The sequence below is a fragment of the Vibrio sp. B1-2 genome (assembly GCF_963888445.1).
Classification (GTDB): Bacteria; Pseudomonadota; Gammaproteobacteria; order Enterobacterales; family Vibrionaceae; genus Vibrio; species Vibrio anguillarum.
This window is the reverse complement of sequence record NZ_CAWPJH010000014.1, coordinates 1-50,614: the sequence shown is the minus strand read 5'-3', so window position 1 is coordinate 50,614 and position 50,614 is coordinate 1. Positions and strand designations below refer to the sequence as shown.

Sequence of the window (50,614 nt, the reverse complement as noted above, 5' to 3'; positions counted from 1 at the left end):
AATTGACTGTGCCAAAATCAAGTAAACTTGATTCTGATTGGTCACTCAGTTCATTGATAAATCTTTTTTGATTATCATCAACGAGTGCCCACACAGATTGATAGGTTTATATTGTTAAAGAGCGTTCCTGTCGAACAAGACCGTTAAGTCCGTGTCGCTAGGGGTGCGAATAATACGCTTTAGGTTTTAAGAGTCAAGAGTTATTTTTAACTATCTTTCTCTTTCAACTAGTAACTCGTTTGTGAGGGTTGCCTCACTCCGTGTCAGTGAGGCGGCATTATAGGGGGGTTTTACAATGTGACAAGTTCTTTTTTAAAATCATCTTTCATTCGCTTAAAAAGCCACCAATGTCGCGTTTTATTGAATAAAACTTCAACATTTGAAGGTTATCACAGCAATTGGTTGGAAAAACACCAAGCATAAACGTAAGATTGATGTGTCTATTTTGTTAATCCTAGACATCCTTCTTCTTTTACTTGATATGTAGTATTCCAATATGAACTCTAATAAATCGATTTTACTGGTTGCATCTCTTGCAATAATAGGCGCAATCCTTTTTTCTCTGGTCGCGCTTTCTCCCGCAATTACTTTTGTTCTTGGTGTTGTCTCTTCCGCTCTTGTTTTTAAATTTTTTGGCAGCAAAACGCTAACCGATGATGAGGAGTCAAAACTCTCAACGAAAACACTGTATGTCGGTAACTTGCCATACAAAGCGAATGAAGCTCATGTTCGTGAACTTTTTGCCAAATATGGAGAAGTCTTTGCCGTACGTTTGATGAAAGATAAGCGAACGGGCAAAAGGCGTGGATTTGGCTTTGTTGTGATGGCTTCTGCAAATGTAGATGGCGCTATTTCAGCTTTGAATGAGAAAGACTATATGCAGCGTACATTGAAAGTACGTGTGGCGAATGATCCTAAACATCCTGATGACGATATGTTTGAACAGGAGTAAAACCTAAGTGAGCTAATCGGCTATTGAGCGCGCTTTCTTCCCAAGGAGGTGCGCTTGATAATACCCTGTGTTGTTTGATTTTGCATTGTGGCTCGCTTTTCACGCCCAATAGCTCTTGCACGCGGCGAGCAATAGCTTCTCCGGAATCAACTAGCACGACATTCTTCCCTAATACGGCTTGGATCTCTTCTTTCATTAATGGGAAGTGTGTACAGCCAAGGACCGCCACATCAATACGGTTCACCAAAGGGCTAAGAATCTCTTTTAATTCTGCAAGATCGACAGCTTTGCCCCTCAATTTTTCTTCTGCCATATCTACTAAGCGTGTTGACCCTAGCAATTCAACATTCTTGTCAGATGAGAAATCTCGAATCAAATCGTGAGTGTATTGACGAGTGATAGTCGCTGGGGTAGCAATGAGTCCCACGGCTTTATTTGCCAGTGACGAGGCCGGTTTAATCGCAGGGACAACCCCCACAACTGGTACAGCAAGACAAGAACGCAGCTTGGGTAAGACGATGGTGCTTGCGGTATTACAAGCAATAACGACCAAATCAATGCGCTCTTTCACAACGACATCGCTTACCAACCTAACCACACGCTTAATTAACACCTCTTGATTGAGCTCTCCATAAGGATAAGCTTCATTGTCAAACAGGTAGATGTAGTTTAATTGTGGTAGTTTGGCTTGGACCTCTTGATAAACCGATAACCCACCAACACCAGAGTCAAAGATAAGCACATTAAGCTGAGACGGTTGCGACACTCTGAGCACCTTATAATGAAAACGTTCCGATCATACTCGCTCTTTATCAATTGGCAATGCTCTTGCTCGGTATCTTTGGTGACAAAAACGTTCCCCCAGTTGGAGATGCGTCAACTCTAACTCCAGTGTTCCACCCAAAAAACAGGGCGCGTCGGTGACCAGTGTATGAAACTCGCCATTTTCGCCACACGGGTCAACCTTTGCTGGTAAAGAATCAATAAACGCTCGTCCATAAGGTTGTCCACAATAGTCTGGCGTGAGGCTGTGACCATCTGTCGTCATCACCATGGTTTGGATGCCGCGATTTATGATCTCTCGCGCAAGAGCGCTACTATCTTCGCCTAACAAGGGCAACACACACTCCCAGCCAGCCGGTTCAATATAGCTTTTGCGATACTGCGCAATACCGTTACAGAACATATCGCCAAAAGCAACGGCGTCTATCTCTAATCCACTTTGTTTTAATGCGCTGATGATGGTCGATTGATAAAGCTCGTTACTTGGAAATACGGCAGGCAGCTCTATTTTGACAACGGGTAATTTTAAAAGTCGTGCTTGTAGCTCAATTACATACAAAGGGGTGGCTTGAAAGGGCACTTCATCTTCAACATAAGTGGTAAAAATGCCCACCACACAATAACGGCTATCTTCCAGTAATCGCTCTAAAGTGAGGGTTGAATCTTTTCCACTAGACCAACTGACAATAACGTTCTTTTTCATCATCACACTCGCAAAGTAAAAACCGCCCACTGGCGGTTTCAAAAATTAGAATTGATAAGCAACGTTGAGGTAATAAGCTCGCTCTGGCGCTTTGTAACCAATCGCCGTTTCATACTGCTCGTTAAATACGTTATCGATTCGACTGCGAACAATCAGATCATCATTCATCCAGTAGCCAACCGACATATCCCATAAGTTGGTTGCGGAAATGTAGTCGTCACTCATGGGCGATGCTGTTGGAAGATCAAGCCGTTTGCCTGTGTAAGTATAGGTAGCGTTAAACTCAAACTTACCGAGATTCATTGAGCTGATCCATTTATAATTTTGCTTTGCACGACGTGCCAGTTGGACATCGTTATCATCTTTGTGATCTTTAAACTCAGCCACAACCGTATGGTTAACAGGCCCAGTATCAAAGTTCACATCAAACTCTAAGCCTTTAATCCGAGCATCAGTGTTGTCTGAATACCAGTCACCTGAAGAAGAGGCTGGTTTATACCAAATGATGAGGTTATCCACTTTGTTGTCATAAGCCGACAGATTCCATCTTGCAAACGAATAGACACCCGAGATACCGAGCTCTACATTTTTTGACTCTTCCGGTTGCAAGTCTGGAGTAGTGCTTAAATCTGAATACGTTGGTGCCTTAAAAGCAGTACCGTAAGTAGCGCGCACAAAATGAGCTTCGTTAAGTTGATACCCAGCCGCCACAGACCAAGTTGTATAATTGTCATACTGATCGTATTCGTCATAGCGAATATTGGATTCCAACACCCAGCGATTGACATATAACCGACCAGAAGCGAACGCACCTTTGGTATCTCGGCTTTCACCCGCTAATTTATGAGCACTGCCACGATTTTTCGCGTCATCGGCAAGGCGTTCACGGCGAGCATCAATACCTGCACCGATTTCCGATGTTGATGTCAGTTGGTAGAGATTGGCCCACTGCAGCTGCGTAAGACTGATATTGGCCTTAGTGCTGGCATTTGCCCGACCTTCCGCCAGTGAATAATCTAAGTTCTCAGTTTGCTGGTAGTTCAAACTGACCAAGCTTTTTAACTGTTCATTGTGATAATTCAGTTGGCCAGTAACGCTTTCATTTTGTGAGTAACCCTGTTTAACCGAACCATAAGAGTCATATTGAGCATCACTGTCAAACCAGCTTGCAGAAACATAGCCAAGCCAATGCTTACTTAATTGATGCTCATAACCAGCTATCAGGTTTTGGCTATCAAAACCATATTGGGGACCGTTTCCCGTCTTTTTAATATCATAGCCATCGGTTTGTTCAAAACCTGCCGCTACTTGGATATGCCCTTGTTCGTTCACATCCGCTTTAGCCACTATATCGGCTTTTTTAGACGCAAGGCTGCCAATGCCCAGCGCTAATTGTTTAGCATCATCGCCTCGGTGAGAGCGAGTGATAATATTGATCACACCGCCAATCGCATCAGAACCATAAACTGACGCACTCGGACCACGAATAACCTCTAGGCGTTCCACTAAACCAATCGGAAAACGATTAATCGCCACACCACCTGCAGATGAATTGATACGAATACCATCCACCAATACCAACACATGATCACTGTTCGTTCCGCGCATAAAAATAGACGCATTGTGTCCTCGCCCACCATTTTGGGCGATTTCCACGCCGGGGACTCGGCGTAATACTTCGGTTAATGAGTTGGCTTGATACTGTTCGATCTCTTCACGTGACACAACGGTTACTGAAGAAAGAACTGAGGATTCGATTTGCTCGAAACGGTTAGCCGTCACCACGAGCGACTCTTCAGTGTTTTGAGCATAAGAAGAAAATGAGGCATACGGAAGCAGCGATGCTACAGCCGCCGCTAAAAGGGATTTATTCATATTGTGATCCTAATTCGCGTAAGTCCTACCAAATCAACCAAACGGTGGCATAGATTTGGCTGCTGGCAGGTATTCGGACTCGAGAGCTCTTGACCTACTAACCCGACTTCCCACAGCATTTTCCTGCAGTGTCATATTAGGTGTTCGTTCTCTCTTACCGCTGCGCGTCAGTTCTGGATTCACACCAGATTCCCTTTTCGGCCATCTATACCGCTAGATAGCACCAGCTGAGGGCGATACTATGGCTCTATTGATAATTTGTCTAGTACTGATTGGTGTCAGCTATTTTTGTTAGCTCGCAATTAATGACTAATTCAGGACAAAACTGGACAAGCGCGAGGGATTGAATAAAATCTGCGCTCTTTATTATTTGAATGCACCATACCCAAGCAAAGGTAATACCATGGCGACTCTTGATGTAAACCCACAACACTACCAGCAACAGTTGGCGGAAAAGACCGAGCGTCTGACCCAAATGTTCGCACAATACAACATGCCTCAGTTGGAAGTGTTTGAATCACCAGAGCAGCATTACCGTATGCGTGCAGAATTTCGAGTTTGGCACGAAGGTGATGAGCTTTATTACATCATGTTCAACCAAGAAACGCGTGAAAAATACCGCGTTGACCAGTTTCCTGCGGCCAGTCGTTTAATTAATGATTTGATGCCACTTTTGGTCGATGCACTTAAAGGCAGCGACCCACTGCGTCGTAAACTTTTCCAAGTGGATTTTCTCTCCACTCTTAGTGGTGAAGTACTGGTTTCTCTGCTTTATCATCGCCAACTCGATGAAGAATGGATAACCCAAGCAAAAGCATTAAAACAGCGTCTCAATGATGAGGGATTCAACCTCAATTTGATTGGCCGTGCACGTAAAATGAAAGTCGTGCTCGATCGAGATTTTGTGATTGAGAAACTGAACGTACATGGTCAAAGTTACATTTATCAACAAGTGGAAAACAGTTTTACTCAACCAAACGGTACTGTTGCGCAAAAAATGTTGGAATGGGCCGTTGACTGCACGCAAGAGAGCCAAGGCGATTTATTGGAGCTCTACTGTGGGAATGGTAACTTTTCACTGGCATTGGCGAAAAATTTCGAGCGAGTGCTCGCAACCGAATTAGCCAAACCTTCTGTTGATTCCGCGCAATACAACATTGCGGCGAATAAAATAGACAATGTGCAAATCATCCGCATGTCTGCCGAAGAGTTTACTCAAGCGATGGAAGGTCAACGTGAGTTTCGTCGTTTACAACAAGCGGGAGTTGATCTCAAAAGCTATCGTTGCAACACCATTTTTGTTGACCCACCGCGCTCGGGTATGGATATCGATACCTGTAAAATGGTGCAAGGCTACGAGCGGATTGTGTATATCTCCTGCAACCCAGAAACCTTAAAAGAGAATTTAGACACTCTATGTGAAACACACAAAGTGACTCGTTTCGCTCTATTCGACCAATTTCCTTACACCCACCACATGGAAGCAGGTGTGATGCTGGAGAAAATTAAATAAGACTTTTAATCGGTATTTAAATTTCGATTTAATCGGCTTTCACGCATTCGTACTGACAACATTACCTATCATGCTGCTCGCTCTGACTAACGGTTTAATCAGAGCGGGCGATGCAGAGCCCATACGATAACCGTTGAGATCACCGCTTACCTTCTGCCCCCAATGCAGAATCTCTGCATACTCACCCAATTCTACAATCAGTAGAACCTGCGCACCGGTTAATTCAATCAATGGTTATCTGTCATTTTGTCTGACTTTGAAGCAGGAAATCACATCGCATCACAATGAATAGAACAAAATAATCGGTGAGCCAAACTAAATGCATGGGAACGTTTACAGATTGATTTTGATATAAACATCAGATCCAAAGCCAATCTCATCAAGGAAAGTTCATCACTCGCCGTTAAAACTGCTTAAAAACACATTCAAGAGAGGATGATCACACGAAAGAAGAATAAATCCGTTATTACTATGAAAATGTAAACTCCACAATGGAAACGTTTCCACATTTTATTTACACTGAGTAGCAAGCTAGGACTCAAAAAATAAAACGATTAGCTACTTTATGTATGGCACTGTTTTTGGCCGCGTTAGCGTCGATTACTAGAGCAAAAAAGTCATCCATTACGGTATTCACTACCGTAGCGCAACACGGTTAGAAACAAAAAATCAAGTAGGAAAACCATGAAGGCATTTTCAGATATTCTCCAACGACGTGACTGGGAAACCCCACAATCAGTGAATATTCACTGCTTAAAAGCACACAGCCCACTTTCCAGTTACCGAGATATTGACCATGCCCGTGACGGCGTTTACGCCCAACGTCAATCGCTGAATGGCCAATGGAAATTCAAAGTGTTCGACTCGCCCGAACAAGTCGAAGGCGAGTTTATTCAAACCAAATTCAATGATACGAACTGGGATGAAATAACGGTTCCTTCCAACTGGCAGCTACAAGGCTACGACAAACCAATTTACACCAACGTAAAATACCCTTTTGAAGTAAACCCTCCATTCGTGCCCGCCGAAAACCCGACAGGTTGTTACCGCACTACGATTTCCCGCTCAGAAGCCGATCTTGCCAATACCCAGCGCATCATCTTCGATGGTGTGAACTCAGCATTCCACCTATGGTGCAACGGCACTTGGGTGGGATACAGCCAAGATAGCCGCTTGCCTTCCGAATTCGACTTATCGCCCTACCTAGTGGCTGGCGAGAATACACTTGCCGTGATGGTGATGCGTTGGTGTGATGGCAGCTACCTAGAAGACCAAGACATGTGGTGGCTAAGTGGTATTTTCCGCGACGTAACTTTGCTTTCTAAACCGCAACACTGCATTGAAGATGTATTCGTCACGCCAGATTTGGATGCGTGTTATCGCGATGGTTCACTATCAATCGTGACGCACATTTCAGCGCCAGATTGTTACCAAGTGCAAGTGCAGCTCTTTGATGGTGAATGCGCGGTGACTGAGCCGCGAATTGATCGCCCGCACAACCGCCGTATTGACGAGCGAGGCACATACGATGACGTGGTATTTCAAACATTGCATGTGCGTGAGCCAAACAAATGGAGCGCAGAAACCCCCAATCTATACCGCCTAGTCATTTCCCTATTAGATGAAAACGGCATGCATCTAGAGAGTGAAGCCTATCATGTGGGCTTTCGCAAAGTGGAAATCACTGATGGTCAGTTGAAACTCAACGGCAAGCCTTTGCTGATCCGTGGCGTTAATCGTCATGAGCATCATCCAGAGCTTGGGCATGTGATGACAGAAGAAGACATGATCCGCGACATCTGTTTGATGAAGCAATACAATTTCAACGCGGTACGTACAGCGCACTACCCAAATCACCCTCGTTGGTACGAACTGTGTGACCAATACGGCTTGTACGTGTGCGATGAAGCGAACATCGAAACCCATGGCATGCAGCCGATGAATCGCCTTTCGAGCAATCCACAATGGGCGCACGCATACATGAGCCGCTACACCCAAATGGTGATGCGCGATAAAAACCATCCTTCTATCATCATCTGGTCTTTGGGTAACGAGTCTGGCCACGGCAGCAACCACAATGCGATGTACGCTTGGTCGAAAAACTACGATCCGTCGCGCCCTGTTCAATATGAAGGTGGCGGTGCCAATACCGCTGCAACCGACATTATTGCGCCTATGTACGCCCGAGTGAATACAACGATTGCAGATGAAGCAGTACCAAAATGGCCAATCAAAAAATGGATTTCTCTACCCAACGAAACTCGCCCACTGATCTTATGTGAATACGCCCACGCAATGGGTAACAGTTTGGGGAGTTTTAATGAATATTGGGATGCATTCCGCGAGTTTCCTCGCCTTCAAGGCGGCTTTATCTGGGATTGGGTAGACCAAGGCTTGAGCCAATGGGATGAGAACGGCCAACACTTCTGGGCTTACGGTGGCGATTTTGGCGATAAAATCAATGACCGCCAGTTCTGCATTAACGGGTTGATCTTCCCAGATCGCACTGTGCATCCAACATTGGAAGAAGCCAAATACTGCCAGCGTATGATTCGCGTGTCGCTGCAAGAACAAGTGAAAGGATTCTGTCATCTATTAGTAACTAACGAAAACCTATTTCGTGCAACGGACAACGAGCAATTGAACTGGTCACTTTTGGAAGATGGCAAATTGGTTCAATCTGGCTCAGTGGTGCTAAACATCAAAGCCGATAGCCAAGCAACCGTAGAGATTGCTTTTGAATTTACACCTAAAGCAGAAGCGCGATACCACTTGAATACTGACATCACCTTAGTGGCTGAAACACTTTGGGCACCCGCGGGACATGTAAGCGCTTCTGAGCAATTTGCGCTACGCAATACCTCAGGTCTCGCCATGCCTAAATTGGAAACGCAACCAGCCCCAGCGATAAGCCAGCAAAAAGGCATGATCGTAGTCACCAGCCTAGATGAGAAACATCAATGGTGCTGGGATAGTCAAACAGGCTTGATGATTGATTGGCAAGTCGATGGCAAAGCGCAAATGCTGGCGGCACCGCAAGATAACTTCTTCCGTGCGCCACTGGATAACGATATTGGTGTGAGTGAAGTGGATAACGTAGATCCAAACGCTTGGGTATGTCGTTGGGATATGGCTGGTATTGGCCAATGGAAACGCGAATGTGTCAGTTGCCATAGCGACATGTTGGCGCATGCCGTACAAGTAACATCAACTTTCGCTTACCAATTCAACGGTGCCGTGCAAGCCATCACCACTTGGACGCATACGCTGAAAAACAGTGGCGAAATGCAGCTGACCGTTGATGTGACACTTGCCGATGATCTACCACCCATGCCACGTATCGGCTTGGAGCTGCAATTGCCATTGCATGAGCAGGGTACACCAATTACTTGGCAAGGTTTAGGTCCGTTTGAGAACTACCCAGACCGCCTATCTGCAGCACGTTTTGGCTTGCACACGCAAACGCTAGAAGAGATGCACACTCCGTACATTTTCCCAACAGACAGTGGATTACGTTGTGGTACTCAATGGCTGCAAGTGAACGAACTGGCGATATCTGGCGATTTCCAATTTAGTGTCAGTCAATATGCTCAACAGACGCTGGCAAAAGCAAAACACACCTGTGATTTAATGGCAGAAAAAACCATTTATGTGCGCCTAGACCATCAGCACATGGGCGTGGGTGGTGATGATTCTTGGAGCCCTAGTGTGCACAAAGAATTCCAGCTAACTGGCAACAATTACGTTTACCGAATATCGTTCAAAGCAATTTCGCATCGTATTTAAAAACGCACCGATAACGGCTATCGCCACTTACAACGATTACGTGGCAGCGGGATGCATGACGCTACGACAAGAAAACGGCGTCCACATCCCTGTGATATGTCTTTGATAGGCTTCGATGAAGGTCACATCGCACGCTATATCTACCCAGCCATTGATGACTTAGTCGGTGCGATGGCGACCAAGAAAACCCAATTTTCTTCCAACCCAGAGTAGCAACAACAGCAATACGAGAATGGCGAAAAAGTTAGAACCAGAATCTGGATATTGTGCTTTGATAAATGCCGAATGACCAAAAGCACCGACAAAGAAACAGGCAAGCGCTACCAATGGAAGATCTTCCGCCACCGGATGGCGCAAATATTCTTGATACAACGCCTGCACAGAAAGCACTAATGCAATCAATGGGAAAATGGAGAACGGAACTTGGCTAATGCTTACCCAAGACAACAAGGCATCGCCGCACATACCTGCGATGAGCGCTAGCACAAGTGTTTTTCTTTCCGAACCACGATGGGTTGTGTTGTTTTCATTCGACATTACTCTATCCCCCCTTTGAGCCGATTACGTTCACGTTCTTTGCGATACCAAAATGCCCCTTTGGCTAGCATTCGCAACTGCATGATCAAACGTTCAGCAAGCTCATCTCGCTCACGTCGATCTAAATCTAAAGCTTCAGCGCCGGAGCTGAACACCAAAATAACGGAAGCTTCGGCCTGAGTTAATGCCTCGTCACGGCCCATGCCTGTCGTCATCAAATACTCGGTAAGCTCTGCGGAAAAGTGCTGTATTTCTCGCACTACCGCGGCACGAAACTCGCAAGAAGTACCTGAGCGTTCTCGCAGTAATAAGCGAAACACATTGGGACTACTTTCAATAAATTCCATGAAGGTTTCAACCGACGTGCGAATCACACTGCCTTCTTTGACAATACGCTGCCGTGCTTGGCGCATCAATTGGCGCAGCAGTAAACCGCCTTCATCAACCATGGTTAAACCCAACTCATCCATATCTTTAAAATGTCGATAGAATGAGGTGGGCGCAATCCCCGCCTCGCGGGCCACTTCTCGTAAACTTAAGTTAGAAAAACTCCGATCGGCACTTAATTGGCTAAATGCTGCATCAATCAATGAACGACGTGTTTTTTCTTTTTGTAATGCGCGAATTCCCATCGATTTCATATTAAGTCGCTTCTCTTTTACTATCTGAGCCATACTATAACGTGATTGAGTACGTTGTCTAAGCCACAACATCGCCTCTTTGGACAAAGTGACCAATTAAACAGTCACCTAACCTAATTTCAATCACTCGCCACAGTAAGATGGGCAAAGCAATAGCATAAAGTGGCATTTTCACCTCTCGAGCGTGATCCTCTCCACTCTCTGATGGCAACATCGTTTACCGCACTGATGGATCAGTTAAAATCTCGCTACAGCAATGTTAAACAAATACAACAAGGAATAGAGTATGGCGAACCAAAACCACTTCGATGTCATCGTAATTGGTAGCGGCCCAGGCGGAGAAGGCGCCGCAATGGGTTTGACTAAAGCGGGGTTTAATGTCGCCATTATCGAAAAAGAGAGTAGTGTTGGCGGAGGTTGTACCCATTGGGGCACCATTCCCTCCAAGGCGTTACGCCATGCGGTCAGCCGCATCATCGAATTCAACAGTAACCCTCTATTTTGTAAAAACAACACCAGTATTCATCTCACTTTCTCTGATATTTTAGGCCATGCTAAATCTGTGATTGATAAACAGACGCGCTTGCGCCAAGGCTTTTACGATCGCAATCAGTGTACGCTGATTTTTGGTAACGCTAAGTTTACCCACAAAAACACCGTGGCGGTTACGCACGCTGACGGCAGCATCGAAAAATACAGCGCCGACAAATTTGTGATTGCGACTGGCTCACGCCCTTATCAACCTGATGATGTTGATTTTACTCATGAACGAGTTTATGACAGCGATTCGATTCTCTCGCTTAAACACGATCCTCGCCACATCATCATTTATGGCGCAGGCGTCATTGGTTGCGAATACGCTTCGATTTTCCGCGGATTAGGGGTCAAAACCGACCTCATCAATACCCGTGACCGCTTGCTGTCGTTTCTGGATAACGAAACGTCTGATGCACTCTCGTACCATTTTTGGAACAGCGGCATTGTGATTCGTAATGATGAAACCCATGAAAAGATTGAAGGCACTGACGATGGTGTGATCGTTCACTTGCAATCGGGCAAAAAAATGAAAGCCGACTGTATCTTGTACGCCAATGGACGCACGGGCAACACTGACAAATTGAACCTCAAAGCGGTGGGCCTGAATGCCGACTCACGTGGCCAACTGGCCGTCAATCGTAACTATCAAACCTCGGTGGAGCACATCTACGCAGTCGGTGATGTAATTGGCTACCCAAGCCTGGCGAGCGCAGCCTATGATCAAGGTCGATTTGTCGCTCAAGCGATTGCTCATGGTCAAGCGCAAGGGCACTTAATTGATGACATTCCAACTGGGATTTACACCATTCCTGAAATCAGTTCAGTGGGCAAAACAGAGCAAGAACTCACCGCGGCCAAAATTCCGTATGAAGTTGGCCGCTCTTCGTTTAAACACCTCGCACGAGCACAAATTTCTGGCAAAGATATCGGCAGCTTGAAAATTTTGTTTCACCGAGAGACAAAAGAAATTTTAGGTATTCATGTGTTTGGAGAACGCGCGGCTGAAATCATCCATATCGGACAGGCAATTATGGAGCAAAAAGGCGAAGCCAATACCCTCGAATATTTCGTCAATACCACCTTCAATTATCCAACCATGGCCGAAGCCTACCGCGTGGCGGCGTTAAATGGCCTGAATCGATTGTTCTAATCATCGACCTAATTCTGCCTGCTAATAGAATGAAAGCCGCTAACGAGTGCGGCTTTCTTTTTGGTAACCTAGTAAGTGAAATACTTAGGGATAGATTCGGTGATCAAGTGAGAAAAACACCGCGTCGCCATTGTGAGATAAAGACCACACCTAAACTGATGCCGCGCATCGCCATAAAGCTGATCATCGCCATCCACAGGGCGTGATTACCCAAAGACTGAGCCAGATAGAAAACGCTGAAAAAACTGCACATCGCGACAAACATGCTGTTGCGCATCTCTTTACCTTTGGTCGCGCCGATAAAAATACCATCCAATAAAAAACACCACATCGCGGTTAACGGCATCGCCACCAGCCACGGTAGATAACGGTTAGCCGCTTGCTGAACTGCGTTAATGTTAGTGATCAGCGTGATCAACGCCGATCCCCACACCGCAAACATCACCGTTAACGCTAAACAGATTAGCGCACTCCAGAAAAAACTGCCGATCAGAGCACTTTTGAGCTGCGCCTCACTTTTTGCACCAATCGCTTTGCCAACCATGGCCTCCATCGCATAGGCAAAGCCATCCATGCCATAAGAGATCATCATCAAAAAACTCATTAAGACAGCGTTAGCCGCCACAGTTTGATCGCCAAAAGCCGCCCCTTGAAAGGTCATAAAGCTAAACGCCGCCTGCAAACAGAGTGAACGCAGGAAAATATCGCGATTCAATTTCACAAAGCGGCTAAGACCTTGTGTCACTAAAACACCTAGCTGCAGTGGCGAAGGGAGTTGATGCCGCAACCAATAGCGCCAAACACACAGTAAGCCAAAGCTCATGCCCGCATAATCGGCGATAACCGATGCCAGCGCAGCACCTTCCACTTTCCAGCCGAAACCCAACACAAACAGAATATCCAACGCGATGTTGGTTAAGTTAGTGATGATTACCATCCACATTGGCGCTTTGGCATTTTGCGTGGCTAACAGCCAGCCGAGCAGTACAAAGTTGGCCAATGCGGCGGGCGCACTCCACGCTCGAATCACAAAATACTGCAACCCATATTGCTTTACTTGCTCACTGGCACTGCTGGCTGAAAAAATCGCATCGCCAATCCATCGATGCAGAATCAAAAACAACAACGCAAATGCCAGTGCCATCAAGAGCCCTTGCAACAAGACTAACGCCAGTTTTTGTGGCGATTGTTCACCGTATGCTTGCGCCGCAAGGCCTGTGGTCGACATTCTTAAAAAGCCGAGTAACCAGAAAGTGACACTGACTACCGTACCGCCGAGTGCCACACCACCTAAATACCAAGCGTGTTCCAGATGACCGATCACCGCCGCATCAACTAAACCTAACAGCGGTACAGTAATATTGGACAGCACCATAGGTATCGCCAGTAGCAACACTTGTCGATGTACGGAACGGTTCGATAACGTTTGTAAAATAGATTGCAACACGTTGACCTCTCATGGGTGAGAGCAAAGTGTAGCGGAGTGATAGGAGGACGGCTAGCGGTTACTCACCAACGGACATAAACTAAAACGGGTGTTAAGCGCAGCTTGTAAACCATCACCTTACTTAACCAACGTTGCCATAATTTCCAGCGGCCACAATGTTGATCGAGCGGTGAAAACGTTTTTGCCGACGAAGCCCAAGGCAAGACATTGAGTACCGCTTCGGTTGGATTAGCAAAACCATGTCCATAATGGCCTGAGCCCATTTTCTGACCTAAAGCGGAAGCAGTTTTGTCTCCAGCCAGCATTAAACAAGCCGCCGCATTAGAAAAATGCAAACCCAATGCGCGGATAAAATAGGTGAGTTGCTGCGCCGTACAATCTAATAACGCATGCTCACAAACGATTAAAACGGCTGAGGATTCCGCAATAGGCAATGCATCCAACCACTGAAGATCATCGACACTGCCACACACATGTTGATAACGCTCACTGCGATGAAACAATTTCTGCCGCCACAGCAGGTTTTCGGTGATATCGAGTTCTATCCAATGGCAACGCCCGTTATCTACCCGATAAAAACGGGTATCTAACCCTGCACCGACATTAATGATCCATCCATCAGGGTTGCGCTCAATAAACGCGCGCACTTGTTGATCGCACAATTGCGTTAAGGTGGCATGCAGTAATTGTTTTTGATCGATATCACCGCTTAAACATTCGGGGGCTAAGTGACAGCTCTGGCAGGCTTTTGCAGCGATCGGATCATACACTAACCCGTTATCAACCAAACTTTCGCGGCTACGAAACCACAACGGTTGAACTAAATTGGTTGGAATATGATGACGTGGGGTTAGTGAATGTTTATCGGTAGGCATTACCATCTTCCTTATGTCGCAACTCGATGTAACAACAAAGAAGATGATAATGAATATCAGTTAGAATAACAAGTTATTGAGAATGGATCTCAATAATAAATCACATCCAATCGGTATTGCGAATAATACCGACGGCCACACCTTCAATGGTGAGCTGCTGAGATTTAAGATCCACTTCAATCGGTGAGAACGCTTCATTCTCTGCATGCAATAACACGGTAGAGCCTTTGCGTTCTAGACGTTTTACCGTCACATCATCTTCAACACGCGCCACCACCACTTGCCCATTACGCACATCTTGTGTTTTGTGCACCGCGAGTAAGTCACCGTCCATAATGCCAATATCTTTCATACTTTCGCCTTGCACACGCAGTAAGAAATCCGCTTGAGGGCGAAACATATTGGGATCCACTTGGTAATGCGCTTCGACATGCTCTTGCGCCAAAATAGGCTCTCCCGCCGCGACTCGACCAATTAAAGGCAGGCCAAGATCTTCTGGCTCATTGGCAGCTTCAAGTAAGATACGCAACCCACGAGAGGCACCCGGAATAATTTCAATCGCTTGTTTACGAGCCAGTGCTTTTAAATGCTCTTCTGCGGCATTGGCGGAACGAAAACCCAGCTCGCGTGCGATTTCAGCGCGAGTCGGTGGCATTCCGGTTTCGTCGATCTTACTGCGGATAAGATCAAATACTTGTTGCTGGCGGGGCGTTAACGGCTTCATATCTCACCTGTCTGTTTATACAGTTAACTGTGAGTATATCCAGTAATCGAATAAATGGAAGAGCGGACGCTTATTTTTTGGCTATTTACAAAAAATGCCGCAATCGATCGATAAATACCTCACCGATTCACTCACCGCGCTCGCAAGTGATGCTGTTTTACTAAACAATAATGATTAAAAGGTTTGACCAGTTTCTGGTATCCTTGCGGCTCAAAAATAGCTAGCCGCTTCGGCGCATATCGATTTCTCTGAGTATCAACTCACAGGGAAATGGACATGCGCTTAAGCATATTGAAATATTCTTGAGGCGACGACCTTTATGTCTTCTGGACACTCATTATCTCGTTCACTACTAAAATTACCTTTGTCTGCGTTGGTCAAAGGCACGGCGATCCCTTCTAATCCAATAGAAGACCACGGCATTGATATTCACAAGCCGATTGTTTACGCCTTACCTTTTCGCTCAAGTGTTGATTTGCTCACCTTGCAAACTCACGCCAAAGAACTGGGTTTACCTGATCCGCTGCAACCACTTGAGCTAAACGGCAAAAGTTTTGCCCGTTATGTTTTCATCTCGGCGCGCCCAACCTTGATGCGCAATGATCAGCACGTTCCTAGTGACTCTATCGCTCTTTTTTCTGAACTGCTTGAGCTACATAAGTTTGATACGGAATTGGACGTTCAAATGATCCCAGCGACGGTGCTTTGGGGACGTAAACCAGGTAAAGAGGGGCAAGAGAAACCCTATCTCCAAGCCTTAAATGGCCCACAAAAAGCACTCGCGGTAATTTTTGCTGGACGCGATTGCATGGTGCGCTTTAGCCCCGTCGTTTCACTGCGCTATATGGCTGATTCACACGGCACCGACGAATCTATCGCGCATAAATTGGCACGAGTGGCTCGTATTCATTTCTCTCGCCAAAAGCTGGCAGCTTCTGGGCCAAATTTGCCCAATCGCCAAGCGCTGTTTAACCGCCTAATTAAATCACAAGCGATTGAAAAAGCGATTGAAGATCAAGCGAAAGCCAACAATATCTCCCTCGAAAAAGCGCGCAAAGAAGCGCATGACATCATGGATGAGATTGCCGCTGATTTCTCTTACTCCTTAATCAAGAAAGGAGAGCGCATACTGGGCTGGTTATGGAACCGCATTTACCAAGGGCTTAATATAAATAATGCCGCCACCGTGCGTCGCCTTGCGCAAGATGGACACGAGATTGTCTATGTCCCTTGCCACCGCAGCCATATGGATTATCTCTTACTTTCTTATGTGCTGTATCGCGAAGGTATGGTGCCACCGCATATTGCTGCCGGAATCAACTTGAATTTTTTCCCAGCAGGTCCGATTTTCCGCCGTGGCGGCGCATTCTTCATTCGTCGCAGCTTTAAAGGCAATAAGCTCTATTCGACCATTTTCCGCGAATATCTGGCCGAGCTATTTGCCAAAGGATATTCAGTTGAATATTTCAGCGAAGGTGGCCGTTCACGCACTGGCCGTTTACTGCCAGCGAAAACAGGCATGCTGGCGATGACCATCCAAGCCATGTTGCGCGGCCTTAACCGCCCGGTGACCCTCGTGCCGGTTTATATCGGTTATGAACACGTGATGGAAGTAAGCACTTACGCCAAAGAGCTACGCGGCAAAAGTAAAGAGAAAGAAAATGCGGGTTTAGTGCTGCGCACGATTCGCAAGCTGCGTAATTTTGGCCAAGGCTATGTCAATTTCGGCGAACCGATCCCACTGAATCAATACCTTAACGAGCAAGTTCCAGAATGGACGCAAGATATTGACCCAATGGGCAGCACCAAACCGCAGTGGATCAACCCTATTGTTAACCAACTGGCCACCAAGATGATGACGCACATTAACGATGCAGCGGCGGCCAATGCCTTAACTTTGTGTGCCACCGCGTTACTTGCTTCACGCCAAAGCGCACTGGCTCGTGACAATTTGGTTAAGCAAATCGACTGCTATTTATCGCTACTAAATAACGTGCGCTACTCAGCAACCTGCACTGTGCCTAAAGCCAGTGCGGAAGAACTGGTTAACCATGCACAGTCGCTCGACAAGTTTGTAATTGAATCCGATACCATGGGTGAGATTATTTCTCTTGACCGCAATCAGTCGATTTTGATGACCTACTATCGCAATAACATCATTCATCTGTTTGCCATTCCCTCACTGATTGCGCAGATGTTGATCCGCCAGCAAACGCTATCACTAGAGCAGATAACCGCCAATGTGGCACTGATTTATCCCTTCTTAAAGCAGGAGCTGTTTTTAAGCTTTGCGCAAGATGAACTCGCAGATGTAGTCAACGCTTACGTTAACGAACTGCAACGTCAACAATTAGTGACGCTAGAAGAGGGTGTCGTGGCCATTAACCAAGCCAAAACACAAGTGTTGATGCTGCTCGGTCGTACCATTTCAGAAACCCTACAACGCTACGCGATTGCTCTCAATCTACTGGTTGCCAACCCTGAAGTGGGCAAATCTGATTTAGAGCAAAAAAGCCAAGAAATTGCACAACGTCTTGGCCGTTTGCATGGCATCAATGCCCCTGAGTTTTTTGATAAAGGGGTATTCTCCGCCATGTTTGTCACGCTCAAAGAGCAGGGCTATTTGGATGTTGATGGCAATTGCCATTTAGAACCAACCGTTCAACTAGCACGCCTACTTTACTCGATGCTCTATCCTGAAATTCGCTTAACCATTCAAGAAAGTCTCTGCCAAGCGAACTAATCGGTCGTAAGAAACAGTAAAGGCATCCCAATGGATGCCTTTACTTTATTCGTGAAGTACTTACAAAAACTAGTGAACTACTTACCAAAACGCAAAAAGCAGGCCCAACGTTAACACCATGCCAACGTGATTATTATTGAGAAAAGCGTGGAAGCATAAATCACGATCACGATGACGAATTAAACGCTGCTGATAAACAAACAGAGCCGCTGCAGCCAATACTGACCAATAAAAACTCGCCCCTAACTGATAATAACCACCAAGTGCGATCATCAACGCCAGTACCAATAACTGTAAAATGCCGATGATGATTTTATCAAAACGACCAAATAAAATAGCGGTCGATTTGACTCCGATATTGATATCGTCATCACGATCAACCATCGCATACTGCGTATCATACGCCACTGTCCACAACGCATTGATCAAAAATAGCCCCCACATCACCGCTGGCAATTCGTTGGCTTGCGCCGCCCATGCCATCGGAATAGACCAACTAAAGGCCAGCCCTAATACCAACTGCGGAAGGTGTGTATAACGTTTCATGAACGGATAAACAAACGCTAATGCGATACCGACAAAGGAGAGCTGAACCGTGAGTGGATTCATGGTCAAAACCAGCAGGAAAGAAGTGATACCTAGCGTTAAAAACAGCGCAATCGCCTCTTTGGTTGTCACTCGACCTGCTGGCAAGGGGCGCTGTTTAGTTCGCTTCACATGCCCATCAACGTTGCGATCGGCAAAATCATTGATCACGCAACCCGCCGAGCGCATCAACAGCACTCCTAACACAAACACCAGTAGCACTTTAGGATCAGGGAACCCTTGCGCGGCTAAAATCAATGCCCATAAGGTTGGCCACAGCAATAGTAAAGATCCAATGGGGCGATCCATGCGCATCAGTTGCCAATAAGCACGCGCCTTAACCAAAGTCATGACACTCTCTCCTTAGAGTAAATCGGTGAAAAGGGTAAAAACAGCTCCGCAACTAACATCGGTTTATTATTCATCCATAATCGTGAACGGCGTGCAAGCAACGGCCCCTCTTCCATCATTGCCCAGCCCACTTGTAGTGCGTCACGCTTAACGTGCTCAGCACGAAAAACCGTTAACCCAAGCGGGATATCACCTTGGCGCGCTAAGTCATATTGCTGACCCAGCATCGAAGATTGAGGAATTAAAGTACGGCCTAAAATCCATGGCTGTTGATCACCACGCAGCACAACCTGGCGTAACAAACAGGCTTCATCAGATAACAGAGCCATCTCATCACCCTGTAATTTTTCTGCCTCAACGAGCTTATTGTGCAGTAGTTCAACGCTCAGTTGCTGACACTGCGCCTCTAACACGCGAGATAATGATCCTTGCTCTAAAAGCCAAGACTGAGAAACCTGATCAGGAAAAGAAAAAACGTCAGGTTGTTGCCAAATTACTTCTCGCAAAGCAGACAGATAGAGCGAAATTGATTGATTCATACTAGTATTCAATTAGTGGCTTTATCAACATACAATAAAGGTCCATTTTTGGTTAACACAACCATAAAAAGCGCTCACTCACAGAATCCCTCGGTTGGAGGTTAAAAACCCGCTTGTAAAAACGGGAAGCGACAACTGCGGTATATTCCAAACAACGAGATAAGCATTTTGATTACAATCCGATGCTCTATTGTAACAAGACTCAAGCGATTCGAGTATCGTGAACCAACTAAAGAAAAGATAGAAATATGCTTAAACGTTATGTAGCCCAAATAATTATCGCTCTAAGCTTGTTTTGTGCGTTACCAAGTTATGCACAAGATGAAAAAGCGCCTAGGCTGGCGTACTTTACCTTAGAGCCGGATCTCACCACCAACTTTTTCACTAAAGGAAATAAGTTAGGTTACATCCAAGTTCGTATCGACGTGATGGTATCCAGCGACGCCGATTTACCCGCCGTTGAACGGCACCAACCACTGATTCGTGATGCCATCGTCGAGCTACTCGGTAAACAGACCGAAGAGACGATAAAATCACTCGCAGGTCGGGAAGATTTAAGAAAAACGTTGGTCACAGAGCTCAACGCGGTGTTACTGCCTGAAATAGGCCGAACCATTATTGCTGACCTACTGTTTACTAAATACATCTATCAATAGAGCAGCAATTGTCGCTCTATTGATGTTTTTGCTTAACGAGTTCGATGACGGCTGGCGTCATTTAATCCAAAGGCGATTCCTGCAAATAGACCCGCTAAATGCGCGCTGTTGGCAATCGCCATAAAGGGTTGTACAAACCCGAGCACCAACCACACCAGCATAAAACCGATCACCGGTTTGGGCATTTGCAAGCCAAGATGAGGGGCTTTCCAACCAAGCATCCATAGATAACCGACCAACGCATAGACCACACCCGATAAACCACCAAAATTGGCTCCTTCAACCCAGTACTGAGCCGCACCGGACAACAGTGCTGACACTAAAAATAGCTGTCCAAGTTTGAATGAGCCAAGCCGTTTTTCAACATCGCCCCCCAACTGCCACCACCATAACAAGTTAAAGACGATGTGCAGCACAGAGAAATGAAGTAAAGCATGACTAAACCAGCGCCAAATCTGCCATTGCTGCCCAGCCAAAGCAGGAAAATGTAATGCGGAAAATACTTGATTGGCTAGCCCAAACTGCTGCAATGCAAAGATAATGGCGCATACCATCATCACGCCCAGTGTTAAAGGCCCAGCTTTGGCTTTGAGCATCGCCAACATGCTCGGTGAACGATATTGAAAGTGACTTTTGCGGCTTTCGGCCACATCCCATGAAGCGGCTTGATACTTTCTGTCATTTGGATTGTGCAGAAAATGGTTGAGTTCCGCTTCGGCTTCAATCTGATGTTGCTCATCAAGTAACCATAACGCAAATTGACCACTCCCTTCCGGCATCATTTGAATCTCAATTTCACGAGAGGCCATGTAATCAATAAAGGCTTGCGCCATTCTTGGGTTATTGAGCGTGATCAGTCTTAACATAAGTCATCCTAATTGCTGGTTACGGGCAAGCCTGCACGATGCCAAGCTTCGAATCCACCATCCACACTATACACCTGTTCAAAACCTTGGTTAATCAGATACTGTGCAGCACCTTGGCTGCTAATACCGTGATAACACATCACTAAAATGGGTTGGTCAAATTCGCTTTTTTCCATAAATGAAACCATGCTGTCGTTGGTTAAGTGGAATGCGCCATTTGCATGTGCAACCGCAAAAGATTGCGCATCACGAATATCCACTAATTGCGCATCATGTTGTTCCATTAAAGCTTGTGCTGCTTGAGCATTGATATGTTGAAACTGATCCATCGCTTCCTCTGATTGGTTTTATTTTTAGCGTTTGATTGTAACCTATCCCAAGGCAATCAAGTACACGGCCTTTATAAGGTTATCCACCACTGATCACTTTTTCGCCGTTTGTGGATAATCTTGTGGATTGCGTTGATAAAGTAGTAAATGAGAAATAGATCCACAACATGTAGTGATGATCCTGACTTTTCTGTGTGTAACACAATACATATCCCCAAATATAAAACGGTGTTCAAGCCTTGATTTAACCGACTTGATGACAGCTCACGAATAATTTTGTCACAGAGTTATCCACAATCAGCGCGCTGGAAATTTGATCACTTAAAGTGATCAAAAATAAAAAAACCGAGATCGTAAGATCTCGGTTTTTAATGCGCTTCACAATGAGTCAGTGATTAGAACTCGCCGACAGCATCCTTTAGCTTCTTCATTGCATTTTTTTCTAGCTGACGAATACGCTCAGCTGAGACACCATATTCTTCCGCTAACTCTTGTAGCGTAGCTTTTTGATCATCCAACCAACGAGAGCGCACAATATGTTTACTGCGTTCATCTAAGCTAGCCAACGCCAAGCTTAAACGATTGTTGGTGTGATGTTCCCAATTCGCCGCTTCAATGTTATCCGCAAGATCCGAATGCTTATCTTCGAGATAAAGCACAGGTGCCGTGTAAGAAGAGCTCGAATCATCGTCTTCCGCCGACATTTCAAAGGTGGCATCTTGCGCGGCTAAGCGTGATTCCATTTCTCGCACTTCAGCCGGGTCAACGCCCAACTCACGAGCAACCGCTTCCACTTCACCGCTATTAAACCAGCCTAAACGCTTTTTCGATTTGCGTAGGTTGAAGAATAGCTTACGTTGCGCTTTCGTGGTCGCTATTTTTACAATGCGCCAGTTGCGTAACACGTATTCGTGAATTTCAGCTTTGATCCAGTGCACAGCAAAGGAAACCAGTCTCACCCCAACTTCTGGGTTGAAACGCTTCACCGCTTTCATTAAGCCAATATTGCCTTCCTGAACTAAATCCGCCATGGGCAGGCCATAACCAGAATAGCCACGAGCAACGTGAACAACGAATCGAAGGTGCGATAAGATCAACCCTTTCGCCGCTTCAATTTCACCTTTGTAATGTAATCGCTCTGCGAGTGACCGCTCTTCTTCCGCGCTCAGCATTGGGTAGCTGTTCACTGAACGAATGTAGCTGTCTAAGCTGTCTTGTGAAACGAGAGCCATTTGATACGTTTGGTTTGTCATTCAATTCCTCATCAATTTCTGATCTGGAGTAATGGATGTTTTTAACCCGACAATCTTGAACCTAAAATGAACAAGATTCAAGCAAGGGGAAACTATTATGCATAAACAAGTCGCCTATACAAGTGCTGTGGCTAAAGCTAGCCAACAGTTATTGCCTACATATGACAATATTCAACTAAACTGGTTCAATTTCTTTTAAATGACGCTGCGCAGATACTTTTGCCGCTACGCATCCTAAGAAAGTACCGAGCATCAACAGCAGTAAGGATTCATCCCAACTTAGGCCAATAAGACGAAAACGGCTGTCATACAGTAGGGCAAGATCTTCAACGGCACCGTTCAATAAAATAGTCACAAAAGCGGTTAACAGCCAAGCGGCGAATGCGCCCAACAAGCCAAACCACATGCCAGCATAGAGATAAGGGCGCAAAATGTAGCGATCGGTGGCACCGATCAATTTCATGGTTTGGATCTCTTCTTTATTGGCTTGTACGTTAAAGCGCAAGGTGTTGCCCACAATCAGAAATACAGCGCCCAACATCAATACCGATAAACTCGCGACAATGATCGCCGCTAAAGTTCGAATGGCGTTTAACCTAGCAAGCCAATCTTCATCCAAGCGTACATCCGTGACGTCTTGTTCTGCTTGTATTTTTTTCGCCAGCGCTTTGATTTGCTCTTGCTGCTCAACCTGCGGGGTAACAATAAGCACGCCAGGTAAAGCGTAATCATCCAATAAACTAATGGCTTGTTCAAACCCGGCGTATTGACTCAGGTCATCCAATCCTTGCTGCGGTGAGATGTACTCCACGCTGGCGACATCGGCCAAACTTTCTAGCTCATCTTTCAACACCATAATTCGTGCTTCAGGTGTGCGCTCATGTAGATAGACACTGATCTGAGCAGGGTTGGTGACATTATTGGCTACAGACGCGATATTTTTGCTCAGCAGGTACATACAGGCTGGCATCGCAAGCGCCATCGAAATAACGGCGAGCGTTAAAATATTGCCGAGTGGGCGTGACCATAAACTTGAAAATGAGGCCTTGGCCTGCTTAAAGTGGATGGCTAAAAAACTATCGGTTTTGGCCCGTTTCGGTTCACGTGCTTTCGCGTTCCTTTTATTCGACGACTTAACGGCCATAGTCTTCTACCTCGCTTAAAAAACCTTGGTTAAGTTCTAAATGACGATATTGAGGACGCGTGTTGACTAAGCTGATGTCGTGCGTCGCAAGCAAAATAGAGACTCCGGCACGGTTAAACTCTTCAAACAGTTTGAGTACGCGGTTAGAAAGCTCTGGGTCTAAGTTACCCGTAGGCTCATCGGCCAGCAGTAAGGTAGGTCGGTTCACGACCGCTCTTGCGATACCCACTCGTTGCTGCTCACCTCCAGAAAGTTGGCTCGGTAAACAGCGTGCTTTGTCTAATAGATCAGTTTTATCCAGCGCGGCTGAGACGCGACGCTTAATTTCATTTTCTGAAATCGATTCAATGCGCATTGGCAATGCCACATTGTCGTAAACCGTTCTGTCCATCAGCAGGCGATGATCTTGAAACACAATGCCGATGTTGCGGCGTAAAAAGGGAATATCTTGATTGGGAATACGCGTAATATCGTGACCGTTAAAGCTGATGCGCCCATCGGTTGGACGCTCAATCGCACAGATTAACTTCAACAAGGTGCTTTTACCGGCTCCGGAGTGCCCACCCAAAAACGCCATTTCTCCTCGGCGTAGGTGAAAGTCGACCTTTTGCAGCGCCTGACGGCCTCCGCGATACGCTTTGCTGACTTGTTGAAACTTAATCACTCGCTATTCCTCTCACCAGTCTCCATTGGATGATGAGGTGCTCATTGAGCACCCACGCACACTTACTCTTCGCGGCTAAACAGAGCTTCAATAAATTGCTGCGTTTCAAACGGACGTAAATCGTCAATCCCTTCGCCAACCCCAATAAAGCGGATCGGAATTTCAAACTGATCGGCCAGCGCAAAAATAACGCCGCCTTTCGCCGTGCCATCCAGCTTGGTTAAGGTGATCCCAGTCACCGGGGCCACTTCACTAAAGAGTTTGGCTTGGCTGATGGCGTTTTGCCCAGTAGCGGCATCTAACGTCAGCATCACTTCATGCGGCGCTGATTGATCAATTTTTTTCATGACGCGCACAATTTTACGCAACTCTTCCATGAGGTTGCTCTTGTTTTGCAAGCGACCAGCGGTATCGGCGATCACCACATCCACACCACGTGCTTTGGCGGCCTCAATCGCATCATAAATCACTGATGCGCTGTCTGCGCCAGTGTGCTGCGCAATTACTGGTACGTTGTTACGCTCGCCCCACACTTGCAACTGCTCAACAGCCGCAGCACGAAAAGTATCGCCCGCCGCTAAGATCACTTTTTTACCTTGAGCTTGAAACTGTTTGGCCAACTTACCTATCGTGGTCGTTTTGCCTACACCGTTGACGCCGACCATTAAAATAACGTAGGGCGTTTTTTGGCTATCGATCACTAACGGTTGCTCTACTTTGGCCAAAATGTCGGCCATTTCGTCTTTCAGTAAACCGTAGAGTGCCTCTCCATCTTTCAACGCGTGGCGAGAGGCTTTTTCTGTTAGATTACTGATGATTTTGAGTGTGGTTTCCATCCCAACATCGGCAATCAGCAGTTGCTCTTCCAGCTCTTCAAACAGCTCATCATCAATTTTCTTGCCTTTAAACAGACCAAAGAAACCCGCACCAATATTGGCTTTGGTTCGGCTAAGGCTGCGTTTTAAGCGTGCGAAAAAACTCTCGCTGGGTTTTTCTTGCTCTTGAATTCGTGCTTCTGCTTCTGCTTCTGCTTCTGCTTCTGCTTCTGCTTCTGCTTCTGCTAGCGCAGTGTGTGGCTCTTCGATGGGTTGAGCAACTGCGGTCGTTTCTTGTTCTTGCTCAGCATCAACTGGTTCGACAAGCGTAGATGGCTCAAGCACTTGTTCTGTTTCGCTGGTTGATTTACTTGATTCTTCGTCACCAAAACCGAGCCAAGAGAGTAATCCACGTTTCTTTTTTTCCGTCATCTGGGGATATCCTAGATCTACCTAACTAACTACGACCCTTTTCTTGAAGGATTATCCCTCGTAAGAAAAAGAAAAATGACAAAGCAGTGAAAACTTTCCAATTAGATTGGTAAACTTTGTCATTATTGAAATTCAATGGCTATACCAAACCCGTTTCGGGTTGGCAGATTGGGTATAGTATCACTTTATTAGCGGTCAAAAAATCTATGGTAAGACGTCGCCAACAAAACTCATCACAAAATAAGCCTTCAACGGGCTTTGTTCGCATTATTAGTGGCTTATGGAGAGGTCGTAAACTGCCTGTTCATGATGCCCAAGGTCTGCGTCCCACGACGGATCGCGTCAAAGAAACTCTTTTTAACTGGTTAGCACAGGAGATCCCTGGTGCACACTGCTTAGATTTATTTGCAGGCTCTGGCAGCCTTGGGTTTGAAGCCGCCTCAAGGCAAGCAGAATCCGTGACGCTGATTGAACTCAACCCGACGGCATTCAAACAGCTTGAACATAATATTGGTGCGCTCAACGCGACCAACTTACGAGCGATAAATAGTGATGCGCAGGCCTTTCTCAAGCAGCAAGGGACGCCTCACCACGTGGTGTTCATCGATCCGCCGTTTCGCCAAGGCTTATTAAGCGAAGCCGTCTCGCTTTTAGAACAAAATGGCTGGCTTGCCGATGAAGCGCTAATTTATATTGAGACGGAAAAAGAATTGGCACTAGAAGGCATCCCTGCTAATTGGCATCTACACCGTGAGAAAAACGCAGGCCAAGTCAGTTATCGACTATTTGAGAGGAGCTCGGAATGAGAGTGTTACTGGTACTTGCAAAAGCGGCGATTGCTTTTGTTTGGTTGATTCTATTACTGAATATCTTCATGCCGTTCCCCGGTAAAGCGGCGATTGCACTTTATATTATGACGGCATTTTTGTTCATTATGCACGGACTACAAATGCTGATTTTTATCGGTGCGTTTGGTGACAAGATCAGCATGAGCCGTTGGGAAAAATGGTCGATTCTGGTATTTGGAGTCTTCGCGCTGCTCGATATCCGCCGCAAACACATGACGTAAGTTAACGGCATAAAGAAAGCAACATAGGAAAAGCCGCTTCAAGTTCACACGATAGGCGGCTTTTTTATCCCCGAATCACAGCCCCATATAGCTTTTTACGCCATTTAAGAACATTTGCGTTGAGATCATAACTAGCAATAATCCCATCAAACGCTCGACCGCTTTTAAACCGCGTTCACCCAGCACTTTGTGGAAGAAACCGTAGAACATCAAAATGATGAAAGTGGCGCCCCACGCGAGCAGTACAGAGGCTGACAGCTCAAGGAGTTTGTCAGGGTGCTGAGTCGAAAGAAGCAGTAAGGCCGCAATCACTGAAGGACCCGCGATCATCGGAATTGCCATCGGTACGATGAAGGGCTCTTCCCCCGCTGCTAATCCAGTAATGCTACCTGCACTAGGGAAAATCATTTTAATCGAGATGATGAAGAGAATGATACCGCCAGAAATGCTGAGAGTTTCCGGTTGCACGTGCAAAAAACCCATGATGTTTTTGCCAGCAAACAGGAACAACATCAAAATGATCAACGCAAAACAGAGTTCGCGCACGAGCACAACACGGCGACGTTTGGGATCAAGGTGTTTTAAGATGGAGAGCATGACCGGCAGGTTGCCAAGCGGGTCCATGATCAAAAAAAGCATGGTCGCCGCCGATAAAATATCCATCTCTCACTACTCACATCGATTTAAAGTGGCAGCAGTATATCAGCCCAGTCATGAGATTTCGATGCTCCTGAAAGTAACGATATAGATGAATCGATAATGTTTACAAGGCCACCGAGGCAGAGATTAACGCTTGCGCTAATAAATAGCTGCCAGAAATAAGATAGCGCCCACAAGGCAATGGCCTGCGGTAATCGTGAATGGCTAACAAACTGGCCGAGAGCATCAGCACCAGACAGCCAACAAACCCGGCAAAGGCAGGCACTGTTTGCGTCTGCAGCCACAACTCTCCCGCCGCCCACGCCAACTGAACTAACATCATACCCATAATGGTTACGGGAAAGATCAAGGTGTCGATTTGCGGTAGCAATAGGAAAAAAGCCACAATACTGGTCGCAATCAAAAGGGCGGGTAACCACCACACCATAGTGTCAGAAAGTTGCGCCCAGAAGGCTTTACTGTACATCAACTGTGCGACAAGAAAGCTAGCAAAACAGAGTTTTGAGTAGCGTTGCAACAGATGCAATGTGTCCGCGATTGCGGAAATAAGCAGACCGAGCGTGACCCATAAGATAGGAGAAGTGAGCTGCGTGGTATGGTTTAGAACTATCGCCACCAATAACAGCATACTGAGTGTTTTAAACATTACCGCTTGCTTGATTTTGTTACTTTCAACAGCCGAAATACTAATGAATCCAGACAAAGCAACGGAGAGCCAACTCCACATCTCATTTCCCCTTTAAAAATCTGCGGTCAGTGTAGGCATGTCATCATTGAAGTCCAGCAGATGAACGCAAAAATTGGATCTTGCTAGCGAATCAGAACGTTGGCTTTATTCAACAACAAAGAGTGGCGAAAACAATCAAAGCTCACTCTTTACTCACCAACCCTCACTTTCAATCACCACAATGCTACCAAGAGACATTCCACTCATTTACAATACACAAACAAAGGAAAACCAACAAAAAACGACACTAAAAAAGAAATTATTAAAATAAAAATAAAAATAAAAACAATGATTTAGGAAAAAACCAAAAGAAAAACCAGAACTTAAAGCCTCTAATAAAAAAACAGCAACAACTGACTTACTAACTAGCAAAAAAAACTGGTTTAACCAATTTTATTTGCGAGAACATCTCATTATTAAATTAATTTTTCTCGAAAAATGAGAATTCACCAAACTCTGACAATGATAAGCCACCTAAGATAGTAAAACCAAAAAAAACCATACAAGCAACATCACATTAACCTAATAAAATTAAACAAATTCAACAAATTAAATAAATACAGATTAAAACAGCACCAAGAAGAACATTATATAAACACACCAAAACAAGCACTAAACATTGCCAATATTCCCTGAATATGATGATGTTAAGGTGTTATTTTGGATGCTTCATCAAATTGAGGTTGATCAACTAAACAAAGTAGTGCTATTCTCATATTCATAGAATGAAACCACAGAATAAAGGAGCAGTGTTATGATTTCTTCATCTCAAAAACAGGGACTTGTAATGATCGCGGTTATCGTAGGCCTAATGACACTGCCAATGATGTACTAAGTATCTAATTCCCAATAAAAAAAGAGGACACTTTCGTGTCCTCTTTTTTTATCTAACGATTGAGTAAAACAACCTAATACCATTTATGGCATTGTGACGTGTTTCGATAGGGCTTCCCAATGAAGATAGTAAAAAAGAAGCGCCGCTAACGTGATTAAGGTCATTAATGAAATGGCTACGCGCCAAATAAAGCGACCGCTGCGCGGAGTCAGCTCCTTCTCACATTCATCACACACACGAAGAAATGCTTTGCGATCTTCTAACTGATAGTTATCTTCATGCACAACTTTGTTACGAATAGTGGCAATGAACCTCAGCTTGCCCACCACATCATGTGGTAAACGCTCTTCACAGCTAGTCACCAATTGATGTAACCCCTTCCCCTCAGCGTGATATTGCTCTCTCAACAAGCTTTCCAATCGACGCGTTCGCAAAACCACTTTCTCAATATCTGACATTATCGCCCTCCTGTGCCAACTCTGGTGGCGCTCCATCTATTTTTATCATACTTCCCCACGAGATAGTTGAGCATTTTTGCTCGCTAACCTGCCGAGGAAATGTGATATCCGCTGGAAAAAAAACCGTCAAACCAATCAAACTCACGCTTTAGTAGCAAGTAACACTCCTTTGCCATATGTTGCACGCTAAAATGTCGCCTTCATCGCTAAGGAGTTCACCATGCCGCTTTCATTACTTATCGTTGTCGCTTTGTTAGTTATCTCTGCTATTTGGGTATTTAGCTATTTCTATCGTCGCCATGTGCAAGGCGAAAACGCCCCCGAACGCACTGCTAATGTCACGATTATCGACAAGCAAGCCATCGTCATCCCTCATGCTCGCCCTGGGGAAGAGGATCAGGAGTTCTGGATTTACGTCCAAAAAGGCAAACTTGGCCCAAAGCGGGAATTTCAAGTCGGCGTGCATTATTACCATGCACTTAACCCAGGCGACCAAGGAATGCTGACTTATTGCGGACACAAGTTTCTACACTTTGCACTCAAACGTTAAGGTAATAACCAACGTGTTTTTGCAGAGCGAGCAACCCATATACTCACCACCAGTGATCCTGCGCCGCTTACGAGAATCCATAACGGGATCACCCATGCGGGATTCCCTTGATCCCACCCATACTCTTTTACAGGCCATAGAAAGATGGGATGTAATAAATAGATGCCTAAGCTGTGCTGGCTTATCACACTTACGACTTGCTTAGCACGAGCGGGCAATCTCTCAGCAAAATATCGACACACTATAAATATCATGCTGGCGGCTAACACAACGTTCAGTGTTTTATAAGAGAGCCAGCGACCAATCGTATACTCACCCGCTGCGACACTGTGGCTGACCACCATCCATACCGTCGTCAATAGTGCCAGACAGCCAAGCAGAATCGCCATACATAGCGTTACTCGGTTGAGTGGCACCTTCTGATAGAGCAAGTAACCCAACGGTAAATAACCAGCAAACAGCCATAGCTCATTGCTCCAAGGGCCATCAATACCGCATAAAAATAAGGTGGTCGTCAGCAGCCACACGGCAACTAATGCGTACAGCGCTTTATCATCAACTCTTCGGACTAGCAGTTGTAGAAAAGGGATCACAAAATAAAGTGGGATAAAGTAATAAAAAAAACCTAAATGGTAATACGTTGCGTGGTGCGTACTGTTACTCAGCACCGCCTTTGCAACTTGCCCATCAAATCCATTCGCACTCCAGCCGGACAAATAAGCATAGAAGAGCGACCAAACGATAAATGGCAGCAAAACTTTGCCAAGACGTCGCTGAACATAATAACGCGCATCAAAAGGGCGACGATCACTAAGCATTAAGGCTCCAGTGATCAATATAAAGACTGGCACAGCCCAACGGCTTACACTATTGATGCCAACCGCAACCACCCACTGCTCAAAAGGAATATCGCCGAGTTGCTGCCGATAGGGGGCCAACACATGAATACCGATCACCGCTACAGCCGCCAAACAGCGCAATAAATCAAAAAAAATAACTCGTTTGGTCATAGTGCCTATCCACAGTGTTTTAAGGTTTCTACTATAAAGTTGAAATAGTTGGCTATGTAATCCGCAAGTCAGTTATCGGTAAAGGATCACTAACGCCATTATAATTAATAGCTAATACCTATCGAATAAATCAATCAAAACGAATTTATTTTGTTCACTTCAAGGTGCAATCTAATGCTTAACAAGAGAAATCACTTATCCATGACAACGAGGTGAACACATGACAACAAATTTGATCGGTTTAGATACCAACCAAAGTCAACAACTTGCACAAGCGTTAAACCAATTATTGGCTAACTACCAAGTGTTTTATATGAATACTCGTGGTTACCATTGGAATATCAAAGGAAAAGAGTTCTTTGAACTGCACGCAAAATTTGAAGAGATTTACACTGACATACAGGTCAAAATTGATGAGTTAGCGGAACGAGTTTTGACTTTAGGTTATCAACCGTTGCATAGCTTCAGCGCCTATTTAGCAACAGCACAAGTGTCAGAACACACTAACGCAACTAATGGTCAAGAAACCATGCAAGGATTGGTTAAGGGATTCAGTGTATTGATCCACCAGCAACGAGAAATTCTTGAAATTGCAACGCAGGCGGGAGATGAAGGCACTTCAGCACTGATGAGTGACTACATCCGCGAACAAGAGAAACTGGTATGGATGCTGAATGCTTGGCTGCAATAAACCCCAAGTTTGGGCAAACCACCGTCGCTCATGACGGCGGTTTTTACATTCGCACGAAATTTATTACAGCAAACGATGAATATCTTGACTCCAGCGCTGCGCCGCCGAAAGCTCATCACTGACTTGATTTAATTCAAGCCCTAGCAGATCACAATGGCTTTCCACTCCTTGCCAGTCCGCTTGCTCAAAACACTCCTCAAGTGCCAACAGCTCGCCAATGGGTCCTTCACGCTTTTGCAGTGCTAGCTTGACCACGTCACACAAGGGTAACTGCGCAACCAGCTCTTCAATTGAAATATCCAGTAAGGCATCTAACACAGAAAAAAGACCAATTAAAAAAGCTTGCTCGCGATGTTGACGAAATGAAGGATGCCCAGACATTAATTGGCAAAATTGAGCACGTTGCAAAGAGAGGTTATACAACTCTTTCGGCTTTTTAGCTGAGACAAATGAAGCAACGGCTAATGATACGAAGGTTTTGAGCTTGTCTTGACCAAGATAGACCAAGGCTTGACGAAAAGAGGAAATCGGCACGGATAAGCGATCAGACATCGTGTTGACGAATCTGAGCAACTTGTATGAGAGCGCTACATCTTGCGCGACAATGTATTCAATCCGTTCAAAATCAGCATTTGGTTTACAAACTTCTCGAAACAGCTCTAAGGCGATAATCTGCTCTGGTCCAACATAACGCTGCTTGATCATTTCTGGTTTACTAAAGAAATAACCTTGGAAAAAGCTAAAACCGGCATTACGTGTCACGGTGAACTGGTGATCCGTTTCAACTCGTTCCGCTAAATAACGGCGCTTACTGCCTTCCGCTAAACGCTGACGTACAAACTCGCAAGCGTGATCTAAGCCCAGCGCCATAATATCGAGCTTGACGATGTGCACATAACTCAGAAAGCGTTCCCATTCTGGCGCATACACAAAGTCATCCAGCGCCACCAGATAGCCACGCCGATACAACTCTTTAATCGCCTCAAGCAGTTCATCCGTCGGCTCACAGGTTTCGAGCACTTCCACCACAATTTGTTCTCGCGGCAACGTTAAAGGCAGACGGCGAATTAAACTCTTGTAGGGAAAATTAATAAAACAACGTGATTTGGGAATATTGGGATTGATCCCCACCGCAAGAAAGTTTTCGACGATCAAGCGATACGTGGCTCGATTCGACTCAATGTGCGCTGGAAACGCGTTTTTTTCCCCATCACGAAAGAGCAATTCATAGCCAAGCGTATGCTGCTTGGCATTTAAGATCGGTTGTCGTGCGACATAAGAATAATGCATTAGTGATTAACAACTAATAATTGAGACATAGCCATCTTAGGACTTCGCCACTGCTAGTAGCGCTCCACAACCAATAAACATCGAGCCAAATATTCGGTTAATCTTACTCATGACACTCTCTGAACGAATAAAGCGCCCCATTCGTGCGGCTAAGGAGGTGTAACCAAGCATCACAATCGAATCAATGGTTACCGTGGTCACGCCTAACACCAACAATTGAATGAACTGATCTTGGGTTGGGTCAATAAATTGTGGAAAAAGCGCCACCAGAAAGACGATGGATTTAGGATTTGTCAGGTTGATCAACACCGCTCGACGCAATAAAGACCAACTCGTTTGCATTTGAGCCGTTGCATTGGTCATCATACTTGAACTATCACGCCATTTTTGAACACCTAACCATACCAGATACGCAGCACCAACCCACTTAATCACACTAAATGCCATGGCTGATTGTGCCACTAAGGCACCAATTCCGGCTCCCACCAACATGATGTGAAAAGCCAAACCCAATTGTAAACCCACAATCGCGGCTAGTGATTTACGTGTACCGTAGCTAAGGCCATTGCTGATGGAATTGACCGTCCCTGAACCCGGCGCCAAACTAAACAATATCGCGGTCACCACATAGGCAAGCCAAACATGAGTATCCATTGCAATTCCTCTCAACTAGACTAATCTAGCCTAAAAATGAACTATTCTTCGAATCTGTCCAATAAGAATAATCTATGAATCAGACGAGTCCAAACTCCCCACCTTATACTCAAGAGTCTTTCTTTGAGCAAGTGATCAATACCACGATTGCCGATTTCTGGCACTCCAGAGAAGAAGGTTTTATCAAATCTGCTGATAAAACAAAACTTTATTGGTGCAAACTTACCTCGCCTCAACACTCAAAGGCGATCTTCGTCGTCAACGGACGAATTGAATCTTGCTGGAAATATCAGGAGCTATTTTATGATTTTTTCCAACAAGGTTATGATATTTATTCTTTTGATCACCGTGGCCAAGGGCTTTCTGATCGCTTAATCGACGATCCACAAATCGGCCATGTCGGTGAATTTGATGACTACATTTTAGACATGCAGCGTGTCATTGAGCACTTTGACTTAAGCCATTATGCACAACGTTTTCTCGTCGCCCACTCGATGGGCGGTGCCATTGCGACCCGGTATGTACAAACATACCCTCAACACCCATTTGCGGCTATGGTGCTCAGCGCGCCAATGTTTGGTGTCAACATGCCGTGGCAATTACGTCCTATCGCCATGACACTGAGCCAAGTGCTGACGGCGATGTATAGCAAGCCAACCTATGCGCCAGGCTATCAAGCCTATTCGGCAAAGCCTTTTGAGATTAACCCATTAAGTCGAAGTCAGGTGCGTTACCAATGGTTTCGAGACCTGTACCAACGCAAACCCGAATTGCAAGTCGGCGGCCCTAGCACGCGCTGGGTATGGCAAGGGCTCATGGCAGCGAAGCTGTGCCAACTGATGACTCGTCAAGTGAAGTTACCAACACTCATCTTGCAAGCAGGACAGGATGAAATTGTCAGTAATGCGGATCAAATCCGCTTTGTCACTAAGCTGGCGAAAACCAATCCATCTAGCAAGCTGGTCATCATTGAAGGAGCAAAACATGAGCTCTTTTTTGAAAAGGATTGCTATCGAAACCAAGCACTTGATGAGCTATTTAAGCAATTCCAATCTCTTGAGAACACAGTTTAATCACGGTGTTAGAACTGAGCAAATAGAGGAAATTTCAATTGAGAGTTTTACCCTCTTTTTCCTCTTTAAGATGGCGTAAACTAAGCCACACCAAAGTTTCTCCACCATCTGCGATCTGCAAACCAAATCGACCATGATAATGAGGGTTTTATGACCACCGAATGTAAAGAGCACGCGATTCATATCGTGGCGTCCGATCTCGACGGTACACTACTTGCGCCAAACCACCAATTGAGCGAATTCACCAAGCAAACGCTACAAGCGCTTCACCAAAAAGGCTTTACTTTCATCTTCGCTACCGGTCGCCATCACGTTGATGTGGCGGGTATTCGCCAGTTAGCGGGCATTCCAGCCTACATGATTACTTCCAATGGTGCGCGCGTTCACGATCAACATGACAACCTGATGTACAGTAAAAATGTACCGCAAGAATTGGTACAGCCCGTCATTGATGTGTTTAAGCAAAACCCTGATATTTTTGTTCACATCTATCAAGATGAATCGTGGTTATTGAATAAAGAAGATGAAACGCTGCGTGATTTCCACGAAGAATCCGGCTTTAGCTACCAAGTATTTGATGTCAATAACGCACCTACCGAGGGCGTCGCCAAAATATTCTTCACCCACCCAGCGCAAGATCATGAGTTATTAGCTCAGTTTGAAGGACGCTTAAACGATATTTTTGGCGACAAACTGAACGTCGCCTTCTCAACACCTTGGTGTTTGGAAGTGATGGCAGCAGAAGTGTCGAAAGGGGATGCGCTCAAAGCCGTTGCAGAATCATTAAACCTGGCCCTAGATAACTGTATTGCGTTTGGCGATGGTATGAACGATGTGGAAATGCTGTCGATGGCTGGTAAAGGCTTGGTGATGGGCACATCGCATCAAAAAGTGTTCAATGCACTGCCGAATAACACCGTGATTGGTAGCAATGCAGAAGACGCCGTGGCTCACTATTTGCGTGAACATTTATTGTAACAGCAGCCTGCAGTAACGAGCGGTCACAAAAACAGCGCCATTTGAGCGCTGTTTTTTTGTTCATAACGGCTTTGCGATTTATCTCTGATACTTGTCCGCGGGTTGTTAAATTCACACCCATCAGTTCAATTTGCCAGCGCCTTTGTGCCATAATCTAGCCTCGTTGCATTGCCCAAAAAGAGTCTGCTATGAAAGTGCTTCACTGTTCCGCGCTGTTATTGACCACATTAATGCTGCAAGCCTGTACGACACACAGCGCATCACAGCCACCAGCCGTACCGATGGCGAGTTTGGATAAACCCAGCTCAATCAAAGCACAGCCCTTTATTATGCGTGGAGAAGTCGTGGTAGGTCATGAGGCGCAAACCTTTACACCTTGTGGTAGCAATCAACAATATTGGCTAGCACTGACGCCACAGCAGACTCAGCAAGCCTTGAGTTTGGCTCGCTCGCCTTATCAGCCTTTGTATGGAGAGCTCATCGGTACTTTATCAGCGCCAAGCCGCACAGGCTTCGATGCCGATTCCAGCGCACGTTTCAACGTGACCAGCATCAATATACTCAGTGCTGAAAATCCTAAACGCTGCAATCAACCACTCAAACCGACACGCGCTTTTGGCAACGAACCATCATGGTCCATCCACTTTGAAGGGAAAAACCTTAACTTTCAAACCATCAGCGGTGAAACTCAAACATTCGCTATCACAAAAAGTCAGCTATCTGAAACCAAGCGCGAGTACCAAATGAATCAAGGTTCGCTGCTCCTCACACAAAAAATGTGCAGTGACGGGATGAGTGACTCGCTGTACGGCTGGAGTTCCACCTTGAAGGTCGGTGAGAAAAGCTATCAGGGATGCGCCACCTTAGGTAATAGTGATGCGACGCTTCCATGGGTTGGGGCTTATCATGCTACTTCGACCCAAAATAGGGATTTCATGATTCGTTTGCAACTGAATGCGGATCATACTGCTAGCACTCATTATGACTACAACGATGGTCAGCCATCGACCGTTGAAAAGGGGTTTTGGCAACCATTAAACCTAAATCAGATCCAAGTTGTCATGACGCGCCACCAGCAACAATATCTGCTTTCTGAACGTATCTTTACTCGCACTGGTTACCAACTGAAAGCAGAAAAAGAGAAGGTGGGCGATGTACTCTACCCTATCGCCAATGGCGGTTTAACGTTATTTTCTGAAAATATCGAGACACCATAAGTGACCAGACCGTGCCCTTGCCCAGTTTGCCATTTTAGCTATCAATGCCTCTGTTCACTGCAACCAACACTGGATAGCCAACTGCGCATTGCACTACTGATGCATGAAAATGAACCGCATCGAGCGACCAATACTGGCAAGCTGCTGCTGCGTAGCTTGCCCAATTCCTCTGTGTACATCTGGGACCGAGTCTCTACGGCGAAATCATTACAAAAGAGAATTCTGGATGAGAAGTTAAACGCTGTGGTTATTTTTCCTTCGACGCGCAGTCAATCGCTCACCGAATACCAATCTCTCTCAACGTCTGACACTCAAGAAATCGTGTTTATTATCCTGGATGGGACATGGCAAGAAGCCAAGAAGATGCTCAATAAGAGCCCTTGGTTATCCGATTTACCGCAGCTACACCTCACCCCAAATCAAATCTCTCAGTATGGATTAAGGCGAAATCAAGATGCTGGTCATTTATGCACGTTAGAAGTGGGCGTTGAGCTGCTCAACTCTCTCGGAGAACCAAATAATGCGAGAGAGTTACGCGCGTTTTTCACTTACTATCTCAAGGCTTTTCAAGCGGATAAAAGCGGTCACGCCCTAAAGCTGCAGTAATGAATCCAGTTGATGGATTTCAATATCAGGCAACACTTTGGCCTTACGACTGGCGAGCAAGGTTTGGCCTTGATCGTTATACCAACAGGCTTGGAAACCATTGCATTTTGCGCCTTGCACATCGGTTATCAGATGATCACCAACGTGTAAAATCGAGGCTGCAGGTAACTGTAATGCAGCCTGCGCTTTGTCAAAAAGATCCGGATACGGCTTGGCCAAGCCATCGGGACCCGCTTTAAAAATTTGTTGAAAATAATGCCCCAAGCCAATTTTGTGCGGGTCAAAATTGCCGTTGGTAATCGCCACTAACGGCATGCGCTTTGCCAGTTCGGTCATCACGCGGTGCGTCTTCTCTGGCACCGTGATTAAGTGACGTAACCGCAACACTTCTTCAATGGCATTCTGCGCAGCCTGTAAAGCAAGTTGCGGCGAATAGCCTAATTGAATTAAGCCTTGTTCTATCTGCTTAAATCGCCACTGAGTGACATCATGACCGAGCAGTGGCTCTTGCAGCGCCAGTTGCTGTTTAAGTTGCTGCCACCAACTTATCGGACGCGTCGCGGAAAGCGGATGATGAGTATGCAGCCACACGACCATTTGCTGCTCAACATGACGGATCACTGGATGGTTGTCATACAGCGTGTCGTCCAAATCAAAGCTCATCGCTTTAATGGGGCCGATATTGCGATAAAAGTGCATGCGTTACTCGCTCTGTTTCTTTTTACGTGCTCTTGGGTGCGCTTGGTCATAGGCCTGCGCAAGATGTTGAAAGTCCAAATGAGTATAAATTTGCGTCGTCGAAATATTCTCATGACCCAGCAACTCTTGGACAGCACGTAAATTATTGCTCGATTCAAGCATGTGAGTCGCAAAAGAGTGGCGCAGTTTATGTGGGCTAATATGGCTAGCCACCGCCTGCTTTTGCCCCCACTCGGCCATGCGTTTTTGTACGTTGCGATGAGAAATACGAACACCCAGCTTTGAAACAAACAAGCTTTGCTCATCAGCGTTCGCAAACTGCGTCCGTATTTTCAACCAATGCGCCACCCATTCTTTGGCTTGGCCAGCAAAAGGCACCTTACGTTCTTTATCCCCTTTACCCACCACTCGAATCTCGCCGCGGCTAAAGCTCAGGTCTTTTACGTTAATGCTGACGAGCTCCGCTAAACGCAACCCAGCACCATACATCAATTCCATCATGGCTCGATCGCGCACTGATAGCGGATCATCATCCTTGACTTCGAGTAGTTGTGCGACTTCATCCACATCTAAGTTTTTCGGTAACGGGCGTTTTTTACGCGGTGCTGCAACGCCTTTGGCCGGGTTAGCTGTCAATTCACCACGCAAGATCAAGAAATCAAAAAAACTGCGCAATGAAGAGAGACGCGTCGCTAAACTGCTGGCTTTCATCCCTTCACGCATCCCTTTGCTCGCCAGCTGTCGCACCCAAGCGGCATCGACTTGTTGCCATTGATTCAGCCCCATCTGCACTAAATGCTGCGCCATGGTTTCCAGCTGTTGTTTGTAATTGCGTTGGGTGTGCAAGCTCAACCCTTTCTCGCTCCGCAGATATTCATAGAAGCGAGTTAAGGGCTGCTGTAAGCCGTTAGGCAGAGGTGTGGCTGATTCGGTCATGCTCAATCGGTTGCCAAGGTAGAGTCTCAATTAAATGAGAGAGAACTAACGCCAAATGACGTAAAAAGAGGGTATCCATACTCGGTTGAAAATGGCCGCCATCTTCACTTGCAAACGCTAATACGCCTTGTGATGAGCGCTTACCTAATGGTAGCACCACATACGAACCCATTTCTGGCACAGCGGTTTGTTCACCAAATAACGCTTGGCGATCCAACTTTTTCATACGCCCTAAATAAGCATTTTTGCCATTAAAATGGTTAGTTGAAAAACGCTGCCATTGCTCTTGGGTCAATTGATAATCGGTTTCAGGCGAGGCCAGTAAACGAATATACGCTACCAAACCTAAGGTTTGCGCTTTGTTTTCTATTGCCTTGCATACTTGCGGCATTGAATGACATTTTAAGATCTGCTCTTGCAGATCCATAAATTCGTGGAAAGTGCGGTCATTATTGGCCGCTAATGACATAAAGGCTGTGATCTCTTCCTCTAACTCCTCAATTCTCTGGCGCTGACGATTCAGTTGTACATGCACCAAAGAGACCGCACCTTGTTGATGGTGCGGCAAGGAGAGCCTGTCAACCAGCTCTGAACGCTGGAGGAAAAAATCGGGGTGATCTCGTAAATATTCAGCCACAACTTCGGCTGTGAGTGCATCCGCTTCAACGTGTGACAAAACGATTCCTTATCTTACTTAACCCTAACAAGAGACTTGACCATCAAACACATGAGTCGCAGGGCCTGTCATATAGAGTGGCTTACCCGGCCCTTGCCAGTGGATCTCTAACGAGCCACCAGGTAAGTGTACTGTCACCTCTTCCGCCAATAACCCTTGAAGAATACCAACGGCAACCGCGCCACACGCACCACTGCCACACGCTTGAGTTTCACCCGCGCCACGTTCATAAACACGTAGCTTCACTTCATTGCGATTCAGCACTTGCATGAAGCCTGCGTTAACACGCTCTGGAAAACGCTCATGGGATTCAAGCAGTGGACCCAAAATTTCAACCTCAGCGGTCGTCACATCCTCCACCACTGTCACCACATGCGGATTGCCCATGCTCACCGCCCCGCAGAACAAGGTTTTTTCTTCAACGCGCATGATGTAAGTTTTCTCTGCCTGTTTGGCTCGAAATGGAATCTTATTAGGCTCAAATTCTGGTATGCCCATGTTGACGGTGATTTGATCATCCTCTTCAACATTTAAAACCATTTTGCCTTTTTTAGTCGTGACTCCAATGCTGTACTTATTGGTCAGCCCTTTCATCCGCACAAAGCGAGCAAAGCAACGTGCGCCGTTGCCACATTGTTCAACTTCGCTGCCATCGGCATTAAAAATACGGTAGTGAAAATCACTTTCCGGATCATACGGCGCTTCAACCACTAATAGCTGATCAAACCCCACGCCAGTATGACGATCCGCCAAGCGGCGGATCAAATCAGGGGAGAAGAAGACGTTTTGTGTAATGCAATCAACGACCATGAAGTCATTACCCAAACCGTGCATTTTAGAAAAATGGAAATGCATAATGCTTCAATTTACTCCGGCAGAATACGCTCTAATGCCCATAGGCTCGATAGTGCTTCACGCTGACGAACAAGGTGGGTTTGTGCACCATCCACCATCACTTCCGCCACGCGAGTACGTGTATTATAGTTCGAAGACATCACAAAACCGTAAGCTCCTGCTGAGCGAACCGCCAGTAGATCTCCCTCATCCAAGACCAATGAACGATCTTTACCCAAGAAGTCACCGGTTTCACAAATAGGCCCAACCAAGTCATAGGTTAGCGCTTCACCTTGGCGCGGCACAACAGGAACAATATCTTGCCAAGCTTGATAAAGCGCTGGACGCATCAAATCGTTCATCGCCGCATCAATAATGGCAAAGTTTTTGTGTTCGGTATGTTTGAGAAACTCTACTTTCGTCAACAACACGCCCGCGTTAGCCGCAATAGCACGTCCCGGTTCAAAAATCAGTTCGAGATCTTGATGGTTACTCAAACGCGCCAACAAGGCTTTGGCATAATCGGAAGGCTGCGGGGGCAACTCATCGCGATACACCACGCCTAAACCACCACCAACATCCAAATGTTTAATGGTGATCCCTTCCTCTTTAAGCTGATCAATTAACGCAAGTAAGCGATCGGTTGCATCAATAAAAGGGGCAATGGCGGTCAGTTGAGAGCCAATGTGACAATCAATACCATGAATGCTGAGATTCTCTAGGCTTTGTGCCAAGCGATAAACATCCAGTGCACGGTCAAAAGCAATACCAAACTTATTGTCACGTAAACCGGTTGAAATATAAGGGTGGGTTTGTGCATCCACATCAGGGTTGATGCGCAGTGAAATCGGTGCTTTGACACCCAGCTCACCAGCCACTTTATTTAAACGTGCTAATTCAGGCTCTGATTCAACGTTAAAGCATTTAATCTTGAGCTCCAACGCGCGTTTCATTTCAGCTTCCGTTTTACCGACGCCAGAAAATACCACTTTCGCCGGGTCACCACCCGCCACCACAACACGCTCTAGCTCTCCTGCCGAAACAATATCAAAACCTGACCCTAAACGCGCCAACGTGTTTAATACGCCTAAGTTTGAGTTAGCCTTCACCGCATAACACACCAGATGAGGGTGTTCGCCTACCGACTTATCAAAAGCATGCCAGTGACGCTCTAAAGTAGCGCGAGAATAGACATACAAAGGTGTGCCGTATTGCTCAGCCAACTCTGTTAATGCGACATTTTCAGCCCAAAGCTGACCATCGTCCTGATAATTGAAGTAATCCAAAATTCGTTCCCTTTAAGCTAAATCAATGACTATGGCTGAGGTTGTTCACTCTGCTCAGGCTCTGCTGGCATGTATAACGGCCCGGTTTGACCACACCCTGCGAGAGCAAGGAGTGACAACATAAAAAGTGCAGCGATTGATTTTTTCATTTTGCATGTCGTGATTATTGAGTCAATGCCCCCTATAATCGCACCACAATCAGGAAAAGCAATAGGATAGACAGGATGAACGATACTGAATTTCACCAACTTGTCGATGAGCAGCTAGAAATCATTGAACAAGCGATAGACGACGCAGGTGCCGACATTGATTACGAGACCTCAGGCAATGTGATGACGTTAGAATTTGATGACCGCAGCCAAATTATTATTAACCGCCAAGAGCCAATGCATGAAATTTGGCTGGCATCAAAGTCAGGCGGTTTCCATTTCAAACTGATCGACCAAAACTGGATTTGTTCAAAAACAGGGCTGGAATTGATTGCGATGGTGAAACAAGAATGTGAAAAACACGCTGGCGAAACGATCGACTGGGTGTAAAGCAACAACGCCAAGTGACAGATGTGTGACTTGGCGCTACCGAACTAAGCGTTGACCGCTTTTGAAGGACGAGAATAGAGCGCGGAATCGTTACGATAAGGGACAATATAACTCTCCCCTTCTTCTGGGTGGACGATTTGATAATACTGCGGCAGATTGAAGTTAATAAGTTTAGCGGAGAGTGGGTTACCGTCGCGTACTGAGGTATAAAAGCTGTTGACGTTAGTGATCATCTCATCTTTTTCGCCGCTGAACTGGTGATAGACTTCAATTTGGTTCGACTCATCCAACACATAAATGTTGAAGCCTTTATCGGTATCTTCAAAGAAAAACTGCACTAAGCCTTCACTAGCAAAACCATCGACGATTTCCGGCAGTTGATAATCTTGATCGCGATCGAGCATTAACAGCGGTGAACCTTTCAATTTGTTGGTTGAAATACTGCGGTAAAAATCTACCGAATTTTCCAATTTCTGTACCGAAACCCCTCGCCGCTCAAAAAACAGACCATACATTTGATCGCCAATGCGTAACGCTTTAAAACGGCGACGTTTCTCTTGCTCTACCGGTTTCAAACGCAAATCGATACATTCCGCCAGCAACTGGTACACCATGTTGCGCATCACACCGCGCAGACTTTTGCTGTAACAAAATACATCGACAGACTCTGGCGGTAGCGCATCTTGGTGCATTTTGCCAAGCACGGTTTTCAACGCGTCGAGCATCGCCGTTTCGCCAGTAAAATGGAGAGTCCGTACTTCATGCCACGAGTTGCGATACACTAAATCGACACTACCGACTAAGCTTTTTTGCTCAGATCCGAAACTGAAAATATCTATATTTTTCAAATCAATTTTGAGCGATTTACCGCTTAATTCCGCGGTAGGATCATTTTCAAAATTGATGAACATCGCCAGTTGGCTGATTTCACAAGGGCTCGCTAAGGCCTGCATGGTCGGCCGCCGCTTACGCAACGAGAAGGTATTACGCAAATCGCTGACCATTTGATAGAACTTATCAATATCCAACTGTGCGTCACGTACTACTGAATGCAAATGAGTTGATTCCGTGATCAAACCATTAAAGAAGGCCCAAGAAACCAGCTTACTGAGGTATTCATTATGCTCAAGGAAAGGTTGGCCAATCATACGATGGGCAACCAGAGGCTGTTTATACAGATACCAGCCCGCTTTATTGGTTCGCCCTTCTCGAACTTGAATGAACGAGAGATCCGGCTCGTGCAGATCTGGCGAAATTTGTGGATTCAGTAGCGTGACTTTACCCGGCAACACCTCAAACACCGCATACAACTTACGCGCGAGGATTGATATATCTTGTGGGCTAATGGCCGAGGTGATGTCATTACGACGCGCAAACTGGATCAGGTTTCGATAGCTCAGCATTAACGCATCTAACAACGCATGGTGGACGACTTTAACTTGTTCGACTTTCCAATTACGGCGATTGTCTAATTCTTGAACAACAGATTCCGACCAATTCCACTGCTGAATCATGTGGCTTAATGCTTCTCGACGCCATGCCACTGAGCCTAAGCTCGGCTCACGAGATAACTTTTCATGCGTTTTGAGATAAAAACAACGACGCACCAGATCAAGACGGGCAGAATCACCAATACGTTCAAGGTAACGCGTCACTTTTTCAAGCATCAAATAGTAAGCATCCATACTGTACAAATCAGGTTCATGAGTAAAAAACCGTCGTTTGGTATCAATGCTTAATAATTGCGTGTGTGGGTACTCCCACGAATACGCCTCAAGCAGAATCGCTTTTAACACTGACTTATAAGGCGAGTCGATGCTTTTATAAAGCTGCCAAAGGTTTGCGCCGAAATACTCTTCAGCAGGAATGCGGTTCAACTTACCAAAATCGATCCATTCACTGCAATTAATGTAATCATTGCTGCACAATTCGTGCACGTATTCGTCGTAGCACTCTTCCATTTCAGGAGGCACAATTTGCCACAGTAAACGCTTGCCTGCCAACCGAACAGCAGAGCGATAGAACTCGTCTAATAGCAGAAGATGTTGTGATGAACCGCAGTTTTCGCCTGTCATCTGCTCAGAATGATTACTGCGAAAACGTAGCTCATCCATCAAGAAAAAGTTAGCTTCCACCCCTTGGCTCTTTGCCCAATCAGTGATCAACAAACATTTGTTGCTTAAGCTTTCCCGCTCATCACAGCTCATACTCGATGCTACACATACCCAAATATCTAAGTCACTCGAGGTGCTTTGACCAATCGACGAGGTACTGCCCATGGTATACAGAGCAAGAATAGCGGAGGTGTCTGCGGTCGGTAAGGGTTGACCTAAGGTGAGTTCTGTATCTTCAACCAGCTGACGTTGGATGTCGTTAGGCTCAAAACCATAGACACCATAAGGGACTTTTGCATCGTAGTAGCCGGGAATAATCGGGTGATTGAAGTGCAGTAATGCAGGAATGAAATGAAATACACGTTGACTTTGCAAATCCATAAGCGCCAGCGCACGCTCGGTACGTTGCTGGTTGAGATTGTCTAATCGTTGAATTAACGTCTTGGTGTAAGCCTGCAAGGTTGATTCCTTGGTTGAAACATTAACACGCGCTTTGATTATATTTTATTCTAAAGCACCAAAAAAACGTGATCAATCTAACATTTTCTTTCCATTTGGTAAAGCCCTCTCGATGCATATCACACTCAGGCAGAGCATGCCTACAATGCGCTCCAATGACCTTGGCTATAGTGTCGTAGCTATTTACACTTTGTCGTAATAGCTCATTATATAAACGAGATATAAATCACACAATTTTGACCAATTTATGCTATCTCTTCATCAATCATTCACAGCGACGATCTAGTAGTAAACCTTTCATAGCGGGAATGATAGGATTAAACCATCCATTACCTACACTCGGGATTATCATGACTCACGCAACACCCATTCGAATCGCCACACGTAAAAGCCCGCTCGCCCTTTGGCAAGCTTATTATGTTAAAGATGCGCTGCAAGCGGCTCATCCTGGCCTAGAAGTGGAATTAGTGACCATGGTAACCAAAGGCGACGTCATTTTAGATACGCCTTTAGCTAAAGTGGGTGGTAAGGGGCTTTTTGTCAAAGAGTTGGAAGTCGCTATGCTTGAAGGCCGTGCCGATTTGGCAGTGCATTCAATGAAAGATGTTCCCGTCGATTTCCCTCAAGGGCTTGGACTAGTGACGATTTGTGAACGCGAAGATCCACGTGATGCTTTCGTTTCAAACACCTATCAAAGCATTGAACAACTGCCTCAAGGTGCCATCGTCGGCACCTGCAGCCTACGTCGCCAATGCCAACTCAAAGCATATCGACCAGACCTTGTGATTAAAGAATTGCGTGGCAATGTCGGTACTCGTCTTGGAAAACTCGATGCAGGTGAATACGATGCGATTATTCTCGCCACAGCAGGTTTAAAACGTTTGAAGCTTGAAGATCGCATTCGCAGCATTATTGAACCAGAACAATCGCTTCCTGCAGTAGGGCAAGGTGCAGTCGGGATTGAATGCCGTTTAGATGACGAACGTTTAAGAGCATTGCTTGCGCCACTCAACCATTCTGACACGGCTGATCGCGTGAAATGTGAACGAGCCATGAACCTAACATTAGAAGGCGGTTGCCAAGTACCTATCGGTAGCTACGCATTGCTCGATGGTGATCATATTTGGTTAAGAGCATTAGTCGGTGAGCCTGATGGTTCTAAGATTGTGCAAGGTGAGATTCGCGGCCACCGCTCCGATGCCGAGCAACTAGGAATCACGCTTGCCCATCAATTGCTCAATGATGGAGCGCGAGATATTCTGTCCAAACTCTACTGCGAGCACGAATAAAGCATGACGGTGTTGGTCACTCGCCCCGAAAATCAAGGGATTGAACTTTGCCAACAATTAGCGGATCTCGGTATCCGCTCCGTTCACCATCCACTGATTCAGATTAATGCAGGAGTCGATCTCCCGTATTTACTCCCAGAACTTCAGCAATGCGACATTATTATTGCGGTTAGCCAAAACGCGGTGACGTTCAGTCATCAATTTTTGCAAGATCACCGATATTTTTGGCCAAATGACGCCAGATACCTTGCCGTTGGTCAAAAAACCGCACATGTTTTCAGCAAATTAAGCCAACAAAAAGTACACTATCCACAGATAAGTGACAGTGAACACCTGCTTGCCCTACCACAGTTGCAATCAATATCGGGCCTTAAGGTGATGATTTTACGTGGTAATGGCGGACGTGAGCTCATCCACGACAGCTTAATCGAGCGTGGTGCTGATGTGGTGTATAAGGAAGTGTATCGACGCGATACGATCACCCTCTTTGCCGCCGAATCGATATCTCTGTGGCAGCAACAGCAAGTCACTCAGTTAGTTGTCACCAGCTCAGGTCAACTCAATTTTATGATGGATCAATTCTCTGATTCACAACGACTCTGGCTGCTAAATTTAGCTCTTTTTGTCCCAAGCGAGCGAATTCGACAAGAGGCGCTGCACATGGGATTTGGGTGCGTCACGAACGTGGGAAGCGCCTCCAATACAGAACTCGCGGCTAGTATTAGCCAATCTAGACAGGACTCTAAGCATGACAAGCAAAAATAATAACCCGCATATTGAACCTGAAAAAGCAGCCACACCTCCTCTGGTTACAGAAAAAGACGCAACGGATAACCTTGATTCACCAAAAAGTTACGTGCAGGATCCCACGTCTCAGCCTGAAGAAAAGAGTGATAAACGAGCAAAGCGCAGCATCAAACTTTCTGTTATTGCAATTAGCCTATCTATCATTTTCAGTGGTGGTATAGCCTATCAAATGCAGCAAAAAGACGCCGTTTACCAAGCCAAAATCAACGCATTGCAGACTCAATTAACACAAACCCAAAGTCAGCTCGCGGCTGAAATCAATCAAATAAAGCAAGAAACACAAACCAAAGCGGACCAACTCACTCACAAAACTGACGTAGCCTTGAATCAACAGCAAAAAAGTATCGACAGCTTGCAACTGGCGATAGCTGATATCAAAGGCCGCCGTCCCAACGACTGGCTACTAGCAGAAGCAGACTACTTAGTGAAACTGGCAGGACGTAAACTTTTTCTAGAACATGACATCGTCAGCGCGACCAAGCTAATGGAAAGCGCTGACCAGCGTATCGCTGCATTGAATGACCCAAGCTTAGTGCCGCTACGCAAAGCCATGGCGCGTGACATTACTCAGCTCAAAATCATCCCATTGATTGATCGTGAAGGGCTAGTGTTACGCTTAACAACCTTGCAGCAACAAGTTGACACTCTACCGCTGGCCAATGCCATGTTGCCTGAAACTCAGCAGCAATCAGCACCACAAGTTTCCGAAAATATTAACGACTGGCAAAATAATCTCGTGAGCTCATTGAAAGACTTCTCGGAGAACTTCATTACCTTCCGCACTCGAGACGGTAATGCCATTCCGCTACTGTCACCTGAACAGCACTTCTATCTAAAAGAAAATCTCAAAGCAAAATTAGAAACCGCCATCAAAGCCGTATACGCAGAACAACAAGAGATTTATACAACGGCACTGAGCACAGCAGATAAATGGTCAGCCAGCTTCTTTAATTCCGATGATCAGAGTGTGCAGCAGTTTAATCACGCGCTATTGCAGCTCAGTAAACAAAATATACAAGTGCAATATCCAGTTAAATTTGAAACTCAGCACGAACTCGCTGATGTCATCACTGAACGCCTACGCCGTGAAGTCTCTCCAATGAGCGTTACGGAGGATAAGTAATGTTTAGAGTCATCTTTCTTTTTGTAGTATTAGGGGCCGGTTTATTTGTCGGAACCCAATATGCTGGCCAGCAAGGTTATGTTCTTATCTCTATAGCTAATAGAACAATAGAGATGAGCGTGACCACCTTAGTGATCTTTGTGATTGCACTCCTCTCTGGATTATTTAGCTTAGAGTATCTCCTCAAAAAAGCATTCTACGCCAGTTCAAACACATTAAACTGGTTCAGCGTACGTAAGTTAAAGCGCTCTCGCCGTTATACCAATGAAGGTATCATTAAACTTCTAGAGGGAGACTGGAAGCAGGCAGAAAAGAAAGTCACTCGCTGGGCGAACCACCATGATATGCCGCTACTCTGCTATCTTGTTGCATCGGAAGCCGCGCAGGGAATGGGCGACAGAGCAAAACGAGATTATTATTTAGATCTCGCTAGTCAACAAAGTAACGCAGGCCTAGCCGTTGAATTAACTCGTGCCAAACAACAAGTACGAGAAGGAGAGTTTGAGCAGGCGCTAAGCACTTTATCAGCCTTACAAGCCACTCATCCGAATAACACCATCGTGCTCAACTTACTCAAGACAACATACGTGCACCTAGAACAATGGCAACCGCTGCTTGAGCTTTTACCTAAGCTCCAAAAAGCAAAACAGATTAATGCGGACGAGAGCAAACAACTGAACCAAAAAGCACAATGCGGTTTACTAAAAAACGTCGCCCAGCAACAAGGTAGCGAAGGCTTAATCAACCATTGGGACAAGCTCCCAAGGAAAACCAAAAACGACGTCATTTTAACTCAATGCTTCATCGAACAGTTGATCCAACGAAAAGCAGACTCGGAAGCATTTACCGTCATTAAAGAAACATTAAAAAAACACCCAATGCCAGCTCTGTATTCATTATTGGCAGAGCTCAATTTACCAGATAGATACCCAGCAATTTTGTTGTTACAAGAAGCCATTAGTAAGGATAGTGGTAACGCCGAAGCACACAGCGCACTGGCTCAATTGTATATGAGAGAGCAGAAATGGGCAGAGGCGCAAAGCCATTTGGAAAAAGCGTTATCGCTCCGTGCCAATGTATCTGATTACGCTTATCTTGCCGATAGCCTTGAAAAACAAAACTACCCTAAAGCCGCCGCAGAAGTCTCACGTAAGGCACTAACCATGATAGAGCATGTTTAAATGGCAATCTAAGCACCTAAAAATAACCTTATACCAATTAAAGAAAAGTACGATCTCATTAAGGCTATCTAGCTATTGTTAAATATCACGATGGATAGCCTTAATAGCACCGATTTTAAAACGCTGGCGAGCCAACAAAAACCATCCTAATTCTACTATTACCCGCTTGAACACCTGGGATTTCCTGGATAATTTCTTGATCAAAATGCCATTTGACTTAAGGCCGAGCACGGCACAAAACCTCGAACTGTGAAGCCGCAGCGATTTGAATATGCGTATTTATTTGGATCGGCATACCCCTATAGGTATAGGTGATGCCGTCGTTATAATGGATGGTGCTGGTAGGTATATAAGTGCAGTTTAGTCATGTCAGTGTCATCACGTTTCCTCCGACTCACCGTGCTAAATCCAATAGAGCAAGTGTGGAGTTGGCTCACGCTAACCAACAAAGTTTTGCGGATCACAACGACATTATGTCTGAGGTGTTCAATGTGTAAAATCGATTTTTAGAAAGTACAGAAAGTACAGAAAGTACAGATAGGGTGCTCAAGATATGTTCGAGGGATTGAATTAAGCTATTAATTTTCCAGATTGGCATGTTGATATAAAACGAAAAAAACCGCTGTAAAAACAGCGGTTTTTTCTTTAAAAGTGGCGGAGAGATAGGGATTTGAACCCTAGGATAGCTATTAACCATCGCCGGTTTTCAAGACCGGTGCTTTAAACCACTCAGCCATCTCTCCACAAATTGTCACTAAAAATTAGTCTTACTTTGATAATGCTATATTTTTAGTTTTGCTTTCATATTTTTAATGATATGTAAGCGATATTCAAAGCCTGGCGATGTCCTACTCTCACATGGGGAGACCCCACACTACCATCGGCGCTGTTGTGTTTCACTTCTGAGTTCGGCATGGAGTCAGGTGGGTCCACAACGCTATGGTCGCCAAGCA

At 45.6% G+C, this 50,614-nt stretch carries 50 protein-coding genes, 1 tRNA gene, 1 rRNA gene and 1 riboswitch; of the genes, 20 read left to right on the top strand and 32 right to left on the bottom strand.

From position 1 onward, the window contains the following. Positions 1–496 precede the first annotated feature (496 nt). A complete protein-coding gene (locus AACQ75_RS07525) occupies positions 497–952 on the top strand; it encodes an RNA recognition motif domain-containing protein (protein ID WP_017044858.1) in 456 nt (151 codons plus the stop codon). Here AACQ75_RS07525 and murI read toward each other — a convergent pair. Genes murI through AACQ75_RS07510 form a run of 3 tightly spaced genes read right to left on the bottom strand, consistent with a single transcriptional unit; the run spans position 915 to position 4,313 of the window. Beyond that, complete coding sequence (gene murI, locus AACQ75_RS07520) at positions 915–1,718, bottom strand: glutamate racemase (RefSeq protein WP_170889777.1); 804 nt, start codon at positions 1,716–1,718, stop codon at positions 915–917. The genes AACQ75_RS07525 and murI overlap by 38 nt on opposite strands. Positions 1,719–1,748: 30 nt before the next feature. Then, positions 1,749–2,438: an ATPase gene (locus tag AACQ75_RS07515; protein ID WP_049785465.1), complete on the bottom strand. Its 690-nt coding sequence runs from the start codon at positions 2,436–2,438 to the stop codon at positions 1,749–1,751. 45 nt (positions 2,439–2,483) lie between these two features. Beyond that, the gene (locus tag AACQ75_RS07510) at positions 2,484–4,313 is read right to left on the bottom strand and encodes a TonB-dependent receptor domain-containing protein (RefSeq protein ID WP_115339436.1); all 1,830 of its coding nucleotides are present in this window, start codon (positions 4,311–4,313) and stop codon (positions 2,484–2,486) included. Positions 4,314–4,360: 47 nt separating this feature from the next. Further along, positions 4,361–4,556, bottom strand: a riboswitch (cobalamin riboswitch). A 160-nt stretch (positions 4,557–4,716) separates the two neighbouring features. Here AACQ75_RS07510 and trmA point away from each other — a divergent pair. Then, a complete protein-coding gene (gene trmA, locus AACQ75_RS07505; RefSeq protein WP_170889775.1) occupies positions 4,717–5,826 on the top strand; it encodes a tRNA (uridine(54)-C5)-methyltransferase TrmA in 1,110 nt (369 codons plus the stop codon). 39 nt (positions 5,827–5,865) lie between these two features. Here the strand turns inward: trmA and AACQ75_RS07500 are convergent, their stop codons facing one another. Continuing rightward, a complete protein-coding gene (locus AACQ75_RS07500; RefSeq protein ID WP_088731382.1) occupies positions 5,866–6,057 on the bottom strand; it encodes a hypothetical protein in 192 nt (63 codons plus the stop codon). Positions 6,058–6,510: 453 nt separating this feature from the next. Here AACQ75_RS07500 and AACQ75_RS07495 point away from each other — a divergent pair, with 453 nt between their 5' ends. After that, positions 6,511–9,612: a beta-galactosidase gene (locus AACQ75_RS07495; protein ID WP_170889773.1), complete on the top strand. Its 3,102-nt coding sequence runs from the start codon at positions 6,511–6,513 to the stop codon at positions 9,610–9,612. Between the two features lie 159 nt (positions 9,613–9,771). Here AACQ75_RS07495 and AACQ75_RS07485 read toward each other — a convergent pair whose 3' ends face one another. Both AACQ75_RS07485 and fabR read right to left on the bottom strand, forming a co-directional pair. Continuing rightward, positions 9,772–10,149 (bottom strand): YijD family membrane protein, encoded by a 378-nt coding sequence (locus AACQ75_RS07485; protein WP_170889771.1) that lies wholly within the window; start codon positions 10,147–10,149, stop codon positions 9,772–9,774. After that, positions 10,149–10,790 carry an HTH-type transcriptional repressor FabR gene (gene fabR / locus AACQ75_RS07480; RefSeq protein WP_017048583.1) on the bottom strand — a complete coding sequence of 214 codons (642 nt, stop codon included), beginning with the start codon at positions 10,788–10,790 and terminating at the stop codon, positions 10,149–10,151. Before fabR ends, AACQ75_RS07485 begins: the two co-directional genes overlap by 1 nt. A 286-nt stretch (positions 10,791–11,076) precedes the next feature. Between fabR and sthA the strand changes: the two genes are divergently transcribed. Continuing rightward, positions 11,077–12,477 (top strand): Si-specific NAD(P)(+) transhydrogenase, encoded by a 1,401-nt coding sequence (sthA, locus tag AACQ75_RS07475; RefSeq protein WP_017048582.1) that lies wholly within the window; start codon positions 11,077–11,079, stop codon positions 12,475–12,477. 103 nt (positions 12,478–12,580) lie between these two features. On the opposite strand, the gene dinF is transcribed toward sthA, so the two are convergent. From dinF to lexA, 3 genes are all read right to left on the bottom strand, one after another. Further along, positions 12,581–13,924 (bottom strand): MATE family efflux transporter DinF, encoded by a 1,344-nt coding sequence (gene dinF, locus AACQ75_RS07470; protein ID WP_170889769.1) that lies wholly within the window; start codon positions 13,922–13,924, stop codon positions 12,581–12,583. 62 nt (positions 13,925–13,986) lie between these two features. After that, positions 13,987–14,805 (bottom strand): class I SAM-dependent methyltransferase, encoded by an 819-nt coding sequence (locus AACQ75_RS07465; RefSeq protein WP_017048580.1) that lies wholly within the window; start codon positions 14,803–14,805, stop codon positions 13,987–13,989. A gap of 94 nt (positions 14,806–14,899) precedes the next feature. After that, positions 14,900–15,523 (bottom strand): transcriptional repressor LexA, encoded by a 624-nt coding sequence (gene lexA, locus AACQ75_RS07460; protein ID WP_026028591.1) that lies wholly within the window; start codon positions 15,521–15,523, stop codon positions 14,900–14,902. Positions 15,524–15,842: 319 nt separating this feature from the next. On the opposite strand from lexA, the gene plsB reads away from it, so the two are divergent. After that, positions 15,843–18,266, top strand: a complete 2,424-nt coding sequence (plsB, locus tag AACQ75_RS07455) for a glycerol-3-phosphate 1-O-acyltransferase PlsB (RefSeq protein WP_013855485.1) — start codon at positions 15,843–15,845, stop codon at positions 18,264–18,266. Positions 18,267–18,347: 81 nt separating this feature from the next. On the opposite strand, the gene ubiA is transcribed toward plsB, so the two are convergent. Further along, positions 18,348–19,202 carry a 4-hydroxybenzoate octaprenyltransferase gene (ubiA, locus tag AACQ75_RS07450; protein ID WP_170889767.1) on the bottom strand — a complete coding sequence of 285 codons (855 nt, stop codon included), beginning with the start codon at positions 19,200–19,202 and terminating at the stop codon, positions 18,348–18,350. Beyond that, positions 19,199–19,753 (bottom strand): chorismate lyase, encoded by a 555-nt coding sequence (locus AACQ75_RS07445; RefSeq protein ID WP_170889765.1) that lies wholly within the window; start codon positions 19,751–19,753, stop codon positions 19,199–19,201. The genes ubiA and AACQ75_RS07445 overlap by 4 nt, the downstream gene beginning before the upstream one ends. 236 nt (positions 19,754–19,989) lie before the next feature. On the opposite strand from AACQ75_RS07445, the gene AACQ75_RS07440 reads away from it, so the two are divergent. After that, a complete protein-coding gene (locus tag AACQ75_RS07440; protein WP_013855488.1) occupies positions 19,990–20,397 on the top strand; it encodes a flagellar basal body-associated protein FliL in 408 nt (135 codons plus the stop codon). Positions 20,398–20,429: 32 nt separating this feature from the next. Here AACQ75_RS07440 and glpG read toward each other — a convergent pair whose 3' ends face one another. The 6 genes from glpG to ftsY all read right to left on the bottom strand — a co-directional run bounded on the left by glpG (position 20,430) and on the right by ftsY (position 25,900). After that, on the bottom strand, positions 20,430–21,263 hold the full coding sequence (gene glpG, locus AACQ75_RS07435) for a rhomboid family intramembrane serine protease GlpG (RefSeq protein WP_047690446.1): 834 nt from the start codon (positions 21,261–21,263) through the stop codon (positions 20,430–20,432). A gap of 8 nt (positions 21,264–21,271) precedes the next feature. Continuing rightward, positions 21,272–21,592, bottom strand: a complete 321-nt coding sequence (gene glpE, locus AACQ75_RS07430) for a thiosulfate sulfurtransferase GlpE (RefSeq protein WP_010316900.1) — start codon at positions 21,590–21,592, stop codon at positions 21,272–21,274. 395 nt (positions 21,593–21,987) lie between these two features. Next, positions 21,988–22,845, bottom strand: a complete 858-nt coding sequence (gene rpoH, locus AACQ75_RS07425; RefSeq protein WP_013855491.1) for an RNA polymerase sigma factor RpoH — start codon at positions 22,843–22,845, stop codon at positions 21,988–21,990. Between the two features lie 175 nt (positions 22,846–23,020). After that, the gene (gene ftsX, locus AACQ75_RS07420; RefSeq protein ID WP_170889763.1) at positions 23,021–23,989 is read right to left on the bottom strand and encodes a permease-like cell division protein FtsX; all 969 of its coding nucleotides are present in this window, start codon (positions 23,987–23,989) and stop codon (positions 23,021–23,023) included. Then, positions 23,979–24,653 carry a cell division ATP-binding protein FtsE gene (gene ftsE, locus AACQ75_RS07415; protein ID WP_010316903.1) on the bottom strand — a complete coding sequence of 225 codons (675 nt, stop codon included), beginning with the start codon at positions 24,651–24,653 and terminating at the stop codon, positions 23,979–23,981. The genes ftsX and ftsE overlap by 11 nt, the downstream gene beginning before the upstream one ends. Positions 24,654–24,715: 62 nt before the next feature. Continuing rightward, complete coding sequence (ftsY, locus tag AACQ75_RS07410; RefSeq protein ID WP_047690012.1) at positions 24,716–25,900, bottom strand: signal recognition particle-docking protein FtsY; 1,185 nt, start codon at positions 25,898–25,900, stop codon at positions 24,716–24,718. 206 nt (positions 25,901–26,106) lie between these two features. On the opposite strand from ftsY, the gene rsmD reads away from it, so the two are divergent. Both rsmD and AACQ75_RS07400 read left to right on the top strand, forming a co-directional pair. Next, complete coding sequence (gene rsmD / locus AACQ75_RS07405) at positions 26,107–26,706, top strand: 16S rRNA (guanine(966)-N(2))-methyltransferase RsmD (RefSeq protein WP_170889779.1); 600 nt, start codon at positions 26,107–26,109, stop codon at positions 26,704–26,706. Then, positions 26,703–26,969, top strand: a complete 267-nt coding sequence (locus AACQ75_RS07400; protein WP_013855495.1) for a DUF1145 domain-containing protein — start codon at positions 26,703–26,705, stop codon at positions 26,967–26,969. The genes rsmD and AACQ75_RS07400 overlap by 4 nt, the downstream gene beginning before the upstream one ends. A 75-nt stretch (positions 26,970–27,044) precedes the next feature. Here the strand turns inward: AACQ75_RS07400 and AACQ75_RS07395 are convergent, their stop codons facing one another. The 3 genes from AACQ75_RS07395 to AACQ75_RS07385 form a co-directional block, all read right to left on the bottom strand. Then, on the bottom strand, positions 27,045–27,632 hold the full coding sequence (locus tag AACQ75_RS07395; RefSeq protein WP_017048588.1) for a YhgN family NAAT transporter: 588 nt from the start codon (positions 27,630–27,632) through the stop codon (positions 27,045–27,047). 100 nt (positions 27,633–27,732) lie between these two features. Then, positions 27,733–28,356, bottom strand: a complete 624-nt coding sequence (locus tag AACQ75_RS07390; protein ID WP_013855503.1) for a lysoplasmalogenase — start codon at positions 28,354–28,356, stop codon at positions 27,733–27,735. 918 nt (positions 28,357–29,274) lie between these two features. After that, the gene (locus AACQ75_RS07385) at positions 29,275–29,649 is read right to left on the bottom strand and encodes a hypothetical protein (protein ID WP_026028288.1); all 375 of its coding nucleotides are present in this window, start codon (positions 29,647–29,649) and stop codon (positions 29,275–29,277) included. A gap of 220 nt (positions 29,650–29,869) precedes the next feature. Here AACQ75_RS07385 and AACQ75_RS07380 point away from each other — a divergent pair, with 220 nt between their 5' ends. Next, positions 29,870–30,199, top strand: coding sequence for a DUF2500 domain-containing protein (locus AACQ75_RS07380; RefSeq protein ID WP_017044543.1), 330 nt, complete (start codon positions 29,870–29,872; stop codon positions 30,197–30,199). On the opposite strand, the gene AACQ75_RS07375 is transcribed toward AACQ75_RS07380, so the two are convergent. Continuing rightward, positions 30,196–31,209 carry an acyltransferase gene (locus AACQ75_RS07375; RefSeq protein ID WP_129532127.1) on the bottom strand — a complete coding sequence of 338 codons (1,014 nt, stop codon included), beginning with the start codon at positions 31,207–31,209 and terminating at the stop codon, positions 30,196–30,198. The two genes, AACQ75_RS07380 and AACQ75_RS07375, sit on opposite strands and share 4 nt — an antisense overlap. 220 nt (positions 31,210–31,429) lie before the next feature. Here AACQ75_RS07375 and AACQ75_RS07370 point away from each other — a divergent pair, with 220 nt between their 5' ends. Continuing rightward, positions 31,430–31,900: a Dps family protein gene (locus AACQ75_RS07370; protein ID WP_013855507.1), complete on the top strand. Its 471-nt coding sequence runs from the start codon at positions 31,430–31,432 to the stop codon at positions 31,898–31,900. Between the two features lie 63 nt (positions 31,901–31,963). Here AACQ75_RS07370 and AACQ75_RS07365 read toward each other — a convergent pair whose 3' ends face one another. Both AACQ75_RS07365 and rhtB read right to left on the bottom strand, forming a co-directional pair. Next, entirely contained in the window at positions 31,964–33,190 is a 1,227-nt protein-coding gene (locus AACQ75_RS07365) for an EAL and HDOD domain-containing protein (RefSeq protein ID WP_013855508.1), read from the bottom strand. 36 nt (positions 33,191–33,226) lie between these two features. Continuing rightward, positions 33,227–33,844, bottom strand: coding sequence for a homoserine/homoserine lactone efflux protein (gene rhtB / locus AACQ75_RS07360; RefSeq protein WP_170889761.1), 618 nt, complete (start codon positions 33,842–33,844; stop codon positions 33,227–33,229). A gap of 74 nt (positions 33,845–33,918) precedes the next feature. Here rhtB and AACQ75_RS07355 point away from each other — a divergent pair, with 74 nt between their 5' ends. From AACQ75_RS07355 to AACQ75_RS07340, 4 genes are all read left to right on the top strand, one after another. Continuing rightward, positions 33,919–34,917 (top strand): alpha/beta fold hydrolase, encoded by a 999-nt coding sequence (locus AACQ75_RS07355; protein WP_170889759.1) that lies wholly within the window; start codon positions 33,919–33,921, stop codon positions 34,915–34,917. Between the two features lie 150 nt (positions 34,918–35,067). Beyond that, on the top strand, positions 35,068–35,895 hold the full coding sequence (locus tag AACQ75_RS07350) for a Cof-type HAD-IIB family hydrolase (RefSeq protein WP_170889758.1): 828 nt from the start codon (positions 35,068–35,070) through the stop codon (positions 35,893–35,895). A gap of 188 nt (positions 35,896–36,083) precedes the next feature. Next, on the top strand, positions 36,084–37,112 hold the full coding sequence (locus AACQ75_RS07345; protein WP_170889756.1) for a COG3650 family protein: 1,029 nt from the start codon (positions 36,084–36,086) through the stop codon (positions 37,110–37,112). Beyond that, positions 37,113–37,718, top strand: coding sequence for a tRNA-uridine aminocarboxypropyltransferase (locus tag AACQ75_RS07340; protein ID WP_017042049.1), 606 nt, complete (start codon positions 37,113–37,115; stop codon positions 37,716–37,718). On the opposite strand, the gene yigB is transcribed toward AACQ75_RS07340, so the two are convergent. From yigB to lptM, 6 genes are read right to left on the bottom strand one after another with little or no spacing between them, the layout of a single operon-like run. Beyond that, positions 37,704–38,417, bottom strand: coding sequence for a 5-amino-6-(5-phospho-D-ribitylamino)uracil phosphatase YigB (yigB, locus tag AACQ75_RS07335; protein WP_170889754.1), 714 nt, complete (start codon positions 38,415–38,417; stop codon positions 37,704–37,706). The two genes, AACQ75_RS07340 and yigB, sit on opposite strands and share 15 nt — an antisense overlap. Positions 38,418–38,420: 3 nt before the next feature. After that, positions 38,421–39,353, bottom strand: coding sequence for a tyrosine recombinase XerC (gene xerC / locus AACQ75_RS07330; protein ID WP_010319873.1), 933 nt, complete (start codon positions 39,351–39,353; stop codon positions 38,421–38,423). After that, positions 39,325–40,029, bottom strand: a complete 705-nt coding sequence (locus AACQ75_RS07325; protein WP_017049935.1) for a DUF484 family protein — start codon at positions 40,027–40,029, stop codon at positions 39,325–39,327. Before AACQ75_RS07325 ends, xerC begins: the two co-directional genes overlap by 29 nt. Before the next feature lie 24 nt (positions 40,030–40,053). Further along, positions 40,054–40,884 (bottom strand): diaminopimelate epimerase, encoded by an 831-nt coding sequence (gene dapF / locus AACQ75_RS07320; RefSeq protein ID WP_010319875.1) that lies wholly within the window; start codon positions 40,882–40,884, stop codon positions 40,054–40,056. 11 nt (positions 40,885–40,895) lie between these two features. After that, complete coding sequence (lysA, locus tag AACQ75_RS07315) at positions 40,896–42,149, bottom strand: diaminopimelate decarboxylase (protein ID WP_013855516.1); 1,254 nt, start codon at positions 42,147–42,149, stop codon at positions 40,896–40,898. A gap of 29 nt (positions 42,150–42,178) precedes the next feature. Continuing rightward, the gene (gene lptM / locus AACQ75_RS18160) at positions 42,179–42,298 is read right to left on the bottom strand and encodes an LPS translocon maturation chaperone LptM (protein WP_033197445.1); all 120 of its coding nucleotides are present in this window, start codon (positions 42,296–42,298) and stop codon (positions 42,179–42,181) included. Between the two features lie 75 nt (positions 42,299–42,373). On the opposite strand from lptM, the gene cyaY reads away from it, so the two are divergent. Then, positions 42,374–42,688 carry an iron donor protein CyaY gene (gene cyaY, locus AACQ75_RS07305; RefSeq protein WP_010319878.1) on the top strand — a complete coding sequence of 105 codons (315 nt, stop codon included), beginning with the start codon at positions 42,374–42,376 and terminating at the stop codon, positions 42,686–42,688. A 44-nt stretch (positions 42,689–42,732) separates the two neighbouring features. Here cyaY and AACQ75_RS07300 read toward each other — a convergent pair whose 3' ends face one another. Beyond that, entirely contained in the window at positions 42,733–45,261 is a 2,529-nt protein-coding gene (locus AACQ75_RS07300) for a class I adenylate cyclase (protein WP_170889750.1), read from the bottom strand. A gap of 350 nt (positions 45,262–45,611) precedes the next feature. Here AACQ75_RS07300 and hemC point away from each other — a divergent pair, with 350 nt between their 5' ends. The 5 genes from hemC to AACQ75_RS07275 all read left to right on the top strand — a co-directional run bounded on the left by hemC (position 45,612) and on the right by AACQ75_RS07275 (position 50,158). Next, positions 45,612–46,550, top strand: a complete 939-nt coding sequence (gene hemC / locus AACQ75_RS07295; RefSeq protein WP_170889748.1) for a hydroxymethylbilane synthase — start codon at positions 45,612–45,614, stop codon at positions 46,548–46,550. Between the two features lie 3 nt (positions 46,551–46,553). Continuing rightward, a complete protein-coding gene (locus tag AACQ75_RS07290) occupies positions 46,554–47,315 on the top strand; it encodes a uroporphyrinogen-III synthase (protein ID WP_017048597.1) in 762 nt (253 codons plus the stop codon). After that, the gene (locus AACQ75_RS07285; RefSeq protein ID WP_170889746.1) at positions 47,299–48,480 is read left to right on the top strand and encodes a uroporphyrinogen-III C-methyltransferase; all 1,182 of its coding nucleotides are present in this window, start codon (positions 47,299–47,301) and stop codon (positions 48,478–48,480) included. Before AACQ75_RS07290 ends, AACQ75_RS07285 begins: the two co-directional genes overlap by 17 nt. Beyond that, complete coding sequence (locus AACQ75_RS07280; protein WP_170889744.1) at positions 48,480–49,661, top strand: heme biosynthesis protein HemY; 1,182 nt, start codon at positions 48,480–48,482, stop codon at positions 49,659–49,661. Before AACQ75_RS07285 ends, AACQ75_RS07280 begins: the two co-directional genes overlap by 1 nt. 353 nt (positions 49,662–50,014) lie before the next feature. After that, entirely contained in the window at positions 50,015–50,158 is a 144-nt protein-coding gene (locus AACQ75_RS07275; protein ID WP_158513708.1) for a hypothetical protein, read from the top strand. A 155-nt stretch (positions 50,159–50,313) separates the two neighbouring features. Here AACQ75_RS07275 and AACQ75_RS07270 read toward each other — a convergent pair. Then, positions 50,314–50,404, bottom strand: a tRNA-Ser gene (locus AACQ75_RS07270). Positions 50,405–50,496: 92 nt separating this feature from the next. After that, positions 50,497–50,612: ribosomal RNA gene (rrf, locus tag AACQ75_RS07265) — 5S ribosomal RNA — on the bottom strand. Positions 50,613–50,614 lie beyond the last annotated feature (2 nt).

Excerpts from the sequence above, each read along its gene's own strand:
- AACQ75_RS07525 (WP_017044858.1), top strand. The coding sequence starts at position 497 with ATGAACTCTAATAAATCGATTTTACTGGTTGCATCTCTTGCAATAATA.
- AACQ75_RS07515 (WP_049785465.1), bottom strand. The coding sequence starts at position 2,438 with ATGAAAAAGAACGTTATTGTCAGTTGGTCTAGTGGAAAAGATTCAACC.
- AACQ75_RS07510 (WP_115339436.1), bottom strand. The coding sequence starts at position 4,313 with ATGAATAAATCCCTTTTAGCGGCGGCTGTAGCATCGCTGCTTCCGTAT.
- trmA (WP_170889775.1), top strand. The coding sequence starts at position 4,717 with ATGGCGACTCTTGATGTAAACCCACAACACTACCAGCAACAGTTGGCG.
- AACQ75_RS07495 (WP_170889773.1), top strand. The coding sequence starts at position 6,511 with ATGAAGGCATTTTCAGATATTCTCCAACGACGTGACTGGGAAACCCCA.
- AACQ75_RS07485 (WP_170889771.1), bottom strand. The coding sequence starts at position 10,149 with ATGTCGAATGAAAACAACACAACCCATCGTGGTTCGGAAAGAAAAACA.
- fabR (WP_017048583.1), bottom strand. The coding sequence starts at position 10,790 with ATGAAATCGATGGGAATTCGCGCATTACAAAAAGAAAAAACACGTCGT.
- sthA (WP_017048582.1), top strand. The coding sequence starts at position 11,077 with ATGGCGAACCAAAACCACTTCGATGTCATCGTAATTGGTAGCGGCCCA.
- AACQ75_RS07465 (WP_017048580.1), bottom strand. The coding sequence starts at position 14,805 with ATGGTAATGCCTACCGATAAACATTCACTAACCCCACGTCATCATATT.
- lexA (WP_026028591.1), bottom strand. The coding sequence starts at position 15,523 with ATGAAGCCGTTAACGCCCCGCCAGCAACAAGTATTTGATCTTATCCGC.
- plsB (WP_013855485.1), top strand. The coding sequence starts at position 15,843 with ATGTCTTCTGGACACTCATTATCTCGTTCACTACTAAAATTACCTTTG.
- ubiA (WP_170889767.1), bottom strand. The coding sequence starts at position 19,202 with ATGACTTTGGTTAAGGCGCGTGCTTATTGGCAACTGATGCGCATGGAT.
- AACQ75_RS07440 (WP_013855488.1), top strand. The coding sequence starts at position 19,990 with ATGCTTAAACGTTATGTAGCCCAAATAATTATCGCTCTAAGCTTGTTT.
- glpG (WP_047690446.1), bottom strand. The coding sequence starts at position 21,263 with ATGTTAAGACTGATCACGCTCAATAACCCAAGAATGGCGCAAGCCTTT.
- glpE (WP_010316900.1), bottom strand. The coding sequence starts at position 21,592 with ATGGATCAGTTTCAACATATCAATGCTCAAGCAGCACAAGCTTTAATG.
- rpoH (WP_013855491.1), bottom strand. The coding sequence starts at position 22,845 with ATGACAAACCAAACGTATCAAATGGCTCTCGTTTCACAAGACAGCTTA.
- ftsX (WP_170889763.1), bottom strand. The coding sequence starts at position 23,989 with ATGGCCGTTAAGTCGTCGAATAAAAGGAACGCGAAAGCACGTGAACCG.
- ftsY (WP_047690012.1), bottom strand. The coding sequence starts at position 25,900 with ATGACGGAAAAAAAGAAACGTGGATTACTCTCTTGGCTCGGTTTTGGT.
- rsmD (WP_170889779.1), top strand. The coding sequence starts at position 26,107 with ATGGTAAGACGTCGCCAACAAAACTCATCACAAAATAAGCCTTCAACG.
- AACQ75_RS07400 (WP_013855495.1), top strand. The coding sequence starts at position 26,703 with ATGAGAGTGTTACTGGTACTTGCAAAAGCGGCGATTGCTTTTGTTTGG.
- AACQ75_RS07395 (WP_017048588.1), bottom strand. The coding sequence starts at position 27,632 with ATGGATATTTTATCGGCGGCGACCATGCTTTTTTTGATCATGGACCCG.
- AACQ75_RS07390 (WP_013855503.1), bottom strand. The coding sequence starts at position 28,356 with ATGTGGAGTTGGCTCTCCGTTGCTTTGTCTGGATTCATTAGTATTTCG.
- AACQ75_RS07385 (WP_026028288.1), bottom strand. The coding sequence starts at position 29,649 with ATGTCAGATATTGAGAAAGTGGTTTTGCGAACGCGTCGATTGGAAAGC.
- AACQ75_RS07380 (WP_017044543.1), top strand. The coding sequence starts at position 29,870 with ATGCCGCTTTCATTACTTATCGTTGTCGCTTTGTTAGTTATCTCTGCT.
- AACQ75_RS07375 (WP_129532127.1), bottom strand. The coding sequence starts at position 31,209 with ATGACCAAACGAGTTATTTTTTTTGATTTATTGCGCTGTTTGGCGGCT.
- AACQ75_RS07370 (WP_013855507.1), top strand. The coding sequence starts at position 31,430 with ATGACAACAAATTTGATCGGTTTAGATACCAACCAAAGTCAACAACTT.
- AACQ75_RS07365 (WP_013855508.1), bottom strand. The coding sequence starts at position 33,190 with ATGCATTATTCTTATGTCGCACGACAACCGATCTTAAATGCCAAGCAG.
- rhtB (WP_170889761.1), bottom strand. The coding sequence starts at position 33,844 with ATGGATACTCATGTTTGGCTTGCCTATGTGGTGACCGCGATATTGTTT.
- AACQ75_RS07355 (WP_170889759.1), top strand. The coding sequence starts at position 33,919 with ATGAATCAGACGAGTCCAAACTCCCCACCTTATACTCAAGAGTCTTTC.
- AACQ75_RS07350 (WP_170889758.1), top strand. The coding sequence starts at position 35,068 with ATGACCACCGAATGTAAAGAGCACGCGATTCATATCGTGGCGTCCGAT.
- AACQ75_RS07345 (WP_170889756.1), top strand. The coding sequence starts at position 36,084 with ATGAAAGTGCTTCACTGTTCCGCGCTGTTATTGACCACATTAATGCTG.
- yigB (WP_170889754.1), bottom strand. The coding sequence starts at position 38,417 with ATGCACTTTTATCGCAATATCGGCCCCATTAAAGCGATGAGCTTTGAT.
- xerC (WP_010319873.1), bottom strand. The coding sequence starts at position 39,353 with ATGACCGAATCAGCCACACCTCTGCCTAACGGCTTACAGCAGCCCTTA.
- dapF (WP_010319875.1), bottom strand. The coding sequence starts at position 40,884 with ATGCATTTCCATTTTTCTAAAATGCACGGTTTGGGTAATGACTTCATG.
- lptM (WP_033197445.1), bottom strand. The coding sequence starts at position 42,298 with ATGAAAAAATCAATCGCTGCACTTTTTATGTTGTCACTCCTTGCTCTC.
- cyaY (WP_010319878.1), top strand. The coding sequence starts at position 42,374 with ATGAACGATACTGAATTTCACCAACTTGTCGATGAGCAGCTAGAAATC.
- hemC (WP_170889748.1), top strand. The coding sequence starts at position 45,612 with ATGACTCACGCAACACCCATTCGAATCGCCACACGTAAAAGCCCGCTC.
- AACQ75_RS07290 (WP_017048597.1), top strand. The coding sequence starts at position 46,554 with ATGACGGTGTTGGTCACTCGCCCCGAAAATCAAGGGATTGAACTTTGC.
- AACQ75_RS07285 (WP_170889746.1), top strand. The coding sequence starts at position 47,299 with ATGACAAGCAAAAATAATAACCCGCATATTGAACCTGAAAAAGCAGCC.
- AACQ75_RS07280 (WP_170889744.1), top strand. The coding sequence starts at position 48,480 with ATGTTTAGAGTCATCTTTCTTTTTGTAGTATTAGGGGCCGGTTTATTT.